Origin of the sequence: Ensifer sp. Root1252 (assembly GCF_001425885.1) — a bacterium.
In the GTDB taxonomy this organism is placed as follows: domain Bacteria; phylum Pseudomonadota; class Alphaproteobacteria; order Rhizobiales; family Rhizobiaceae; genus Ensifer; species Ensifer canadensis.
In genome coordinates, this window is record NZ_LMDT01000023.1 from 57,672 (window position 1) to 115,342 (window position 57,671).

Genomic DNA, 57,671 nt, shown 5'->3' on the forward strand with positions numbered 1-57,671 from the left:
AATGGCCCGACATCGGCGCGACGATCAGCACCTTCGGATCGGCAGCCCGCCCCTTGGGAAGCGCGCGCTCGAAATGGATCAGATTGCAGAACGGCTCGCGCCAGACGATGCGCTCGTGAACGCCAACGGGCTCGCCGTCGATCAGCGTTTCGGGAAGGCCGAATTCCGGCTTGCCGTAGCGGCGCGTCGACCGCTCGAAGACCTCGAGGCCAGCCGCCGTCGCGCGGCCGAAATAGGTGTGCGAGATCGGGTTCATCGGATTGCTGAAAGCAAGCCGCATGGCATCCGCCGCCGTTCGCCACGGCGCCATCATGGCATGATTCAATTCATAGAGCTGGTAGAACATAGGAAGCGTACCCCTTGGTTCAATCAACGACAACGCCGCTCCCAGTCGGACGCAAGCTTGCGATTGTTTGTCTTGGTGTCCGCAATCCCTGCCAGACTACCATGTTTCTTGTGCACTGCAACAAGTATACCCGTTTCGGTTCTAGACAAGCGACTTCTGCGAGAATGCGCCCGGATTACTGACAATTAACAAACGGACTTGCTCGGAGCTGGCCGAAAAGTCGCGTTTTCGTCAAAAATCGCGGATTTCGGCGAAGGCGTCTTACTATCTCCGGCCGGCTTTCGATATCTGGCCGCCGATCCGCTTTCTCGCATCGCAGCAGAACGGGTCGTCACGCCGCCGCTATCCGGACGATCGCCTTGACCAGGCCCGACTTCTCATGCGCCCAGCGCGGCAGATCGTGGACCACCGCGTCCATCGTCGTTCGGTGGGTGATCAACCGCTCCACCGGCACCAGCCCCTCGCGTATCGAATTTACGACATGGTCGAAATCCTTGCGCGTGGCGTTACGGCTGCCGATCAACGTCATTTCCCGCTTGTGAAATTCCGGATCGGAGAAACGGATGCTGTCCTTGACGACGCTGACGAACACCAGTGTTCCCCCATGAGCCACATGGCCGAAGGAAGCCTCCATCGAACCGCCATGGCCGGTGGCATCGAAGACGACATCGAAACCATCGCCCCCGGTCGCCTCGGCGACGCGCCGAACGCACGCTTCGTCGGCAACGATGCCGGAACCGAAACCGAGCCGGTCGGTCGCAAACGCCAGCCGTTCGATGCTGGTATCCATCAGCGTCACCGCATGGCCGGCGATGCGCGAGAAGATGGCGGTTCCAAGCCCGATCGGCCCGGCGCCAATCACCAGAGCACGAACGCCGGCAGGGGCCGCAGCCCGGCGCACGGCATGGGCGCCGATAGCGAGGAATTCCACCGTCGCTGCCGCCTCTGGCGACAGATCGATCGCCGGATAAAGATTGCCCTCGGGAACGAGGATTTCCTCGCAGAAGGCTCCGTCGGTATGGACGCCGAGCACCTTGATCGCCGTGCAGCAGTTCGGCTTCCCCCGGCGGCAGGCGACACAGTCGCCGCAGGAAAGGTAGGGGTTGACCACCACAGGCGTTCCCGGCGCGATCGTCGTCGCCGGTCCGTTGGCAATTACCGTCGCGGAGATCTCATGCCCCATCACTCGCGGATATTCCAGGAACGGGTGCTTGCCGGCGAAGATGTGGTAGTCGGTGCCGCAGATGCCGACATGGCTGACGGCAACCCGCACCCACCCGGCCGATGGGGCGGGCGCGGGCGCGCGTTCAACAATCTCCAGGCGGCCGGGTTCCGGGCAGAGGACGGCTTTCATGTCATTTTCCGCATGTTGTCAGGGCCGGCGCCTAGCGCGCGCCGCGCCGCCTGAGCTGATCAAAATAGACGATCACGATGATGAGCACGCCGGTGATAATGCGCTGCCAGAACGAATTGACGTTGAGCAGGTTGGCGCCATTGTTGATCGTGGCGAGAATGAAGGCGCCAAGCAGCGGGCCGTGCACGGAGCCGACCGCGCCGAAGAGGCTGGTGCCGCCGATGACCGACGAGGCGATCGCCTGCAGCTCCCAGCCTTCGGCTTGCGTGGCGTTGCCGATGCCGATGCGGGAGGCGAGCAGCAGGCCGACAAAGGCCGCGCAGGTCGAGGACAGGATATAGGCAAGATAGATCGTGCGATGCACGTTGACGCCGGAAAGGCGGGCCGCCTCACTGTTGGAGCCGACGGCGAAGAGATAGCGGCCAAAGCGGCTCAAGTGCAGGAAGACATAGGCCGGGATCGCCACCACGATCACCATCCAGAACAGGCTGGGTACCCCGAGGAAGTTGGCGCGGGAGAAATTGGTGAAGGCCTCGTTGGTGATCGAGATCGTCGAGCCATTGGTGATCAACAGTCCGATGCCGCGCAGCGAGGTCAGGGTTGCAAGCGTGATGATGAACGGCGGCAGACCCATGCGGACAATACCGAAGGCGTGGAAGGCGCCGATCAGCACGCCGAAGGCGAGCGTCAGGATGATCGCAATCCAGAGCGGCACGCCGGCGGCAAGCAGCCAGGCGACGATCACGCTGGTGAAGCCGACAACGGCACCCACGGAAAGATCGATGCCCGCAGTGATGATGACGAAGGTCTGGCCGACCGCAAGGATCGCCGTCATGGCGCCCTGGCGCAACAGGTTGCTGATGTTGTTCGGCGTCCAGAAACTGTTGGTGGCAAGCCCCAAGAGCAGCCAGAGGAAAAGCAGGAGCCCGAGAAGCGTGAGCCCGAACAGGATGCTCACGCCTTTCCGCGGCGCGGGGCCGGCTCCGCTGTCGACCGTATCAGCACTCATCGTCGTCCTCCTGCTTCTTCTTGATTGTCATTGTCGCGATCAGATACCGATCGCCTGTGTCAGCACTTCCTCGTGGCTTGCCGCGTGATAGTCGTGGCTGGCGACCAGCCGTCCCCGGCGAAACACGTGCAGGCGATCGGACAGTTCGTAGACTTCAGGCAGGTAGGAGGAGATCAGGATGATCCCCGCTCCGTTTTCCAGAAGCCGGGCGAACAACCGGTAGATTTCCGCCTTGGTGCCGACGTCGACGCCGACCGTCGGCTCATCGAAGATGAAAAGCTTGGCGCCGTGGCTCAGCCACTTGCCGATGACGATCTTCTGCTGGTTGCCGCCGGACATCGCCGAGACAAGCACGCGGCGCGATGGCGTCTTGATCTTCAAATCCCTGATCTGCCGATCCGCATTCTCGATTTCCTTCTGACGGTTGATCGTCAGCCCGCGCGTCAGCCGACTGAAGATCGGCAGGTTGATGTTGAGGCCGATCGGCAGATTGAGGCAGAGGCCCTGATCGCGCCGGCTTTCCGGTGCCAACGCAATGCCGAGGTCTATCGCGATCCGCTCGTTGGCGATATTGACCTTGCGCCCCTGCCAGTAGACCTCGCCCGCAGTCGATGCATGGCGACCATAGAGGCCGAGCGCAAACTCGCTGCGTCCGGCACCGATCAGACCGTAGAGGCCGACGATCTCGCCGGCGCGAACGGTCAGCGACACATCCGCGAAACCGGGGCCGCTCAAGCCCCGGGTCTCGACGATCACTTCGCCGGCCGGAAAGTGTTCCTTGTGGTAGATCTGCTCGATGGTGCGATTGATCATCAGGGTGATCAGTTCGGCGTCGTTGGTCTCGCCGATCTTTCGCGTGCCGACGTGGGTGCCGTCGCGCAGCACCGACACACGATCGGCCAGCTCGAAGACTTCCTCCATGCGGTGGCTGATATAGACGATCGTCACACCTTCGCCCTGTAGCCGGCGAATGAGTCGGAACAGTTGCGCGGATTCCTGACGGGTCAGATAGGCGGTCGGCTCGTCGAAGATCAGAAACTGGGTGCCGCGCATGGCGGCGCGAGCGGTCGCGACCAACTGCTGCTGGCCGATCGTCAGGCTGCCGAGCGCCGCCGCGGCCGGCAGGTTGAAACCGAGATCGTCAAGGACGCTCTGGGCCGCCTCGGTCATGGCGCGCTTGCGCATCAGGCCGGCGCTGTTGATCTCGTCGCCGAGGAACATGTTGGCGGCGACGCTCAAGTGCGGGCATAGCACCACCTCCTGATGCACGGCGTTGATTCCGCGCGCAATCGCTTCTTGAGGATTGTCGAGCTGGACCGGCTTGCCGCACCAATAGACTTCGCCAGACGTGCGCCGGATGACGCCGGTCAAAAGCTTGATCAGTGTCGATTTTCCGGCACCGTTTTCACCAACGATGGCGTGAACTTCTCCTGATAGAAAGGTGATGGAGGCGGGCTTCAACGCTTCGACGGCGCCATATTTCTTCTGAAGCGCGCGCATTTCCAGGATCGGTTCGCCCCTCGGCACTGGGTGGCGGGCAGCCGTCCTCAAACCGTCGCTCTTGTTATCGCTGACCTCATCGAGACCTGGCATCTGCGCACTCCTCCCAATCGCACAGACTGCCAGCGGCCGGTCCTCGTATCCGGCCGCTGGCAACCGTATTCTCGGCGGCAGGCAATGCTCGCGCCTGCCGCCGATTGCCGTCAATTGACCTTCGGGTTCAGCAGTGCGTCGATCTTCGGTTCAGCCATGTTGGCCTTGGTCACCAGATTGGCGCCGGTATCGACATTGGCTTCGACCTTCTCCTTCTTCGAGACCGCAAGCGCCGTCTTCACGCCATCATAACCCATGCGGTAGGGATCCTGAACGACCAGGCCGGCCAGCACGCCTTCCTTGAGGAAGCCGACAGTCTTCTCGTCGCTATCGAAGCCGATCACCTTGATCTTGTCGCCGAGCTTGTTTTCGGCAATCGCCTGGCCGACACCCTGTGCCATGATCAGGTTGGAGGCAAAGACGCCGACGAGATTCGGGTTGGCGGTGATCAGGTCGGTCATCATGTTGAGACCGGTGGTTGCCTGGCCATCGGCATATTTGTCGGCCACGACCTTGAAGCCCGGATATTTCGTCTTGATCTGGTCGAGGAAGCCTTCGCGGCGCTGATCGAGCGAACCGACGCCCGGCAGGCTGGTGATGATGGCGATATCGCCTTCTTCCTTGCCCGACATTTCCTTGATCGCTGCAGCCAGACCATCGGCCGCGATCCTGCCACCCTGAACGTTGTCGGTCGTCAGGAACGAGGAGAACGCCTTGGAATCGGCGCCGGAGTCGATGCCGATGATCGGAACCGCCTTGGCAGCTTCGTCGATCGGCTTGCCCAGCGCCTTGAACTCGGTTGGTGAGATCACCACGGCAGCCGGAGAACCGGCAACGGCGTTTTCGAGGATGCTGATCTGACCGTTGATATCGGATTCGGACTGGGCGCCGAGCTCGGGAACGTTGACGCCGAGATCCTTGCCGGCCGCGCGCGCACCGGCCAGCACGATCTGCCAGTAGAAGGACGTGGTATCCTTGACGATGATCGGGATCGTGACATCCTGCGCGAAGGACGCGACGGGTGCCATCGCGGCGATCATCGTCGCGCCGGCCAGGGCAGTGAAGGCACGGCGGGAAAGAATGTGCTTGGCTATGCTCATTGGGGTTCTCCTCTCAGTGCACCTCGTTCCACCTTATGGAGATCGATTCGCCAGGTGCTTGCATATCGATCTTTTATCGATAAAAAACATATTGAAACGCTAATACAACGCTGTCCGCTTTGCAAGCAGTCGTTGCTGCGATTTACGTGACTGCACTGTCTCCTCCCAGATTACGTTTCGTTATGTGAAATTCGGGTTGTGCCTGCAAGGACCCGCGGGCTCGGCACCCTCAAGCATCAGGCCCGGACTGCCTCCAATCCAAGCTCCGGCGCCACAAGCGTGTAGGGCTCGAAAGCCGAGAAATCGTCCTTTGACATACGATGCCGCAGCGCATCGATGTTGCGCCTCAAGCTTTCCGGTTTCGCTGTCCCAAGCAGGACCGAGGCAACCACCGGATTGTCGAGCGGGAACTGCATGGCGGCAGCGGCCAACGGCACACCACGCTCCCGGGCAATGCGTTCCATCGCGCCGACCTTTTCGCGCACCTCGGCATTTGCTCGCATATAGTCGAAATGCGCGCCATCGACCGGGCCAGTCGCCAGGATGCCCGAGTTGAACACACCGCCGACGATCAGCGACGTCTTCTTTGTCTCGCAGAGCGGCAGGAGTTCGGCGACTGCGGAACGATCAAGCAGCGTATAGCGCCCCGCAAGCAGGATGCAGTCGATGTCGGCACGGCGCATCACCTCCAGGCAAACCGGAACCTCGTTGACGCCAAGCCCATAGGCCGCGATCACGCCACCAGCCTTTAGTTCCTCCAGCGCCTTAAGGCCGGAATCCAGCAATTGCCTGAGATAGACGGCGTTGCGGGCGACACCGTGCGTGTAGACGCCGATATCATGGAGATAGAGGATATCGATGCGATTGAGGCCGAGGCGCGCATAGCTGAATTCCACCGAACGCATGATGGCATCGTAGCTGTAGTCGTAACGCACGTCGAAGTTCAGCGCCTTGACGTAGGAATAGTCCGGCACGGCGCCTTCAGGCACGGGATGCAGCAGCCGTCCGACCTTGGTGGACAGCACATAGTCACCGCGCGGCTTGTCGCGCAGGAAATCGCCGACCCGCCGCTCTGCAAGACCGAGCCCGTAATAGGGTGCGACGTCGAAATAGCGCAAACCAGAGCCCCAAGCGGCGTCCAGCGTTTCGATCGCCGCTTCGCGCGTGCATTCGCGGTAGAGCCCCCCAAGTCCGGCGGCGCCGAAGCTGTATTCGGTCACCGGCAGGTCGGTTCGACCGATCTTTCTCGTCTGCATTCCCTGTCTCCTCCCTCCTAGGATGCGCAAGCTCACATCATCAGAGTGTTGCCCCGAGATGCCAGGGCACGAATTCGTTGTCGCCGTAGCCGAAGAGTTCGCTCTTGGTCTTCTTTCCCGAAGCGGTATCGATGATGAGATCGAAGATCTCGCGACCGAGGTCGGCGATCGTCGCCTCGCCGGATGCGATCACGCCGCAATCGATGTCCATGTCTTCTTCCATCGCGCGGAACAGCGCGGTGTTGCTGGTCAGCTTGATCGACGGTGCCGGCCGACAGCCGAAACAACTGCCGCGGCCGGTGGTAAAGGCGATGACATTGGCTCCGCCGGCCACCTGGCCGGTCGCCGACACCGGATCGTAGCCGGGCGTATCCATGAAGACGAGCCCGTGTTCAGTGACGCGTTCGGCATAGCCGTAAACCGCATTGAGCGGTGAGCGCCCGCCCTTGGCGACCGCACCCAGCGACTTCTCCAGAATGGTTGTGAGGCCACCGCGTTTGTTGCCCGGCGAAGGATTGTTGTCGAGCGATGCACCATGCAGCGCGACGTAGTTTTCCCACCAGACAATCAGCCCGTCGAGCTTTACGGCGACCGCCGCGCTGGCGGCACGGCTGCGCAACAGATGTTCGGCGCCGTAGATTTCTGACGTTTCGGAAAGGATGGCGGTACCACCGGCAGCCGCCAGGATATCCACCGCCGCTCCCAGCGCCGGGTTAGCGGTGATGCCAGACAGCCCGTCCGAGCCGCCGCATTGCAGACCGACGATGATTTCGCTGACCGGAATGGCGACGCGACGTTGCCTGCCGACTTCCTCGGCAATTTCATCGAGGATGCCGAGTGCACGCTCGACCGAGCGTCGGGATCCGCCGGCCTCCTGGATGTTGAAGTGGCGCTTTTCCTGCCCGGCTCCGCTCTGCCCGTAAAGCGTCAACTGGTTGACCTCGCAGCCGAGCCCGACCATCAGCACCCCGCCGAAATTGGCGTGGCGCGCGTAGCCCGCCAAGGTCCTGTGCAGGTTCATCATGCCGTCGCCGGTCGAAGACATGCCGCAACCCTGGTCATGCACGATCGGCACGAATCCGTCGATGCCATCATATTTCGGCAAGATGCGTCTGTTGGCCTCCTCGGCGATTGCCCGGCAGACGGTGGTGGAACAGTTCACGCTGGCAATGATGCCGATATAGTTGCGCGTCGCCGCCCGTCCGTCTTTGCGCCGATAGCCCATGAAGGTGCGCGCCCTGTCGGCGGCGCTCGCCTCTTCCGGCGCGCCTTGTGGACTGATGGCCAAGCGATCCTGATCGAAGGAGAGGTTGTGGGAATGGACATGCTCGCCGGCTTCTATATCGCTGGTCGCGCGTCCGATCGCCTGGGCATATTTGACCACGGGGTCGCCCGCACGAATCCGCCGTATGGCGACCTTGTGCCCCAGATCGATCTTCGTGGCGGTGCGAACTCCGCCCGGCAGGGCCTCGCCGGCAGCGATTGCCAACGTCGCCACGGCCACATTGTCCTCAGGAGCCAGAAGGATTGAAGACGGCACAGACACTCTGAATTTCTCCGTGAAAACTGCTGCGATTTTGAGAAGGGCCTATTTGTCTTTTATCCACAATAGACAGATCGCCGTCAATGGGTATTATGAAACGAGACAGCGCCGCCCGCCCGCAGGCACAGCAGCAACAGGGGAGAAACGTCATGATTTTGGTGCGAGAGCCAAAGACAAGCGCGCGCCGGCAGGTTAGATCGGCGGCCGACGAAAGCTGATCTTCCGATCAGCGGCTCATCGCTCGCGCAACCCCAACCGTCCGGATCCTGGCAATGGCAAAACAGAACACCGTCTTCAAGGATGCCTATAACCGCTGCCTGAAAGTGCTGGCGGAGACATCTTCCCTGCCCTCCGAGCCGGAACTCGGTCAGGTGCTCGGCGTGAGCCGGACGACGGTGCGTGCCATTCTCCGCCGCTTCGAAGAGGCGAAGCTGATCACCTGGGACAAGCGCAAGAAGATCGTGCTGCGCCAGCCGCAACCGGACGACTATTTCCCGACGGAGGAAACGGATTCGCTGGCCGAGATCATCGAGCGCAGCTTCATGCGCCGGATTCTGGCCGGCGGCGCCGAGCCTGGCATGCAGATCAACGAACTGGAGCTGGCACGCGAGATCGGCGCCGGTACCACGAGCGTGCGGGAGTTCCTGATCCGCTTCAGCCGGTTCGGGCTGATCGAGAAGCGACCGAACAGCCACTGGATCCTCAAAGGTTTCACCCGCGAGTTTGCGCTGGAACTGACCGAGGTCCGCGAGATGTTCGAGCTTCGCTCGGCTGCAAGTTTCGTTGCGCTGCCGGACAGCCATCCGGCCTGGCAGGAGCTGAACAGGATCGAGGCGCTGCACCACGAAATCCTGGCCGACATCGACAACCGCTACAAGGAATTCTCCGAACTCGACGAGCGCTTCCACCTCCTGGTGCACAAGTCGTCGAGCAATCGTTTCATCGTCGATTTCTACGACATCATCTCGATCGTGTTCCACTATCACTACCAATGGAACAAGACCAACGCGCGGCAGCGAAATGCGCGCGCGCTTGAAGAGCACCTTGCTTACATCGAAGCGCTCAGGTCTCACGATCCAAAACGTGCCGAGGAAGCCTGCCGGCGACACCTGCGCTCGGCACGCGAGACCCTGCTGCAATCCATTCCATAGCCAGCTACCGGAGCACCGGCATGAAGACCCCATTTGTGCAGTTTGGAACGAGCCGCTTTCTTCAGGCGCATGCCGATCTCTTCATCAGCGAGGCGCTGGAAAGGCAGGAAGCACCGGGGCGGATCACGGTGGTACAGACGACCGGCTCAGCGGAACGGTCGGGACGCCTGGTGGCACTGACGCAACCCGATGGTTATCCCGTGATGATCCGTGGCCTTGCCGACGGCAAGCCGGTGGACAAGATCGAGCGGGTCAAGAGCGTCGTCCGGGCCGTGTCAACAAACGACAACTGGGATGCTGTTTGCCATATCGTGGCGGACGAGGCCGAATTCCTGATCTCGAACACCGGTGATACCGGCTACGACGTTTCCGGCGACGACCTGTCGACATACGTGCCGCTGTCTTTTCCCGGCAAACTTCTCCTGCTTTTGAAAGCCCGCTTCGATGCCGGCGGCAAACCGCTGACCATCCTTCCGTGCGAACTGGTGTCGCGCAATGGCGACGTGCTGAAAGCCATCGTGCTGGAGCTCGCGCGCGAGCGCCTCGGCGACCCGCAATTCGTGTTCTGGCTGGCGAACGCGATAATCTGGGCCAACACGCTGGTGGACCGGATCGTCTCGGAACCGATCGAGCCCGCCGGCGCCGTGGCCGAACCCTACGCTTTATGGGCGATCGAGAAACAGCGGGGGTTGAGAGCGCCTTGCGCGCACGAATGCGTGATACTGGTCGACGACCTGACGCACTACGAAAAATTGAAGCTTCATATCCTCAACCTCGGCCACACGGTGCTCGCGGATATCTGGCTGAGGCAGGGCCGCGATCCCGACGAAACAGTCCGGCAGATCCTTGCCGATGCGGACGTCGCCAGGCGGCTCGAGGATATCTACGCACAAGAAGTCGTTCCTGCCTTTGCCGCCAAGGGCCTCGGGCGACAGGCGAGTGCCTATGTCGCAACGACGCTCGACCGCTTCCGAAATCCGTTCCTTGACCATCGCATGGGCGATATCGCCAACCATCACACTGAAAAGATCGTGCGACGGATTGCCGAGCTCCGGCGCTGGAGCCCTGAAGTTGCCATGCCGATGCTCAGCGCGATCTGCGATCAGTAGCCGGATTCCAGCTTGTCGGGTTTATGCCCCTGCTCGTCGGTAAATTCCTGGCGCAGCGCCTGTGTCGCCCGAACCAGGGATGTGACATCGGTGCCGATCGCCATGAAATCGGCCCCGAGATCGCGATACTCGCGTGCCTGCGCGAGATCGAGCGTCATGATTCCGCGCGCTTTTCCGGCCTTGTCGATGCGCGCGAAGGCATCGACAATCGCCGCCCGTACATCCGGGTGTCCTGGGCTGCCGAGATAGCCCATATCCGCGGCGAGATCCGACGGTCCGATGAACAGGCCGTCGACGCCTTCAAGAGCGGCAATCTCATCGATCGCCGCCAGGCCGGCGCGGCTCTCGATCTGCAAGAGAAGGCAGATCTGGTCATTTGCGGTGTGGAGATAGTCGGCTATCCGGCCGAATTGCGATGCACGCGCCAGTGCCGCGCCGACACCGCGAATGCCATGCGGCGGATAGCGGGTTGCTCGAACAAGTTCCCTGGCCTGCTCGGCGCTTTCGACCATCGGGATCAGCAGCGTCTGGACGCCGACATCGAGGATCTGCTTGATCAGCGCGGTATCGCCGACAGGAAGGCGAACGATCGGGTGGCTGGCGGATGCTGTCACTGCCCGGAACTGCGCCGACAACAGCGGCAGGTCGTTGGGCGCATGCTCGCCGTCGATCAACAGCCAGTCATAACCGCTGTTGGAGACGACTTCGGCCGCATAGGGGCTCGCCAGCGCGACCCAAAGCCCGAGTTGAAAGCGCTGCTCGCGAAGGGCGGCCTTGAAGGGGTTGGTTGGTGCCGGCATCGCGTCATCTCCTCTTTTCACGACGTCAACTTCTGTACCGGCAAACGAAAAAACCGGCCAGAGCTTTCCGGCCGGTTTCGCGATCAGATTGTATCGGACTGCAAATGCGTCAGGCGATGCCGCCGAGGCAGACATATTTGATCTCGGTAAACTCCTCGATCCCGTACTTCGAACCTTCGCGGCCGAGGCCCGAGAGCTTGACGCCGCCGAACGGTGCTTCCGCCGTGGAGATCAGCCCGGTGTTGACGCCGACCATGCCGTATTCCAGCGCCTCGGCCACGCGGAACACCCGCGCCAGATCCTTGGCATAGAAATAGGAGGCCAGCCCGAACTCGGTGTCATTGGCCTGTTCGACGACATCGGCCTCATCCTTGAAGCGGAACAGCGGCGCGACCGGGCCGAAGGTTTCCTCGCGGGCGACTGCCATCGCCTGGGTGACATCGGCCAGAACCGTTGCTTCGAAGAAGGTGCCGCCGAGCGCATGGCGCTTGCCGCCCTGGATGACGCGCGCGCCCTTGGCGGTGGCATCGGCGATATGCTCTTCCACCTTCTCCAGTGCCGCCTTGTCGATCAGCGGGCCGAGGATGACGCCCTGGTCGAGACCATTGCCGATCTTGAGCTTGGCAACGGCCGCCGCCAGCTTGTCGGAGAAGGCATCATAGACCTTGTCCTGCACGTAGATACGGTTAGCGCAGACGCAGGTCTGGCCGTTGTTGCGGAACTTGGCGATCAATGCGCCTTCCACGGCCGCATCGAGATCGGCGTCGTCGAAGACGATGAACGGCGCATTGCCGCCGAGTTCCAGCCCGAGCTTCTTGATCGTGCCGGCGCTCTGGCGATAGAGCTCGGCGCCGACCTCGGTCGAGCCGGTAAAGGTCAGCTTGCGCACCACCGGATTGGCGGTCATTTCGGCACCGATTTCGCGGGCCGAGCCGGTCACGACGCTGAAGAGCCCCTTGGGCAGGCCGGCGCGCTCGGCAAGAACGGCGATGGCAAGGGCCGAGAACGGCGTCTGCGACGCCGGCTTCAACACCATGGCGCAACCGGCGGCAAAGGCCGGGCCGGCCTTGCGCGTGATCATCGCGTTGGGGAAGTTCCAGGGCGTGATCGCAGCGACGACGCCGATCGGCTGCTTCATCACCATGATGCGCTTGTCCGGCTGATGGCCTGGGATCAGGTCGCCGTAGATGCGACGGCCCTCTTCGGCAAACCATTCGACGAAGCTGGCGCCATAGACGATTTCGCCGGTCGCCTCTGCCAGCGGCTTGCCCTGTTCGAGCGTGAGGATGCGGCCGAGATCGTCCTTGTTCTCGATCATCAGCTCAAACCAGCGGCGAAGCACACCGGCGCGATCCTTGGCGGTGCGGGCAGCCCAACCCTTCTGCGCCAGACGCGCCGCTTCGATTGCCGCCTTGGTTTCCTTGCCTCCAAGCTTCGGTACGCGGCCGACGAGTTCGCCCGTTGCCGGGTTCACCACATCGATCGCATTGGCGGCATCCGCTTCGATCCATTCGCCGCCAATCAAGGCAGCCTGGCGAAACAGTGACGGGTCCTTAAAAGTCATCGCGCGTCCTCTCTCAGAAAAATCTACAGAACTTATACAACTTTTTTATCGATCTCGACAATCACCCGAAACGCCGTTTCTGCATATTCCGTTTTAGCACCGGATCGGGCCGACAAAAGGACCGACGATCCGCGCGCAAAGCCGGTTTCATCGCTCCTCGATCCCATGTAGCGTCCGCAGCGAATCTCGCCCTACGTCTCGCTAACGACGGCAATCGTCATCGACGGCGGCGCGCTCCTCCCACGGGATTCCCGATACGATAAAAGAGGTATGTTCATGACGGAAAGCAATCACAGAACCGCCGACCACCCGATCGACACCATGTTCCTGAAACGCTGGTCGCCACGTGCGTTCACCCAGGAGGAGATCAGCGAAGAAGAACTGCTCTCACTGCTCGAAGCCGCCCGCTGGGCACCCTCGGCGAGCAACAGCCAACCCTGGCGGTTCGTCTATGCCCGCCGCGGCACCGAGCATTTCGCGCGCCTGCTGGATATTCTCAACGAGAGCAATCAGCGCTGGGCGAAGCATGCCGCAGCCCTGGTGATCGTTATCTCCAAGACGCACACGCAGGCAGCCACCGGCGAGATGCGGGCCGCCTACACCCATGCCTTCGACACCGGCGCCGCCTGGTTCAGCCTTGCGCTCCAGACAACCGCTGCCGGCTGGCACGCGCATGCAATGGCGGGCATTGATCGCGACAAGGCGATGACGAGCCTTGGCGTGCCCGCGCACTACCGGGTCGAGGCGGCGGTAGCAATCGGCCGGCTTGCCGACCCCTCGACGCTTCCGGACGATCTGCGTGAGCGGGAAAAGCCGAGCCAACGCAAGCCGCTTGCCGAACTGGCCTTCGAAGGCCGGTTCAAGGGGGAATAGAGCCTTTCCAAGAAAGGTGCGGAACGGTCTTCCGCCAGGAAGTGCGCAAAAACAAAGAGATAGAGCGTTTCTGCGTCTCAGTTTAAGCCGGAGACACTCCAGACAAAAAAGATCCCGGTGCCTTGCGGCACCGGGATCATTAGAAGTGCGGCTGATCGTATTGCGATCAGATATCGAGGTTGGCGACGCTCAGCGCGTTTTCCTGGATGAAGTCGCGGCGCGGCTCGACCTCGTCGCCCATCAGGCGCGAGAACAGGCCATCCGCGTCCGTCGCGTCGTTCACCCGAACCTGCAGCAGCGAACGCACGTTCGGATCGAGCGTCGTCTCCCAGAGCTGCTCGGCATTCATCTCGCCAAGACCCTTGTAACGCTGCATCGACAGACCCTTGCGGCCTGCTGCGAAGATTGCATCCAGAAGCGCGCGCGGGCCGCTGATATCTTGCCCACCATCGCGGCGGCGAAGCACCGGAGGCGCGGAATAGATCTCCTTGAGCTTCGATGTCAGCTGGTCGATGTGGCGGGCGTCGGACGAGCCGATCAGCGCCATATCGAGGATGGCGACTTCCTTGACGCCACGAACCATGCGTTCAAGCTTGAGACCGCCTTCGGCGGTGACCGCTCCGGTCCAGCCGCGTTCAGTCTCTTCGGCGATCACATCAAGCCTGCGCGCCACTTCGATCGCGACCTGCTCGTATTGTTCGCGCTGGCCGTTGAGTTCGACATTCAAGGCGCCGGCAATGGCTGCCTGTTCGACAATCGAACGATTGTAGCGCGAGTGAAGACCATCCATCAGGTTACGCACGCGCAACGCATCGTTGATGACTTCGCGCAGGTCCTGACCGGCGCGAACCTCACCGGAAGCAAGCTCCAGCGTAGCTTCCTCGAGGCCCATCGAGATCAGGTAATCTTCCAGCGCCTGCTCGTTTTTCAGGTACTGGGCGGACTTGCCGCGCGTCACCTTATAAAGCGGTGGCTGGGCAATATAGAGGTGGCCGCGCTCGATCAGCTCCGGCATCTGCCGGAAGAAGAAGGTGAGCAGCAGGGTGCGGATGTGGGCGCCGTCGACGTCGGCGTCCGTCATGATGATGATCTTGTGGTAGCGCAGCTTGTCGGCGTTGAACTCGTCTTTACCGATCGATGTGCCGAGCGCGGTGATCAGCGTGCCGATTTCCTGGCTCGAAAGCATCTTGTCGAAACGCGCGCGTTCGACGTTCAGGATCTTGCCACGCAGCGGCAGGATCGCCTGGTTTTCGCGCGAGCGTCCCTGCTTGGCCGAACCGCCTGCCGAATCACCCTCCACCAGGAAGACTTCGGATTTTGCCGGATCGCGTTCGGAGCAGTCCGCCAACTTGCCCGGCAGCGAGGAGATGTCGAGCGCGCCCTTGCGGCGCGTCAGTTCGCGTGCCTTGCGCGCCGCCTCGCGTGCGGCGGCCGCTTCGACGACCTTGCCGACAAGGATCTTGGCGTCGGAGGGATGCTCCTCCAGCCAGGTGCTCAAGGCTTCGTTGACGAGGCTTTCGACCACCGGACGAACTTCCGAGGAAACCAGCTTGTCCTTGGTCTGCGATGAGAACTTCGGATCCGGCACCTTGACCGAGAGAACGGCGGTCAGGCCTTCGCGGCAGTCGTCGCCGGTCAGCGTGACCTTTTCCTTCTTGGTGATACCAGAGCTTTCGCCATAGGAGGTGATCTGCCGGGTCAGCGCACCGCGGAAACCGGCCATGTGCGTGCCGCCGTCGCGTTGCGGAATGTTGTTGGTGAAGCAGAGCACGTTCTCGTGGTAGCTGTCGTTCCACCACATCGCGACTTCGACGGTGATACCGTCCTTTTCGCCGCGGATCGAAACCGGCTTCTGCACGAGCGGCTTCTTGGCCCGGTCGAGATAGGCAACGAAGGCTTCAAGGCCGCCGTCATACATCATCTCGTCCTGGCGCACGTCCGAATGGCGCTTGTCGGTCAGGACGATGCGCACGCCGGAATTCAGGAAGGCGAGTTCGCGCAGGCGATGCTCGAGCGTGCCGTAGTCGAAGTCCGTCTTGGTAAAGGTGTCTGTGCTCGGCAGGAACGTCACTTCGGTGCCGGTATCGGTGCCGGCGTCGCCGATCACCTTCAGCGGGCTGTCAGCCACGCCGTGGGTGAAGCTCATCTCATGGATCTTGCCCGCACGGCGGATCTTCAACCGCAGCATGACGGACAGCGCGTTGACCACCGAAACGCCAACGCCGTGCAGACCGCCGGAAACCTTGTAGGAATTCTGGTCGAACTTACCGCCGGCGTGGAGTTGCGTCATGATGACCTCGGCCGCCGAGACGCCCTCTTCCTTGTGGATGTCGGTCGGGATGCCGCGGCCGTTGTCGGTTACCGTCACCGAGCCGTCGGCATTGAGCGTCACCGTGACGATATCGGCGTGGCCTGCGAGAGCCTCGTCGATGGCGTTGTCGACCACCTCGTACACCATGTGATGCAGACCGGAGCCGTCGTCGGTGTCGCCGATATACATGCCCGGCCGCTTGCGTACGGCATCCAGGCCCTTCAACACCTTGATGGAGTCGGCACCATATTCGGCGGCGGCGCCGGTATCGGTTTCAGGAATATCGGTCATTCGGCTTCGGGTCTTTCCAGGTTCTTCGGACGGGGTGATTCGTTGCGAATCACGTCTCGGACGCCTCGCGGACTATAGAAAATTTGTCCACGGTTCCAAATCCCGGACCGCGCGCAGCGGCCGGAAAACAGCTGTTCATCCCCTGTCATTAGCAGGAAATGTGGCTTTTTCCAAAACATCTTCCAGGGCGCGGATCGTGTCGATGGACAAATAGCGGATTTGCCCTCTCAAGCGGTTGGCGAAGGCCGTGTATTCCGGCGCCAGCCCGGACGTATCCAGCACCACTTTCGGCGCGGAGACCTGGGCGATCTGGAACAATTCCTCGGCATCGTCCCAGATGACATTGAAATAGCCGGCGACCCTTTGCAGAAAATCGAAGCTCGGCGCGCCGCGCTTTCCATGTTCGAGCGCTGAGAGATAGGCGGCAGAGACGCCGATCGCCGCGGCCATCTGCTTCTGCGACACCCCCTTCTTGCGCCGCAACGCGCGCACCGCCACGCCAAAGGGGGTCACGTCGTGCTTCCCTTGCTGCGCGCCAGGCGGACATACAGCGCACCATCGCCGCCATGATTGCGGGCCGCGGGCTCGTAGCTCGAGATCAATGGCCGGAACTCCGGCAGCGAGAACCAGAGCGGCACGGCACGCTTCAAGGCGCCGTCGCTGCCGATCGACGTTCCCTTGCCGGTGATGACAAGAACGTGGCGCAGCCCGCGCTCATGCGCTCTCAAAAGAAAATGCAGGAGGAAGCCATGGGCCTCGCTCTGGATCATGCCGTGGAGATCGATCCGCGCTTCAAGCGCGAGGTGCCCCTTCGACAGCTTGCGCTTGACCGGCTTTTCAAGCGGATAGTGGTGTCTGCCGTTCGCGGTCTTGCTGAGGGCAATTCCCTGCTGGTCGTCGGCACCACTCGGCGAGGCCGTGGCCTGCGTCTTCTGCGGCTCGTCCTTGGGCTCGGCCGGAACATCCTCGCCGAGGAATTCCCGGAGATCGTCGAGACGGCCAGGCATGGGCCTGGTCGTGCGTGCCACCTTTCCCCAGAGGATCCGCTCTTCGGCCGAAAGCTTCTTGCCCCTAGCCATTGCCGTATCTTGCCGCGGCCGCACGAGGGATGAAGATGTAGAAATCGGCTTCGTTGCGAACCGCACCCGCAAGCTCGCCCGCCCTGTCACCGGATCCGGTGAAGATGTCGCCGCGGGCCGGGCCGACGATCGCCGATCCGGTGTCAAGCGCCAGCATCAGCCGCCGAAACGGCCGCCCGGCATCGAGACGCGTCAGGCTGTCGCTTGAGATGAAAAACGGCACGCCGAAGGTATGGATCAGCCGATCGACGGCAAGCGATCGTCCCGGCTCCAGCGAAACCTTGGCGGCAGCGACCGGCCCCAGCCGCTCGTCTTCGACGTCCGCCTCGCGGAAAAAGATGAAGGAACGATTGTGCCAAAGTACCTCGTCGATCTTATCCGGATTGGCGGCGAGCCAACCCCGGATGCTCATCATCGACACGGTGGCGGCATCGATCTCGCCGCGATCGATCAGCAGCTTTCCGATCGGGGAAAAATAATGACCGGTCTTGGCGGCATAGGTGATGCGCCGGCGCGAACCGTCGGGATAGACGAGCCGGGCAGCACCCTGGACGTGGACGAAGAACACATCGACCTTGGATCTGGCATAGGCAATCTCCAGACCGCGCCCCGCCAGAAAGCCCTCATCGATCGCGCGACGGTCGGGATATTCGCCAACCACGCCGTCATGCAGCCGGCCGAAGGCGAAATAGGGATCCATATCGGCCGGCCGGTTGGTGTCGTCGACGTCGACGAGATCGATTGGGCGCCGATAGATCGGATAGCGGAAGACTTCGTCGGGTGTCGCTCGCACGTCGATCTCGGGCTCGTAGAACGCCGTCACGAAACCGGTCTTGGCGTTTTCCGGCCTGATCCTGAAGGCGACGAACTGTTGCTCGAAGAATGCGCGGGCTGCAGCCGCGTCGGCAACATCTGCGCTTGCAGCCGAAAACGCGGGCACCAAATCATCGACAGAAATGCCCAGCGAACCGGTGCGGTAAGGCTTTGCCGTCGAGACATGGTGGTGACAGCGGCGCAGCGCGTCGATCACCGCCGTTGGATCGTCGTCCTGCCACCCCGGTAGATCGGAGAAGGTGACAGGCTCAAGTCGAAGCGTCATGGTCGCCCCTTCCGATCAGTTTTCGGATTCGGTAGCGATCAGCTTCCAATTCGGATCACGTGAACGAATGTCGCGCGAGAAAGTCCAGAGATCGTTGACTTCGGCCACCGACTCCGCGTCTCCATCGATGATGGCGCCCTGCTTGTCGTAGGTCGCCGAGATCAACTGGCTGACGATCCGGACCGTGATGTTTTCTTCGCTGTCCTTGACCTCGGCGTGGATGATGTCGGCCTTCTCGATGCCGACGAAGGTAGATTTCACCACCTCGCCCTTGCGCTCGCGCTCGGCAATCGCGGCGTCGAAGCCTTCATAGACCTCGCGCGACAACAGGTTCTTCAGCGTCTTTCGGTCGCCGTCGGCAAAAGCCATAACGATCATCTCGTAGGCCATCTTCGCCCCGTTGACGAACTCCTTCGGGTCGAAGCCGGTGTCGGCGTCGGTCAACGAACGGAGCTGATCGTTGAGCGGCGTCCCCGCCTTGGCAAAGGCGTCAATCGCGGCATAGCGGGCCGAATCGTCCTCGACATTGTCGCGGCGCGGCAGCTGGACGACCTTGCCATTGTCGGCCTTTTCAGGCCCCTGACTCATGTCTCTCGGAGAATAGGGATCAAACGGTGGCCGCTCGCTGCCGGTCCGGCGACCGAGAACGCTGCGCAACTGCAGGAAAATGACCACTGCGGCGATCAAGAAAAAAAACGTGATGAAGTCGAAAGAGCCCATTTCCACCTGAAACCGCTGTTAGAATTTCTCGTAGCTATTCCATATAGTCCGCAAGGATAGATCATTCAAACAGCGTTGTCGCACCCTTAGATCGGAGGTGACGATGCGAAGACCCTTTCAGGCACCGCTAATGCGCTCAATGTTAATTCCCCTGGTCGTTCTTGGACTGCCCCTTGCCGAGATTGCCGGCTTCGTCATCGTCGGCCGCGAAATCGGCCTGGCGATGACGCTGCTGCTCGTTCTGTCGAGCGCAATCGCCGGGGTCGTCCTCCTTCGCTTCCAGGGTTTCGCCATGATCAGGCGCATGCAGGAAGCAACGCGCACTGGCAGCGATCCCGGCCGCGAGGTCCTCGGCGGTGCCTTGATGTTCGTCGCAGCCCTGTTGTTGATCGTGCCCGGCTTCATCAGCGACATCTTCGGTCTGTTTTTATTTGTGCCGCCTGTCCGGCAGGCCGTGGCCGGCTATCTGAGGTCAAAAATGACGATTGTAACCGCTGCCTCGAGCCAGTCCTGGCGCGGACCGAGCCATTCACCGGAAGAGCGCGCCCAACCGCGCGTCATCGACCTTGGCGAAGGCGAGTTCTCAAGGACCGATGATGACGAACCAAACCCGTCCGAAGAGCGCCGGCGGCAATAGCAAAGGCCTGTGGCGCAGGGTTGTAAGCCCTATGACGAAATGCTAGATGGCCTCACCGAATTGAAGTCGAGGAAACCCTTATGACGACTGATACCGCATCCAACGGCAACGGCAGCGCGCAGCAGAGCCCGTCGCTCAACATCCTCGCCCAGTATGTCAAGGATCTCTCGTTCGAGAACCCGGGCGCACCGCGTTCGCTGCAGGCCCGTGACAATGCGCCGTCGATCAACATCAACGTCAACGTCAACGCCAATCCGCTTGCCGAGAACGATTTCGATGTCGTTCTCTCGCTGAACGCGGAAGCCAAGGACGGTGAGCGCGTTCTGTTCAACGTCGAACTTTCCTACGGCGGCGTTTTCCGTGTTGCCGGCTTCCCGCAGGAACACATGCTGCCGCTGCTGTTCATCGAATGCCCGCGCCTGCTGTTCCCGTTCGCGCGCCAGATCGTTGCCGACGCGACCCGCAACGGCGGCTTCCCGCCGCTGATGATCGACCCGATCGATTTCGCTCAGATGTTCGCCCAGCGCATGGCCGAAGAAAAGGTCCGTTCTCAGGTGTCGAACACCAACGAGACCGCCAACTGATCTTGTTCGGTCTGGATCGCAATTATTAGTAAAAAGCCCGGTCGAGCCGGGCTTTTTTCATTCCTGCAGATCGTATTTGGCCCAGATTGCCTTGGGCCCCAGCTTCGCAACCAGCGCGGCATGAGCCTCCTCATCCGCTTCGGACAATCGGTTCGGCAAAGGCCTTGGGCGCTGCGCAATGACGATCGGCGCATCGTCGTGTGCGACGGTTTGTCCCGCGACCTTGTTGCTCGACACCAGACCCAAGGCGGCCTGACGACCGCCGAGCATCTCGATATAGACTTCTGCAAGAAGCTCGGAGTCGAGAAGCGCGCCGTGCTTGGCGCGATGAGAATTGTCGATGCCGTAACGACGGCAAAGCGCATCGAGCGAGTTCGGGCCCATCGGGTGCTTCCGGCGAGCAAGCGCTAGCGTATCCGTCACCCGTTCGCCGGCAATGACCGGCAACCCGATGCGACCGAATTCGGCATTAATGAAGCCCATGTCGAAGGTGGCATTGTGCGCCACCCAGCGGGCATCGCCGAAGAAGTCGAGGATCTGCTGGGCAACATCGGCAAAAGGCGGCTTGTCCTTCAGGAAATCATCGGTGATGCCGTGAATGGCAAGCGCATCCGGATGAACCTTGCGATTGCCGGGATTGACGAAGATATGCAGCGTACGGCCGGTCGGAAACTGGTTTTCCAACTCGACGCCACCGATTTCGATCACCCTGTCCTCGCGATTGTCGAGGCCGGTCGTTTCCGTATCGAAAATGATCTCACGCATCGGGCGCTCCATTCGTGGTGAGGTCATCGACGATCGCCCTCACCTGTTGGCGTGTGTTGTCGAAGCTGTCGCTGGTATCGATGATATAGTCGGCGCGTTCACGCTTCTGACTGTCCGGCACCTGACGCGCCAGGATCATAGCAAATTTCTCTTCAGTCATGCCGGGGCGTTTCATCGCTCGCTCTCTTTGAATCTCGGGCGCGCAGCTAACCACGACCACTTTATCGACCCGCGCCTCGGCGCCCGTCTCGAACAACAACGGAATATCGAGCACGACGAAGGGCACCTCAGCCGCAGCATTCCTGTCGAGGAACTCGCGTTCTTTCTGGCGAACGAGCGGATGCACGATGTTTTCGAGTTCGCGTAGCCTTTCCGGTGTTGCCAACAACTGGCGGGACAGTTCGGCGCGATCGATCGCCCCGTCCCTGACTGTTCCCGGAAAGGCGGCTTCGACCAGTGCGACGGCTTCGCCGCGATAAAGCGCGTGCACCACTTCATCGGCGTCGTTGACCGGCACCCCGAACTCGCGGAACATCTGCGCCGTTGTCGACTTGCCCATTGCCATCGATCCGGTCAATCCGACAATCATCATGCGTGCGTCCCCATATCATCGATGACGAGTTGCCGGAGGTTAGCGTCGACCACGGGCCGGCGGCCGAACCAGAGCTCGAAACCAGGCGCAGCCTGGTGCAGCAGCATGCCAAGTCCATCGACGATGGCGTAGCCCTGCTCCTCCGCCTGGCGAAGCAAAGGCGTCTTCAACGGGACATAGACGATATCGGTGACCACCGCACCCCTGGCCATGACGGTGAAATCGATCTGCGGTGCATCCTGTCCATCCATGCCGAGAGACGTGGTGTTGATGAAGAGGCCAGCGCCGGTCATCACCTCGTTCAATGCCTCCATCGGATGCGCATGCACGGCCGACCCGAAACGGTCGGACAACTCCTGAGCCCTCGCCACCGTGCGATTGACGACATGGATGGTGCTAATGCCCCGGTCGCGCACGGCCTGGATGACGGCGCGGCTGGCGCCACCGGCACCGAGCACAACCGCGGTCGAACATTGGTCCCAGCCGGCCGCCCGTTCGTCAAGATTGGCAACGAACCCTTGGCCATCGGTGTTGGTGGCATGGACTTCGCCGGCCTCGAGCCAAAGCGTATTGGCGGCGCCGAGTTCCAGACAGAGATCGTCAGGGCGATCTGCCAACCGATGGGCGACTTCCTTGTGCGGGATGGTGACGTTGCCGCCGCAAAAACCTGATGTGCCTTGCTTCAGCTCTGCGATGAAGGCCGAGAAATCGGCCGGCTTCACCTCGTGCGCGCGGTAGCTGCCGTCTATCCCGAGCTGTTTCAGCCAATAGCCGTGGATCAATGGCGACCTGGAATGCTTGATCGGATAACCGGTGACGAAGGCGTGGTTAACAAATGTTTCACGTGAATCACGCATCGATCGTTCCCAATTCCCGAAGTTTTGCGAGCAGCGGCAGCATCGGAAGACCGAGGATGGTGAAATAGTCACCATCGATCTTGTCGAACAGCTGGATGCCCTCACCCTCCAGCTGGTAGGCGCCGACACTGGACAGGGCCTTGCTGCCGACACGCTGCAGATGGCGATCGACGAATTCCGGCGTCAGTGTGCGCACTGACATATTTGCGGACGAGACATGGCGCCAAAGGATCTCATCGCCGCGCAAGAGGACAATCGCGCTGTTCAGGCGATGGGTCTTGCCGGAGAGCGACAACAGATGCTGTCCGGCTTCGACCATGTCCTTCGGTTTGTGATAGACACGCTGGCCGAGCGACATGGTCTGGTCGGAACCGATCACCAATGCCTCGGGAAAATGCCGGGCGACATCCCTCGCCTTGGCTTCGGCCAGCCTCATCGCGACATCTTCAGGAACTGCACCTTCTTCCTCAAGTGGTTTTTCAAGCGCCCGCTCGTCGATCTCGGCGGCGCGTGCGGTAAACACCAAGCCGGCATTTTCCAGAAGCGCGCGACGGAACGGGCTTGCTGAAGCCAGAACGAGTGAAGGTGTCATCATCGAAGTTCCCGAATTGTTCGGATTCGCTCTATCGCAGCCGCGGACGCAGGGCAACAATTGCGGCGGCGGTTTCCTCGATCGAGCGGCGGGTGACGTCGATGAGCGGCCAGTTGTTGCGCGCGCAAAGCGCGCGGGCATATTTCAGCTCCTCGGCGATCGCTGCCCTATCGGTATATTGATCGCCGTGAAAGCCTTGCGTGGTGCCAAGCACCCGATGCTGACGAACTTGGGAAATGCGGTCGGCGGTCGCAATCAGGCCGACGACCAGTGGCTTGGTTGCCGCCATCAGCCGATCGGGAAGCGGCACGCCCGGGACGATCGGAATATTGGCCGTCTTTATGCCGCGGTTGGCGAGGTAGATGGATGTCGGCGTCTTCGATGTTCGGCTGATGCCGATTAACACCACATCGGCATCATCGAAATCGGCCGGCAGCTGACCATCATCATGGTCCATGGTGAAATTCAACGCATCGATCCGCGCGAAGTAATCGGCATCCATCACGTGCTGCGCGCCGGAACGGCGTCGCGACGGCGAGCCGAGATAGGACTGAAACAGTTCGATGATCGGATCGAGCACGGAGACGCACGGCACGCCCATCTCGCGACAGCGCTGATCAATGATATCAGCCAGCTCGCGATCGACGATCGTATAAAGCACGATGCCGGGGGCGCCATCGATCGCATCGAGAACCTGCAGCAACTGCCGGCGATTCCTGATCAGCGGATAGACATGCTCGAGCGCATGCGACGCCTGGAATTGCGCCGCTGCCGCCCGCCCCGCAGCGATCAAGGTCTCCCCCGTCGAATCGGAGATCAGATGCAGGTGGAAGTAGTTTTTCTTGTTCTCCACGCAATTCTCCGGGTGCTGTTGATAAACCGGGATAAAAGAGGCTACCGGCGCCGCGACGGCCGAGGCAAGGGGAAAACTGCCGACTTATTCACAATTGGTGCGACGCCGAAGAAAGCTTCGCGGGGGATGTGGACAAGACTCACAGCAATGACAAAGTGTCACGCGTTTCGACTCATTGTCCACAGCAAATCGCTTTCTCTCAAAGACGGCAATCCTCTGATTCAAATCGGATTTTTGCACTTATCCACGAAATGCATTCATGACCGCTGCTCTGCTTCCCACTCGGATTAATCCGATCGGGTGGCCGTGGATGAACTGTGGCCATCTTTTAATCCTTGATACCCACCGACTCTAAGAAATAGAAAGAGTCTAAATATCTTTGTTTATATATTAGGAGAGACCATCCGTGGCCGAGACACGAAGGAAAGTTCTGGAGGTTTTGGAGGGGAAGACGGTCAGTCCTCCTCCCGTCTGGCTCATGCGCCAGGCCGGCCGGTACCTTCCCGAATATCGAGCAACGCGTGCCGTCGCCGGAAGTTTCCTCGATCTCTGTTACACGCCTGATCTCGCTGTCGAAGTGACGCTTCAACCGATCCGTCGTTATGCTTTTGACGCAGCCATTCTTTTTTCCGACATCCTCGTCATCCCGGACGCGCTGAAGCGCAACGTTCGCTTTGAGGAAGGCCATGGTCCGAGAATGGATCCGATCGACGTTGATGGCATCGATGCTCTGAAGGCTGACGGTATCTCCAATCACCTGAAACCGGTCTTCGAAACGGTATCGCGTTTGCGTGGGGAACTTCCGGCGGAGACGACGCTGCTCGGATTTTGCGGTGCGCCCTGGACCGTTGCGACCTACATGATCGCTGGTCAGGGAACACCGGATCAGGCCCCTGCCCGGCTGTTCGCTTACCAGAACCCGGAAGCCTTCGAACGGCTTTTGACGTTCCTGGCCGATGTGTCGGCGGACTATCTGGTCGAGCAGATCGATGCCGGCGCCGATGCGGTACAGATTTTCGACTCCTGGGCTGGCGTTCTGGGCGAAGAGGAATTCGAACGATTTGCCGTCAAGCCGGTCGCGCGAATCATCGCTTCGGTGCGGACGCGACGTCCGCAGGCCAAGATCATTGCCTTTGCCAAGGGCGCAGGGCTTCTCCTGAAGCATTATCGCCAGAAGACGGGTGCCGATGCCATCGGGCTCGATTGGACCGTCCCACTGTCCTTTGCTGTCGATTTGCAGAAGGACGGACCGGTGCAGGGTAACCTTGATCCGATGCGGGTCGTTTCCGGCGGTGCCGCCCTCGAGCAGGGCATAGATCGTATTCTCGATGCGCTCGGCAACGGACCGCTCATTTTCAACCTCGGTCACGGGATTACGCCGCAGGCCGATCCGGAGAACGTCTCGGCGCTGGTGTCGCGCGTTCGCGGAGCACGCTGATGGATGAACGCCAGAGGGATCGCGGTCCAGGCAACAGGGCGCGGGTCAGAGCAATGATTGCGCTTGGCGGTTTTGCCGCGTCGCTCATCGGGCTTTTCGTCTGGCAGCCCGACAGCCTCTATCTCTGGATCAAGGCGCTACACGTGATTGCGGTGATGTCGTGGATGGCAGCGCTGCTCTACATGCCGCGCCTGTTCATCTACCACACCGACGCAGCACCCGGTTCCGAACAGTCCGAAACCTTCAAAATGATGGAACAGCGGTTGCTGACGGTCATCATGAACCCGGCGATGATGATCTCCTGGGTGCTCGGGCTTTACCTCGCCTGGAGCGTCTACGACTTCCAGGGCGGCTGGCTTCACGCCAAGCTGCTATTCGTGGTGATGCTGACCGTCGTGCACATGCGCTTCAGCCGGGCGGTTCGGGCGTTCCAGCGGGACGAAAATCGCCGCACGGCACGCTACTGGCGGTTGATGAACGAAGCCCCGACGCTGCTGATGATCCTGATCGTCATCATGGTCGTGGTGAAGCCGTTTTGAATTTTAACGATTGCTAATTGTAATAGTTCTCGCTAATTTTCGTCAGCCCCTTGCGGCGTTTCACGTGAATCGCTATTTTCTCCCATCTCCTCTTCATGGCTTGTGACAAAGACCAGAGCCTGCCCCTCCTGCCGCAGCTCCCTTCAGAAAACACGCCGTCTTTCCATTCCCAGACGAAACATGGATCCTTCATGGCTGAAATGAAGCTACAAGAACTTAAGAACAAGACGCCGACCGATCTTCTGGCCTTTGCCGAAGAGCTCGAGGTGGAAAATGCGAGCACCATGCGCAAGCAGGAGCTGATGTTCGCAATCCTCAAGATGCTCGCCTCCCAGGATATCGAAATCATCGGTGAAGGCGTCGTCGAGGTTCTGCAGGACGGATTCGGCTTTCTGCGCTCTGCCAATGCCAACTACCTTCCCGGCCCGGACGATATCTACATCTCCCCCTCCCAGATCCGCCGCTTCTCGCTGAAGACCGGCGACACGGTCGAGGGACCGATCCGCGGACCGAAGGAAGGCGAACGCTACTTCGCGCTGCTGAAAGTCAACACCATCAATTTCGACGATCCCGAAAAGATCCGTCACAAGGTTCACTTCGACAACCTGACGCCGCTCTATCCAAACGAGCGCTTCAAGATGGAACTCGATATCCCGACGTCGAAGGACCTTTCTGCTCGGGTGATCGACCTGGTCGCGCCGCTCGGCAAGGGCCAGCGCGGTCTGATCGTCGCTCCGCCGCGCACCGGTAAGACCGTTCTCCTGCAGAACATCGCCCACTCGATCACCGCAAACCATCCGGAATGTTACCTGATCGTTCTGTTGATCGACGAACGGCCGGAAGAAGTCACCGACATGCAGCGCTCCGTGAAGGGCGAAGTGGTTTCCTCTACCTTTGACGAGCCGGCGACGCGCCACGTGCAAGTCGCCGAAATGGTGATCGAAAAGGCAAAGCGCCTGGTCGAGCACGGCCGCGACGTCGTGATCCTGCTCGATTCCATCACCCGCCTCGGTCGCGCCTATAACACCGTTGTTCCTTCATCCGGCAAGGTTCTGACCGGTGGTGTCGACGCCAACGCCCTGCAGCGCCCGAAGCGCTTCTTTGGTGCCGCCCGCAACATCGAAGAAGGTGGTTCGCTGACCATCATCGCCACGGCGCTGATCGATACCGGCAGCCGCATGGACGAAGTCATCTTTGAAGAGTTCAAGGGTACCGGCAACTCGGAAATCGTGCTCGACCGCAAGGTCGCCGACAAGCGCATCTTCCCGGCGATGGACATTCTCAAGTCCGGCACGCGTAAGGAAGACCTGCTGGTTCCACGCCAGGATCTGCAGAAGATCTTCGTTCTTCGCCGGATTCTGGCCCCGATGGGTACCACCGACGCGATCGAGTTCCTCATCGACAAGCTGAAGCAGACAAAGAACAACGGCGACTTCTTCGACTCGATGAACACCTGATACGGCCGAACGCCGATATCGTGATTGAGACCGGGCAGGTGATCTTGCCCGGTCTCTTTATTTCCAGCGATCACGTTGATTAGCCGGATTCAACGATGGACCGGCTTCCTCGGCGAGCCTTTCGATTCGCTATCGCAATGATCTTGGATCCCCTCATCCGGTGTCGCCTTCTGTCAGTTCAGTGATTCACGTGAAACACATTCGGGCGATCCCGCGGCTAAGGCTTGATCTTCTCCCGACTATTCGGCATAAGCTCGCAACCGCTCGACACCTCTGTGAACGCCGGGAACGCCGACTAACGCGTTTCATTCAGCTATCAATATGAGGCCGCCTCACCCGCCGGAACTTGTTTCCGGCGCAGGCGTGCGTAGAGCAGGAACTCTCTTTGGATCTCAGGTGACACGATGCCATCGGTGGATACGATATACGCGCTTTCCAGCGGGGCGTTGCCAGCCGGCGTAGCGGTGATCAGGATAAGCGGACCAGAAACAAACGCTGTCCTGAAGTCATTGTGTGGTGCCGTCCCTGAGCCGCGTTTGGCGTCACTGAAATCGATTCGCTCTCGCAACGGTTTCATGATCGATAGCGGCCTGATCATCTACTTCCGCGGCCCGGCCTCGTTTACAGGGGAAGACTGTGCCGAGTTGCACGTGCATGGCAGCCGTGCCGTTGTTCAAATGCTGCTGCATGAGTTGTCTGGCTTTGCGGGGCTGCGCCACGCTGAGGCCGGCGAGTTTTCACGGCGAGCCTTCCATAACGGCAAGATGGATCTTGTCGAGATTGAGGGCTTGTCGGATCTGATCGCTGCGGAGACCGAGATGCAGCGTCGTCTGGCGCTGGAGCATTCCGCCGGCGGCCAGTCTAAGGTCTATGACGATTGGGCCAAGCGTCTGACCCATGCGCGCGCGATGATCGAGGCGGAGCTCGATTTCGCCGATGAGGAGGACGTGCCGGGCTCGGTCAGTGACCGGATCTGGAAAGATATGGAATTGCTGCGTCGCGAGATCGACGCGCACATTGCCCAGGCGCCGATTGGCGAAATCATCCGGGATGGCCTGAAGATCGTCATTGCCGGCGAACCCAACGCCGGCAAGTCCAGCCTGCTCAATGCCTTGGCAAAACGTGATATCGCGATCGTGACAGAGATAGCCGGAACGACGCGCGATGTGCTTTCCGTCGACCTTTCATTAGCCGGATTCTCCGTCAAGTTGTTCGATACTGCCGGGCTGCGCGAGACCGACGAGACGGTGGAGCGTGAAGGTATTCGCCGCGCTCGCGATGTAATTGCAAACGCCGACCTTGTGCTGCTTCTTTCCGAAAACACAGAAGGTTTTAACACCCTTGACGACCTCGCTCTTACGGCTGTGCCGGTCTTGCGGGTCGCAACCAAGATCGACCGAGCCGGCAGCGATACCATTCCGGGCGCCGAGGTTTCGATTTCGACCACAACGGGTGCGGGGATGGACCAGCTCTTGAACGTCATATCGGGCTATCTACCTGATTTGTCTGGGGTTACCGCCCTCTCTATCCCCTCCAGACGCAGGCATGTTGACGCCTTGCGCCAAGCCAGCATTGCGCTTGCGGAAAGTTTGCGCCTGAACCAAGACGGCCTGGATATACGCGCTGAGCTGCTTCGTGTCGCAGGGGATGCAATCGGACGCATCACCGGGCGTGTGGATGTTGAAAACCTGTTGGATGTGATATTTTCCGAATTCTGTATCGGTAAATGATGTTCGACTAAAACAATACAACGCTAGCGAGTCATGCGAAGTGTTTCACGTGAAACGATTCGAATCCGGAACGCGTTTGATCGGAGATGATAAAAATGGTCCATTTTGACGTTATCGTCATTGGTGGAGGTCATGCCGGCTGCGAGGCTGCGGCGGCGGCCGCGCGCCTCGGTGCACGCACCGCTCTGATTACCCATAAGGCGTCGACCATTGGCGTGATGTCGTGCAACCCGGCGATTGGGGGTCTAGGCAAAGGCCACCTCGTGCGTGAGATCGATGCGCTTGATGGCTTGATGGGTCGCATCGCCGATGCGGCTGGAATTCAGTTTCGCCTGCTCAATCGGCGCAAGGGGCCGGCTGTTCGTGGCCCACGTACCCAAGCCGACCGGCGACTCTATCGCGAAGCCATGCAGCGAGAGATTGACGCCATTGAAAACCTGACCGTGATCGAAGGTGATGCTTTCGACCTTCTTGAACAGGACAGCAAGATTGCCGGCGTGGTGATGAAGGATGGCAGATCCTTTGCTGCGGCGGCGGTGGTGCTGACGACCGGGACCTTTCTAAAGGGACTGATCCATATCGGCGACCAGAAGATACCGGCGGGTCGTATTGGCGAAGAGCCGTCGCTTGGCCTCTCCGCCACCTTGGCGCGCTACGGCCTTCGTTTGGGACGGTTGAAGACGGGGACGCCAGCACGCCTGGACGGCAAGACTATTGATTGGGATCGCGTCGGACGCCAGGGGCCTGACGAAGATCCGGTGCCCTTCTCCTTCATGACCGATCGGATCGTCAACCGACAGATCGACTGCGGTGTGACCCGAACCACCGAAGCCACGCATAAGATCATTGCCGACAATATCGGCAAGTCGGCGATGTATTCCGGTCAGATCGAAGGTGTCGGTCCGCGCTACTGCCCCTCGATCGAGGATAAGATCGTTCGCTTTGGCGAACGGGACGGTCACCAGATCTTCCTTGAACCGGAAGGCCTGGACGATGATACCGTCTATCCCAACGGCATTTCGACATCCTTGCCGGCAAACGTTCAAGCCGCGTTTATTCGCACAATCCCCGGCCTTGAGAGTGTCGTGATCCTCCAGCCGGGTTACGCGATCGAATACGATCACGTCGATCCGCGTGAGCTTGATGCGACGCTGGCGGTGCGCAAGATGCCGGGCTTGTTCCTCGCCGGCCAGATCAATGGCACCACGGGCTATGAAGAGGCCGGGGCACAAGGCCTGGTCGCCGGCTTGAATGCTGCCAAGGCAGCGACGGGGCGCGAAGCCGTCATCTTCAGCCGCACCGATTCCTATATCGGCGTGATGGTCGACGACCTGACCTCTCGGGGTATTACCGAACCCTATCGCATGTTCACGTCACGCGCCGAATACCGATTGTCCCTGCGTGCCGACAATGCAGACGTGCGCCTGACACCGAAGGCAATCGAAATCGGTTGCGTGTCTGAAGCGCGGCAGGCGCGCTTTGTCGAATGGAAGGCGCAGTTTGACAGCGGTCGGGCATTGCTCAAGCAATTGTCGGTGACGCCGGCAGAAGGCAACCGTCATGGACTCAAACTGAACCAGGATGGCCAGCGGCGAACGGCGTTCGAAATCCTATCCTATCCTGACCAGAGTGTTGGTGCCTTGCTGATCCTGTGGCCCGAGTTGAAAGACATTCCGTCCGCGGTGGTGGAGGCACTCGAAATCGATGCTGCCTATGCCGTCTATATGGACCGCCAGGCATCGGACATTGCTGGCATCCGCCGCGAAGAGGATTTAGCGATTCCAAGCGATTTTGACTTTTCGGCATTAGCTGGTCTATCGAATGAGCTGAAGCAGAAGTTGACGCTGCAGGCGCCGCGGAATCTGGCCCAGGCGCTGAAGGTCGATGGGATGACCCCGGCCGCGGCCTCGTTGATCTTGGCTTGGTTGAAACGAATGAGTCGTTCCGCGGAACGGGAAGAAAAGGTAAGTGCGCAATGAAAACGAGTCCCTTCGCTGGCTTGAACGGACTGCGTGTTTCACGTGAAACGAAGGAACGACTAGAGCACTTCGCAGCGCTGTTTCAGAAATGGGCGAAGTTCATCAATCTGATTGCTCCGTCGACGCTCGACGACCTGTGGCGGCGGCATATCGTCGATAGTCTACAATTGGCGCAACTTGCGCCGGGTCCGAAGACCTGGGTCGATCTCGGTAGCGGTGGTGGATTTCCCGGAGTGATTACCGCCATCTACCTCCAGGAATTTTCCGACGGCTGGGTACATTTGATCGAGAGCAACAACAAGAAAGCCGCTTTCCTGCGCGTTGCGTTGACGGAGACCGGTGCGCGCGGATCCGTTCATCCGATTCGAATCGAAGATGCCAGCTCTGTCGCACCAAAATGCGATGCGATTTCCGCCCGTGCGCTGGCGGATCTGAGCCTACTGCTCGATTATTCATCGCCTTGGCTGACGGCCGAAGGTGGCAAAACGGTCGCCTACTTCCACAAAGGGCGGGATTACCAGCGTGAGATCGACAAAGCCGTTGGCCGCTATGCGTTTGATCTGGTAAAACACCCAAGCATCGTTGAGCCAGATTCTGTTGTGCTCGAGATCGCAAATCTTTCGCGAAGAACTCAGTGATTGGCGAGCGGAAACATGTTTGGCGCAAAAAATCGGATCATCACGATAGCGAACCAGAAGGGGGGCGTCGGCAAAACGACGACGGCGATCAATCTGGCAACGGCATTGGCCGCCATCGGCGAAAAGGTTCTGATCGTTGATCTGGACCCGCAGGGCAATGCCAGCACCGGCCTCGGCATTCAGCGCCGCGATCGCCATCTCTCCTCCTATGAATTGATGGTTGGATCGCACTCGATAGGTGAGATCGTCCAGCAGACAGTTGTGCCGAATCTGGCTATCGTGCCCTCGACGATGGATCTGCTCGGCGTCGAAATGGAAATCTCCAGGGAGGTCGATCGCGCCTTTCGTCTTCGCAAGGCCTTGGAGAGCCCCGAGGCATTGGAGTATTCATACGTTCTCGTCGACTGCCCGCCATCGTTCAATCTGCTGACGATGAACGCTATGGCTGCCGCACATTCGGTACTGGTGCCGCTTCAGTGCGAATTCTTCGCGCTGGAGGGTTTGAGCCAGTTGCTGGAGACGGTTGACCAAGTGCGCCAAACGGTCAACCCGAACCTGGACATCCAGGGTATCGTGTTGACGATGTTCGATTCTCGCAACAATCTGGCACAGCAGGTGGTGAGCGATGTCCGCACCCATCTTGGGGATAAGGTCTACCACACGCTCATTCCGCGGAATGTGCGTGTATCGGAAGCACCGTCCTATGGTAAGCCGGCCATCCTTTACGATCTGAAATGCGCAGGCAGCCAAGCCTACCTTCAACTCGCATCGGAAGTAATCCAGCGCGAGCGGCAGCGCAAAGCCGCATAATTGTTTCGGTACCGGAATTTAAATCGGGTGACACTATGAACGACGACAGCTCGAAGAGAAGGCTTGGCCGGGGACTGGCTGCATTGATCGGCGAGATGGATCAGCCGATACAGGCCGGCGCCTCCCCTGCTCCGGTTAACCCCGATCGGAAAGTGCCGATCGAGTTCGTATCGCGCAACCCGCGAAACCCGCGTCGACAGTTCGACGAAGGTGAACTGCAGGACCTCGCCAGTTCCATTCGGCAGCACGGCATCGTCCAGCCGGTCGTCGCTCGCACGATCGGCACTGACCGTTACGAGATCATCGCCGGGGAACGCCGCTGGCGTGCAGCGCAGCTCGCCGGCTTTACCGAAATTCCGGTTATCATCCGCGACGTTGACGATCGCACGGCGCTCGAAATCGCGATCGTCGAGAACGTGCAGCGGTCCGACCTTAACCCGCTCGACGAAGCGCTTGGCTACGAGCAGCTGATTGCCGAACACGGCTACACCCAGAACGATCTCGGCGAGATCATCGGCAAGAGCCGCAGCCATGTCGCCAACAGCCTGCGGCTTTTGAAGCTGCCCGAGCCGGTGCGGGACATGTTGTCAGAAGGAAGCCTGTCGGCAGGCCATGCGCGCGCGCTGATCCCGACGTCGGATCCGGCAACGCTCGCCCGCAACATCGTCGCAAAGGGTCTCTCCGTTCGCGACGCTGAGCGGCTGGCGCAGAACGATATTCGCGCCCAGAACGATCCCCACTACGCCAAGGCCGCACGTCGTGACGAGAAGGACGCCGATACGTTGGCGCTGGAGCGGACACTGTCCGACAGCCTCGGGCTTGAAGTCACCGTCAGTCACAAGGCTTCAGGCGGGCACCTCAGGATTTCCTACAAGACGCTTGATCAGCTTGAAGAGATCTGCCGCCTGCTCGAGCGCCGCTAGAGTGTTTTCGATTTAAACCGAACTACAGAAACGCTCTATCTCTTTGTTTTTACGCATTTCCTGACGGAAAACCGCTTCGCACCTTTCCTGGAAAGGCTTTAAGCGCGCTTCCAATTGCCCGATAGGCTGATTTGAGCCTGCTTTTGCGGGCTCTCAGCGTCTGGCTGACTGCACGGCAATCGCCAACAGGTTCTGCAGCACCATGCTCTCCTCGAGGCTCTGGCGCGTGCGGCTCTGATAGATCGTATTTTGAAGCCGTGTCAGTTCGCGGCGGATCGCCGGCGAAGACCAATGTCTGAGGGCTGCTTCGATGATGGGCTTGCGACGAAAATGCAGGTGCCGGCCCATGGTGGCGATAACCTGGCCGGCCTGCTGGCGGCTGGCATCCATTTCGGCGCGCATCAGATCGAGCTGCTGAAACTGCCTGAGGCACCCCTGCAAAACGAGGAAGGCGGGCGTTTTTGACGTGGTTATCTTCTGCATCGCATGCAATAGACCGTCAAGGTCACCCTTCAGGACCGCATCGACAGCATCATCAACGGAAATGGCGCTGGCATCGCCGACAATGTCGGTCACATCCGATTCGTCGACGGTGCTCTTGCCACGGCAATAGAGTGCAAGCTTGCGTACTTCGTTGCGCGATGCCAGGCGGTCGCCGCCAAGCGCTTCCATCAGCCGTTCACGTGCCGCCGGAGTAATGCCGAGTTTTTCTTCGCCCAATTCCTTGTCGATCAACGCCTGCAGGCTGCGGGCGTCGTCGCTGTAGCAGGCGATAGTCGCGATCGAACGTGCCGTCTCGGCCACCTTGCGCAGCGCCGATCCCTTCTTGAGATCACCCGCTTCGACGACAACATAGCTACCGGTCGGCGGTTCGCCGGCCAAAATCTGCAGACCATCGACCAACGCCTTCTCGTTGGCGGCTCCGCGGACCCAGATGAGCCTTTCGCCACCGAAGAGGCCGATCGAATTGACCTCGTCGAGCAACCGGCCGGGGCTCTGTTGCAGATCCCCGGCATCGAGCTTGGTGATGGAAAATGGGTCGTCGAGCGCAACGCCGCTGCGCGACGCGATCGCCTCTGCCCGCTCCGAAACCAGCCCGCGGTCTGGTCCGTAGAGGACAAAGAGGCGATAAAGTGCCGCTGACTTCTGTAGGAAAGAGTCGAATTCGTGCGACTTGACTTCGCTCATTCCGTCACCGCCTAGAGCGTTTCCAGTTTAGACTGACTCCCAGAAACGCTCTATCCCTTTGTTTCAACGCAATTCCTGCCGGAAAACCGCTTCGCACTTTTCCTGGAAATGCTCTATCGGCTGAGGGCCGCGGCGATATCGGCCCGGATCAGCTCTGCCAGTTCCCTTGCAGCGCGGTTCTCGCCATCGCGGACGGCGCGGACCTTGGCAAACTCCTGGACGGGAAAGTCGACAAGCGCGACGGCCGTGCGGTTGCCTGACTTGATGGTTTCGCCCGTGCCGGCCCTGGACAGGTTATAGTCCGCTTTCACGACGATACGCCCTGCGGCTGCCCGGTCCCGTGCCTGATCAAAGAGCGTGCCCATGACGCGGGTCGTGACGTTCAGCGCCAGATGATATTGCGGGTTCGCCGGTTCTCCCTGGCCGCCGGCGGCCAGGAAGATCAATGCGTTGCGCACCTCCTGCTCAACACGGTCATCCGCATCGGAGATTTCGATCGACGCAAGCGCTGCCGATGTGCCGACCGCATCGGAATAAAGTGGCCTGACCTGGCAGCCGGCGAGCGCGGTCAACATAAGAACACCAGCCAGCATCGGGAGCGACCGGATGCTGGAGCCAGCTCTATCAGACAACGACATTGACGATCCTCTGAGGCACGACGATGATTTTCTTGGGGCTGCTGCCGTTGAGAACGGACTTGACGGCATCGAGAGCGAGAACGGCATTCTCGATCGCAGTCTGATCTGCATCGCGCGCGATTGTCAAATCCGCGCGCTTCTTGCCGTTGATCTGGACCGGCAGCGTGACTTCATTCTCAACGACGAGCGCCGCATCAAACTTCGGCCAGCCGCTTTCGGCGATCAGGCCCTTGCCGCCGATCGCCTGCCAGCATTCCTCGGCCAGGTGCGGCATCATTGGGGCGATCAGGTTGACCAGGATCGATGTTGCATCCTTTGCAGCCGCTGCCAGCGCCGCATCGGCCTTGCCGGCAGCAACCTGGGTCAAGGGGGCCGCAATCACGTTCACGAGCTCATAGATACGTGCCACGGCCTTGTTGAAGGCCAGCTTGTCGTAATCGGCTTCAACCGCGCGCAGCGTCCTGTGGGCCGCCTGTGAGAGAACGAGTCCGCTGCCTTCATGGGCTGGCGCCGCCTCGACTGTGCGAAGTGTTTCCGCCGCCTCGCCGATCAGGCGCCAGACGCGCTGAACGAAGCGATGGGCGCCTTCGACGCCAGACTCTGACCAGATGACGTCACGGTCGGGCGGCGAGTCGGACAGAACGAAGAAGCGTGCGGTATCGGCGCCGTAGGAGGCGATGATATCGTCAGGATCAACGACGTTCTTCTTCGACTTCGACATCTTCTCGATCGAGCCGATGGTGATGTCTTCGCCGGTCTCGAGCAGAACGGCGCGGCGCTGTCCGTCGACCTCGTCGATGCGGATTTCCGCCGGCGTGATCCATTCGCGCTGGGCGCCTTCGCCGCGGCTGTAGGTCTCGTGCACCACCATGCCCTGGGTGAACAGGCCCTTGAACGGTTCGTCCAGGGCAACATGGCCGGTCGCCTTCATCGCGCGGGTGAAGAAGCGCGAATAGAGCAGATGTAGGATCGCGTGTTCGATACCGCCGATATACTGGTCGACGGGCAGCCAGTGGTTGGCCGTCTTCGGATCGGTCGGGTCGTCCTCCCAAGGAGCCGTGAAGCGCGTGAAGTACCAGGACGAATCGACGAAGGTGTCCATCGTGTCGGTCTCGCGACGGGCGTCCTTGCCGCAATGCGGGCAGGCCACGTGCCGCCAGGTCGGATGGCGGTCGAGCGGGTTGCCCGGCTTGTCGAAGGTGACGTCCGGCGGCAGGATGACGGGCAGGTCGGCCTTGGGAACGGGAATGACGCCGCAGTCATCGCAATGGATGACCGGGATCGGGCAGCCCCAATAGCGCTGGCGGGAAATACCCCAGTCGCGCAGGCGGAAATTGACCTTGCGTTCGGCGCGCGGCGCGCCGGCCAACACGCACTTTTCCAGCTTCGATGCCACGGTTTCGAACGCGTCTTCCGTCGACAGGCCGTCGAGAAAACGCGAATTGATCATCACGCCGTCGCCGATATAGGCCTCGTCACCGATCGCGAAGCTTTCGGCATCGGCATCCCTCGGCATGACGACCGGAACGACTGGAAGCCCATACTTGCGGGCGAAGTCGAGGTCGCGCTGGTCGCCGGACGGGCAGCCGAAGATCGCGCCCGTGCCGTAGTCCATGAGGACGAAGTTGGCGACGTAGACCGGCAGCTCCCAGCTTTCGTCGAGTGGATGCCTGGCGCGGATGCCGGTGTCCATGCCCTTCTTTTCAGCGGTCTCGAGCGCTGCAAGTGAGGTCCCGGCGCGCCGGCACTCCTCGCAGAAGGCCTCGATTGCCGGATCCTTTGCCGCTGCCTGCCTGGCAAGCGGGTGATCGGCGGAAATCGCCAGGAAGGAGGCGCCGAACAGCGTGTCCGGACGGGTAGTGTAAACGGTCAGTTCCGTGGTGTCGGCGGCGGCGGTGCCTTCGACGATCTGCCAGCGAATGGACAGGCCCTCGGAGCGGCCGATCCAGTTCTTCTGCATCAGGCGTACTTTTTCCGGCCACTGGTCCAGCGTGTCCAGAGCGTCCAGCAGTTCCTGGCTGAAGTCGGTGATGCGGAAGAACCACTGCGTCAGCTCGCGCTGCTCGACGAGCGCGCCGGAACGCCAACCGCGGCCGTCAATGACCTGCTCGTTGGCGAGAACGGTATTGTCGACCGGGTCCCAGTTGACCTTGGACTGCTTGCGGTAAACCAGGCCCTTCTCGAGAAAATCGATAAACAGGTGCTGTTGGCGCTGGTAGTATTCAGGGTCGCAGGTCGCGAATTCGCGGTTCCAGTCAAGCGACAGTCCCATGACCTTCAGCTGCGCCTTCATCGAGGCGATGTTCTGATAGGTCCAGCTGGCCGGATGCACGCCGCGCTCCATGGCGGCGTTTTCCGCCGGCATGCCGAAGGCATCCCAACCCATGGGGTGAAGCACGTTGAAGCCCCGGGCGCGCTTGTAGCGGGCGACGACGTCGCCCATCGTGTAGTTGCGCACGTGGCCCATGTGGATGCGCCCGGACGGATAGGGGAACATCTCGAGCACGTAATATTTTTCGCGCGGATCATCGTTCTCGGTCTTGAAGACCTCGCCGTTTTCCCATTCCTGCTGCCAACGCGGCTCGGCATCACGCGGATTATATCGTTCGGTAGACATGTCTTTTAGGTGTTCCGGAAGTTCTGCGGGGCAAGGGAGCGCCCTCATGATAGTTGGGGTGACCTTCATCATGAAACCGCTTGGTGGTCAAGTTTTCGAAGGGTTTGGCGCGACACTTTGGCGGATTTGGGCCGGCTCGAGCGGCGATGGCCTTGGCAAGGCGCGCAAGTTTGCCTAATCCGCTAGTTATCGCCCGGAAGGTCGTTATGTCGGAGAATATATCCATGGAAGTTCAAGAGCGGTTACAGGATGTCGTGAGCCGGATTCACACGGCGGAAAGGGCGGCAAAGCGCCCAAAGAATGCCGTCAGCCTCGTTGCCGTTTCCAAGACATTCGACGCTGACGCGATCCGTCCGGTGATCGAGGCCGGCCAACGCGTGTTCGGCGAAAACCGCGTGCAGGAAGCACAGGGCAAATGGCCGCTGCTGAAGGGCGAAAGCCCCGATCTGGCGCTGCATCTGATCGGGCCGCTGCAGTCCAACAAGGCGGCAGAAGCCGTTGCCCTGTTTGATGTCATCGAGACCGTCGATCGCGAGAAAATTGCCCGGGCGATCTCGGCGGAAATGAAGCGCCAGGACAGGACGCTTCGTCTCTATGTCCAGGTCAACACCGGTCTGGAACCGCAGAAGGCCGGAATTGCGCCTGCAGAAACCATCGCGTTCGTGACCTTCTGCCGCGAGGAACTGGATATGGTTATCGAGGGTCTGATGTGCATTCCGCCTGTCGACGAGAACCCCGGTCCGCATTTTGCGCTGTTGGCGAAACTAGCCGGCGCGTGCATGCTCGACAGGCTGTCGATGGGCATGTCCGGAGATTTCGAAACGGCGGTCCAGTTCGGCGCGACCAGCGTGCGCGTCGGTTCGGCAATTTTCGGATCACGCTGACGGCCAAAACGTCGCATTACGCTTTCGTCGGGGTTCACCTTCGTTCTCATTAGCCTATCCTTGTGCACGAGGAGGCCGGGCATCGCCCGGCATGCATTGGGAGGAGAACGGATATGGCGAGCCGCTATTCCGAAGTGTACGGCGCGTGGAAGACGGATCCGGAGGGGTTCTGGTCTGAGGCGGCAGAGGCGATCGACTGGTTCGAGAGGCCGGAGCGCGCCTTCGAGGCTGAAGGGGGCATTTATGGCCACTGGTTTCCCGGCGGGCTGACCAACAGCTGCTACAATTGCCTGGACCGGCATGTCGAAGCCGGTCGTGGCGAGCAGATCGCCTTCATCTACGACAGCCCGGTCACGTCTAGCATCGAGCGCATCTCCTATGGAGCGTTGCTCGACGACGTCAAGGCGCTGGCCGCCGTCTACCGCAAGCTCGGCGTCGACAAAGGCGATCGCATCATCATCTATATGCCGATGATCCCGCAGGCGGCGGTGGCGATGCTTGCCGCCGCGCGCATCGGCGCGGTGCATTCGGTGGTGTTTGGCGGCTTCGCCGCCAACGAACTCGCCGTTCGCATCGACGATTGCCGGGCCAAGCTCATCGTGTCGGCCAGCTGCGGCATCGAGCCCGGTCGCACGGTCGCCTACAAGCCGCTGCTCGATGCGGCGCTGACGATCGCCGAACACAAACCGGCGCATTGCCTTGTCTATCAGCGCGAGATGCTGCAGGCGGATATGACGCCGGTGCGCGATATCGACTATGCCACAGCGCTTGCGGCGGCAAAGGATGCGGGCGACGAGGCCGGTTGCACGCCGGTGGCGTCCACCGATCCGCTTTACGTGCTCTATACCTCCGGCACCACAGGCCAGCCGAAGGGCGTGGTGCGCGACAATGGCGGCCACATGGTTGCGCTCAAATGGTCGATGCAGAATTTCTTCGGCGTTCAGCCCGGTGAGGTCTTCTGGGCGGCGTCCGACATCGGCTGGGTCGTCGGGCATTCGTTCATCGTCTATGGGCCGCTTCTCAACGGCAACACCTCGATCCTGTTCGAAGGCAAGCCCGTCGGCACGCCGGATCCCGGAACCTACTGGCGGATTATCGCGGAACACGGCGTGGCCGTCATGTTCACCGCTCCGACGGCGCTGCGCGCCATTCGCAAGGAGGATCCGGATGCGTCGCTGGTGACGAACCATGATCTTTCTCGGTTTCGTGCGTTGTTTCTGGCCGGTGAACGGGCCGACCCCGACACGATCTGCTGGGCGGAAAGGGCGCTCGGTGTGCCGATCATCGACCATTGGTGGCAGACGGAAACGGGCTGGCCTGTTGCCGGCAATCCGCTCGGACTCGGACTCCTGCCTGTCAAATACGGATCACCGGCTGTTCCGTTACCCGGCTACGATGTCCAGATCCTCGACGACGCCGGTCATCCGGTCGAAGCGGGCACGCTGGGCAACGTCGTGGTCAAACTGCCTTTGCCTCCAGGGTGTCTGCCGACACTCTGGAATGCCGACCATCGGTTTCGCGCGGCCTATCTCGAGGAGTTTCCCGGCTACTACAAGACGGCCGATGCCGGCTACCTCGACGATGACGGCTATGTCTTCATCATGGCGCGCACCGACGACATCATCAATGTCGCCGGTCACCGGTTGTCGACGGGCGCCATGGAGGAAGTGTGCGCCAGCCATCCGGATGTGGCGGAATGTGCCGTCATCGGCATCGCCGACGCGCTGAAGGGTCAGATCCCCGCCGGCTTTCTGGTCATCAACTCGAATGTTTCCCGTGAAACATCCGAGATCGAACGGGAGGTCATCAGCCTCGTGCGTGATCGCATCGGGCCGGTGGCCGCCTTCCGCGTGGCGATGTGCGTCAAGCGGCTGCCGAAAACCCGATCCGGCAAGATCCTGCGCGCGACGATCCAGAAGATCGCCGATCGCCAACCGTGGAAAATGCCGGCGACAATCGACGACCCAGCGATCCTCGATGAGATTGCCGCGGTGCTTCATTCCAAGGGTATCCGCGCGTCTTATTAGACGCGCAAAGGTCGCTGTAGCACTTTGAATGGCTGCATGTTTTTATCCTTAAATCGAATAGGATTTAAGGAAACATGCAGGAGCATGCCTCAGATTCGAACGACGGAACTGAACCACGTGCTGAAGGCCGCCACCGGTTTGCTGCGCAGGTTCTTGGTGATGAGGTAGTAACTCTCGTCTTCAAGTGTGGCGATCGGCGAGAGGACGATGAGATCGCCGTGCTCGATCTCGCGGCGAAAGACTTCGACCGGGCAGAGCGCCACGCCATGGCCGGCGATCACTGCCGTCGCCAGCAGGTTGAAATCCTGGAAAACCGGACCGCGGCGCGGCGGTCGAGCCATGGGCAGGCCGGCTGTCGCAAACCATTCTTGCCACCGCGCGATCGTCTCGTCGTGAAGCAGGTCGGCGGTGGTGATTGCCTCTGGTGTGTCGAGCGCGCCTTTGCGCTCGATGTAACGAGGGCTGGCGACCGGGCGGTTCGCACGCGAAAACAGCCGGTCGCATTGCGTCCCGACGGATAGGTCCGCACCGAGCGTGATGAGCACGTCGCAACCCGTCTCCCGCAGCCTCTGCTCGGCCATCGCGTAGATTACCTTTACATCGACGTCCGGGTGCCGTTCGAGGAAATCGCTGAGCGCCGGTATCAGCCAGCGCGTGGCGATCGATGGGATGCAAGCGACGGTGATCGATGATTTGGCGTTGGCGCGCAGCATTTCTGTTTCGATCGCGATGCGCGCAAAACACGATGTCAAGGCGTCGGCCAACCGCTCGGCGTCAGGAAGGAGACCGACGCCGCGCTTTTCCCGCCGGAACAACGGCCGGCCGAACCATTCCTCGAGCAGCCTTATGTGATGGCTAACTGCAGCGTGTGTGACATGCAGCTCGTCCGCGGCACGTGAAAAGCTGGCGAGCCGGGCGGCGGCCTCGAATGCGCGAAGCATGCCGAGTGGCGGAAGCATCTGCAAATTCTCCTCAACCACCTCTTGAGAAATCGTTGTTTTTCTATCGAAAAGTCCCGTGGGATAAGGATTTCAACATCACGAGAACGCATTCCGGTCTTCGTCATGTAAGAATTTCTCATAGGAGGATATAGCACATGTTCGTGCGCAGCCTGCAGGATATCGAGGCCACCGATCATTTCGTCGAATGGGGGAGCGGCACCAGCCACCGACTGCTGACGGAAAAAGATGGCATGGGTTTTACCGTTTGCCACACCGTCGTTCGCGCCAATACGGTCTCATTGCTGGAGTACCGCAACCATCTTGAGGCTTGCTACTGCATCGCCGGCCAGGGCGAGGTGGAGGATATGCAGGGCAATGTCTTTCCGATTCGTCAGGGCGACATCTACGTGCTCGATCAGCACGACAAACATTTCCTGCGGGGAGGAAAAAATGAGGATCTCATCCTCGTCAGTGTCTTCAATCCACCGCTCAAGGGGACCGAGCGCCACAATCTGAAGGACCAGTCCGGTTCGGCCTACTGAATCTGGCAAACAAAAAAGCCCGGATCGAGCGATCCGGGCTTTCGTCAGGTCATGACAAGTCGATCAATATTGATCGTCTTCGTCCTCGTCCTTGCGATCCGACTTCAGCGACTTGAGCTTGGCGAAGACGGCATCCGCATCGATTTCCTTCTCTTCTTCGCGCTCGTAGCTGAAGTTGAGCTTTTCTGTTTCCTGGGCTGCTTCGAGCGTCGCGCCGAGCTCGGCGGCTGTCGGCAGCGGACGGCCCTTGGCGGCGCGTTCGACTTCAAGGTCGAGATCGATCTGCGAGCACAGGCCAAGCGTTACCGGATCCATCGGCGTCAGGTTCGTCGAGTTCCAGTGGGTGCGCTCGCGAATCTGCTCGATCGTCGACTTCGTGGTGCCGACGAGGCGGGAAATCTGCGCGTCCTTCAGCTCGGGATGGTTGCGAACCAGCCAGAGAATGGCATTCGGGCGATCCTGGCGCTTGGAGACCGGCGTGTAGCGCGGGCCCTTGCGCTTGGAGTCGGGAACACGGACTTTCGGCTCCGAAAGCTTGAGCTTGTGGTTCGGATTTGCCTCGGCGCGGGCGATCTCGTCGCGCGACAGCTGTCCGGTTGCGATTGGATCTAGACCCTTGATGCCCTGTGCCGATTCACCGTCTGCGATCGCCTTCACTTCGAGCGGATGCAGCTTGCAAAACGTTGCAATCTGTTCGAACGACAATGCCGTATTGTCGACGAGCCAGACGGCTGTTGCCTTGGGCATAAGCAGTTGCTGAGCCATGGATATAGTCCTTTTGTCCGCCGCGCCGGTGTCGCGGGCCGTGGAGTCTACCACTGATTTCCGGGAATTGAGCGCCTCTATAGCGTCGTTGTCTCAAAATTGCAATTCTCCAGTTCCAAATGTCCTTTTGTCTAATTGCGGCGCGGCTTTGACCTGCTATGACTCGTCGCCGAGGCGGGGTCCCCGGGAGGGACCTCAGACAGGAATGCGCAGGGAGGAACGAATGTCCGCCAAGATCTATCCGGTGTTGAAGTCTGCCAAGAGCCGGACGCTGCTCGATAACGCGACCTATCTGAAGTGGTATGAGGAAAGTGTCGAGGACCCGGCCAAGTTCTGGGGCAAACACGGCAAACGGATCGACTGGTTCAAGCCCTATACCAAGGTCAAGAACACCTCTTTCAAGGGCAAGGTCTCGATCAAGTGGTACGAGGACGGCCTCACCAACGTCTCCTACAATTGCATCGACCGCCACCTGAAGACGCACGGCGAAAAGACGGCGATCATCTGGGAAGGCGACAACCCCTATATCGACAAGAAGATCACCTACAACCAGCTCTACGAGCAGGTTTGTCGGCTTGCCAACGTCCTGAAGAAGCATGGCGTCAAGAAGGGCGACCGCGTCACCATCTACATGCCGATGATCCCGGAAGCATCCTACGCGATGCTTGCCTGCGCGCGCATCGGCGCCATTCATTCGGTCGTGTTCGGCGGCTTCTCGCCGGACGCGCTCGCCGGCCGCATCGTCGACTGCGAATCCACCTTCGTCATCACCTGTGACGAGGGCGTGCGCGGTGGCAAGCCGGTGCCGCTGAAGGAAAATACCGACACCGCGATCGACATCGCCGCCAAGCAGCACGTGATCGTCAACAAGGTGCTGGTCGTGCGCCGCACCGGCGGCAAGATCGGCTGGGCGCCGGGCCGCGACCTCTGGTACCACCAGGAAACTGCGACCGTGAAGCCGCATTGCGAGCCGGCGAAGATGAAGGCGGAAGACCCGTTGTTCATCCTCTACACCTCGGGCTCGACCGGCAAGCCGAAGGGCGTGCTGCACACCACCGGCGGCTACCTCGTCTATGCCTCGATGACCCATGAATACGTGTTCGACTATCGCGACGGCGATATCTATTGGTGCACGGCGGATGTCGGCTGGGTGACCGGCCATTCCTACATCGTCTACGGACCGCTCGCCAACGCGGCGACCACCGTGATGTTCGAGGGCGTTCCGAACTTCCCCGACGCAGGCCGCTTCTGGGAAGTCATCGACAAGCACAAGGTCAACGTCTTCTACACCGCGCCGACGGCAATCCGCTCGCTGATGGGCGCCGGCGACGATTTCGTCAAGCGCGCCTCGCGCTCGTCGCTGCGCCTGCTCGGTTCGGTCGGCGAACCGATCAACCCGGAAGCCTGGGAATGGTACTACAACGTCGTTGGCGATCAGAAATCGCCGATCGTCGACACCTGGTGGCAGACGGAAACCGGCGGCATCCTGATCACGCCGCTGCCGGGCGCGACCGATCTCAAGCCCGGATCGGCGACGCGGCCCTTCTTCGGCGTCCAGCCGCAGCTGGTCGACAACGAAGGCAACGTGCTCGAAGGACCTGCCGACGGCAACCTCTGCATCACCGACAGCTGGCCCGGCCAGATGCGCACGATCTATGGCGATCATGCACGCTTCGGCCAGACCTACTTCGCCACCTACAAGGGCAAGTATTTTACGGGTGACGGCTGCCGTCGCGACGAGGATGGCTACTATTGGATCACCGGCCGCGTCGACGACGTGCTCAACGTCTCCGGACACCGGCTGGGCACGGCCGAAGTCGAATCGGCGCTTGTCTCGCACCATCTGGTGTCCGAGGCAGCCGTCGTCGGCTATCCGCACCCGATCAAGGGACAGGGCATCTACTGCTACGTCTCGCTGATGGCGGGTGAGGTCGGCAATGACGATCTGCGTCAGGCGCTGGTAAAGCACGTCCGCTCGGAAATCGGCCCGATCGCGACGCCAGACAAGATCCAGTTTGCCCCCGGCCTGCCGAAGACCCGCTCGGGCAAGATCATGCGCCGCATCCTGCGCAAGATCGCGGAAGACGATTTCGGTGCGCTTGGTGACACCTCAACGCTTGCCGATCCGGCTGTTGTGGAAGACCTGATCGCCAACCGGCAGAACAAGGCTTAACAGCAACGCACGGTAAAAAGGGCGGCTTCGAGCCGCCCTTTTTTGTATGATGTTTCGTACCGAGGCGGTGGACGGAATAGACGACTGGGTCATCGACGGGCGTTTGTGAGCCGGATTCCGATTGACGGTAAGCGGAGTTCCCGGGCGGCAGCAGGAGATCGATATGACCCACGGTTGTTTTCGGACGATCCCAAAGAAGGAAATGTTCCTTCGCTTCAAACCCGTCTGAGAGCATTCTCAGAAATCGATCGCCCTACCCTTGATTTCCCAGTCGCCGAAGCGTGCCGGGTCGGCGCCGCCGCGGCCGCCGATTTCTGTCGGCATAACCTTCTCCGCTTCAGCCTGCCGACGCTCCTCCGCTTCCTTCAGCGCGCGCATGGCCGCGGCAGGCAGCGGCTTTTTCGGGCGGTCGGGGGCATTGTCGTTGTCGTTCTGCATCTCGCCAGTATCCGGATTCGTGCATCTGTATTGAAGAACGGGGCATTTGCACCCATCATATAAGGCGCCGTTGTCCGAACGGAAACCCTGATTCACGTGAAACGTCGACGACCCGGAGCCTCTTCATGAACCTCGTTCGCACCGCCATGCTGCTTGCAGTGATGACCGCCCTGTTCATGGCGGTTGGCTTCGCCATTGGTGGACGTGGCGGCATGATGATTGCGTTCGTCATCGCCGCCGGTATGAATTTCTTCTCGTACTGGTATTCCGACCGCATGGTGCTGCGCATGTACCGTGCGCAGGAGGTCGATGAACGCAGCGCCCCGGAATATTACGGCATCGTGCGCGATCTCGCTGAGAATGCCGGCCTGCCGATGCCGCGGGTCTATGTCATCGACAACCCGCAGCCGAACGCCTTTGCAACCGGACGCAACCCGCAGAACGCCGCCGTTGCCGCCTCGACCGGACTGCTCAACGCGCTCTCCTACGACGAGGTCGCCGGCGTCATGGCGCATGAACTGGCGCACGTCCAGAACCGCGATACCCTGACAATGACGCTGACAGCCACGCTTGCCGGCGCCATTTCGATGCTGGGCAACTTCGCCTTCCTGTTTGGCGGCAATCGCGAAAACAACAACAACAACAACCCGCTCGGTTTTGTCGGGGTGCTGATTGCAATGATCGTCGCGCCGATGGCGGCCATGCTGGTGCAGATGGCGATCAGCCGTACCCGGGAATATTCCGCCGATCGCCGTGGCGCCGAAATCTGTGGCAAGCCCCTGGCTCTCGCCTCGGCGCTGCAGAAGATCGCTGGTGCTGCCCATCGGATTCACAATGACGATGCCGAGCGCAACCCGGCAACCGCGCATATGTTCATCATCAATCCGCTCTCAGGCGAGCGCATGGACAACCTGTTTTCGACCCATCCGAACACTGAAAACCGGATTGCGGCCCTGCAACAGATGGCGCAGGAGATGTCCATGGGGTCGACGCCGCCGGTTCGGGCTGATAATCCGGTGCGCAAATCGCGCTCTGTTCCCTCTACCGGTTGGGGTCGCGGTGGTTCCGAACCGCCGAAAGGTCCCTGGTCCTGATGTCTGCCGAAAACAACAACGATTCACGTCCGAAACAAAACCGCTCGCGCAAGGAGCCGGCAAAGTCGAAGAGGCCTGCGCAAGAGCAGCGCGGTCCGGAGAAGCCCGGACTGCGCACGCGACAGGCAGCGGCCAAGATTCTCGGGGCGGTCGTCGATCGCAAGACCTCGCTCGATGGCATGCTCGATCATGAGCACGGAAATCCGGCCTACCGCGAACTGAGCGAGGCCGACCGGGCGCTGGTGCGCGCCATTCTCAATTCGGCATTGCGTCATCTGCCGCGCATCCAGGCGGCAATCGGCTCGATGCTGCAGACGCCGCTTCCGGAAGGCGCGCGCGCTCTCGACCATGTGCTCGCAGTGGCTGCCGCGCAGATCCTCTATCTCGACGTTCCTGATCATTCCGCCGTCGATCTTGCCGTCGAGCAGGCGCAGGCCGATCCGCGAAACCGCCGGTTTGCCAATCTGGTCAATGCCATCCTTCGCCGCCTGTCGCGCGAGAAGGACACGATCCTGGAAAATCTGCGAACCGTTCCTGCGATGCCGGACTGGTTCTTCGACAGGCTGGTCGAGCGTTATGGACGCGAACAGGCCGATCTCATCGCCGAAGCGCAACTGACCCCAGCGGCGATCGATCTGACTGTCAAGTCGGATCCGGATGCCTGGGCCGAGCGGCTCGGCGGTACGGTGCTGCCGACAGGCTCAGTCCGCCTTGCAGAATTCTCGGGCTCTATCCCCTCCTTAGCCGGATTCTCCGATGGCGAGTGGTGGGTTCAGGATGCGGCCGCATCCATCCCTGCCCGTCTTTTCGGGTCGATTGCCGGGAAGACCGTCGTCGATCTCTGCGCGGCACCCGGTGGTAAGACGGCGCAGCTTATCCTCGCCGGTGCCGAGGTGACGGCGCTTGATCAGTCGTCGAGCCGGCTGAGGCGTCTGAAGGGCAATCTCGAGCGATTGGGCCTGGAAGCGCAGATGAAAGAGACCAACATGGCCGACTTTCGGCCGGACGAACTTTTCGATGCCGCCTTGCTCGATGCCCCCTGTTCGTCGACCGGAACGACCCGCCGTCACCCGGATGTGCTTTGGACCAAGGGTCCGGAGGACATCGAGAAGCTTGCGCTGCTTCAGGAGCGCCTGCTGCGCCACGCGCTGACGGTGGTCAAGCCGGGCGGCATCGTCGTGTTCTCCAATTGCTCGCTTGACCCACGCGAAGGCGAGGAAGTGGTCGACCGGGTGGTCGCAGCCGGCGATGATTATGAGCGGGTGCCGGTTCTGGCTGAGAATTGGCAGGGCCTTGAAGATGCGATCACCCCGCTCGGCGAAGTGCGCACCACGCCATCGATGTTCCCGCTCGATCCACCCTTTGCCGGTGGACTCGACGGATTCTACGCCGCCGTGATTCGCCGCAAATAAGTCTGGAAAAGTCGATTCGTTCTTCGGAAAGGCTCGGCCACGGGCTGTTTTGGCGCGTCATTTGACGCTTTAAGGCCATGAGCCTATCAAAGACGATAAAATTGATAAAAGTTTAATGATCTTTCCGGCACCATCCAGAGTTCACGCGGAGCGCCGCGCGTCCTTTCGGACAGAGAAGAACGCTCTGACATTTTGAAACGGCGCATCGTGCGTACCGGAGATCGAATAGGGATTTTCGGGCAACCCTGCGCGAGTGATACTGGCGCGAAGCCGATGCAGCCGTTCGTTCGTCTCGAACGGCTTGCTTCAGGATTAAGGAAATCGACGGGCGTTGATGGTGTTTTCCGGCAGGCGAAGGCTTTCTTATCTGTATGCGCGCGAAGGTTGGCGCCGCGTGTCGCGGCGACTTTCGGTCGGCCGCGTCTCGTCGCTGCGCTTTACCGGATCGACGCCCGGCCGCCTGATCGTTGCGCCGACGGACCTCAGAGCCGTCGATCCCTTCGTTGCCGAGGAGATCCTCGAGGGTCGCTTTCCGCTGGCTGGGCGGGTGCTCGACACCGAGGGCGAATCGCCCTTCGAGATCGACCTGCCGTCGCTGGAATTTGCCACCCGCCTGCATTCGTTCGGCTGGCTCAGGCATCTGCGGGCGATCCGCGAGGATGCCGGCTTCGTGCGCCTGCGGCAGATCGTTGACGACTGGATTGCCACCCACGGCCGCAATTTCGGAGGCATTGCCTGGGATGCCGACGTCATCGCCCAGCGCATCATCGCATGGCTCTCGCATTCGCCGGTGGTCCTGCGCAATGCCGAGCACGGCTTTTATCGCCGCTTCCTGAAAAGCCTGGCCTTCCAGGTTCGTTATCTCCGTCACATTGCCGAAACGGTCAGGGATGGCGAGGCTCGCCTGCGTGTGCGGATGGCGCTTGCCATGGCATCGGTTTCGATGCCGTCGACGCCGTCGGCGATCCGCAAGGCGTCGCGCCATCTCGATTTCGAGCTTGATCGGCAGATTCTCGCCGACGGCAGCCACTTTTCGCGCAGCCCGCGGGCCGGGCTTGAGTTGCTGCTCGACCTGCTGCCGCTGCGCCAGACCTATGTCAATCTGGGGCATGACGTGCCGTCGCGCCTGATCCCTTGCATCGATCGTATGTATCCGGCACTGCGCTTCTTCCGCCACCAGGGCGGCGAACTGGCGCTTTTCAACGGCGCGACCTCGGTGCTGGCGCATGAGCTTGCCTCGGTGCTGCGCTATGATGAAACCGCCGGCGAGCCATTCCGCTCGCTGCCTCTCGCGCATTACGAGCGCCTGTCGATCGAAAACACCGTGGTCATCGTCGATACCGGCCGGCCGCTTTCAGTCGACCTGTCGCGTAGCGCCCATGCCGGCTGCCTCTCGTTCGAAATGTCCTCGGGCAAGACGCGTTTCGTGATCAATTCGGGCGCGCCGAAATTTGCCGGCGAACGATTCCGCCAGATGGCACGGATGACCGCCGCCCACTCCACCGTGACCGTCAACGACACGTCCTCCTCACGCTTCTCGCAGTCACGGTTTCTGGGCCCGATCATCACCAGCGGCGTCTCGCGCGTCGTCGTCGAGCGCAAGGACGAACCGGGCCGCCAGGAATCCGTCATGGCAAACCATGACGGTTATCTCTCGTCCTTTGGGCTCCTGCACGAGCGCGACATCGGCGTGCTGAACGGCGGCCGGATGATCCGTGGGCGTGACCGGCTTTCGCGCGCCGACGGCAGCGATCCTGATGAAACGAACCTGGCCGTGGCAGTCGCCCGCTTCCATATCCACCCGGCCGTCACTATTCGCCAGAACAACGGCCGCGAGATCTATCTGACCGCGCCCGATGGTGAAATCTGGCTGTTTGCCTGCCAGGACGGCGAGCTGGCGGTCGAGGAAGACATCTTCTTTGCCGATCCCTCGGGCATTCGCGCCTCGTCGCAGCTGACGGTGACCTTCGCCGTTGCCAGGCAGCCGGAGATCCAATGGACCTTCTCGCGCACGAACTGAGGCCAACTGCGCCCCTTATTTTAGGATGTTGGCCTGCCGAGGTTTCTTCGGCCGGCAAGCTATGCTAACGGGCAGCCATCCCAATCGCCGGAGCATCCTCCCGGGCGTCCGGCGCCGCCAAAGGAGCATGGTTGATGGCTGTCGCCTCCAAGAAAATTCCCGCCCCGAACGAGGTTCCAGTCCGGACCGCTCTTCTTTCCGTGTCCGACAAGACCGGTGTCGTCGAGCTTGCCCGTGCGCTGCATGAAAAAGGCGTACGTCTGGTTTCGACCGGCGGCACCCACAAGGCACTGTCGCAGGCGGGGTTGCCAGTCAGCGACGTCGCCGAACTCACCGGCTTTCCCGAGGTTATGGATGGCCGGGTCAAAACCCTTCACCCGGGCGTGCATGGCGGCCTGCTGGCAATCCGCGACGATGCCGAGCATCAGGCGGCGATGTCGGCACATGGCATCACCGCGATCGATCTGGCGGTGATCAATCTCTATCCCTTCGAGGAGGTTCGCGCGCAGGGCGGCGATTATCCGACGACGGTCGAGAACATCGATATCGGCGGCCCGGCGATGATCCGCGCATCCGCCAAGAACCACGCCTATGTCACAATTGTCACCGATCCGGCCGACTATCCGGTCCTGCTCGAAGAACTTGCAGCAGGCGCGACGACCTATGCCTTCCGCCAGAAGATGGCGGCCAAGGCCTATGCCCGCACGGCCGCCTATGACGCAGCCATTTCCAACTGGTTTGCCGAGGCGCTCGACACGCCGATGCCGCGCCACCGCGTTCTCGGCGGCGTCTTGAAGGAGGAGATGCGCTACGGTGAGAATCCGCACCAGAAGGCGGGCTTCTACGTCACCGGCGAGAACCGTCCGGGCGTTGCCACAGCTAAGCTGCTGCAGGGCAAGCAGCTTTCCTACAACAACATCAACGACACCGATGCCGCCTTCGAACTCGTCGCCGAGTTCCTGCCGGAAAAAGCCCCGGCCGTGGCGATCATCAAGCATGCCAATCCTTGCGGCGTGGCCACGGCCCCGACGCTGGTCGAAGCTTATCGACGCGCGCTTGCCTGCGATTCCACCTCAGCTTTTGGCGGCATCATCGCGCTCAACCAGATGCTCGATGCGGAAACGGCCGAAGCGATCGTCAAGCTCTTTACCGAAGTGATCATCGCGCCTGAGGTCAGCGATGAGGCCAAGGCCGTCATCGCCCGCAAGCCGAACCTGCGGCTCTTGACCACGGGCGCCCTGCCGGATCCGCGCATCCCCGGCCTTTCCGCCAAGACCGTATCCGGCGGCCTTCTCGTCCAGACCCGCGACAACGGCATGGTCGAAGACCTGGAGCTGAAGGTGGTGACCAAGCGTGCACCGACGGCGCAGGAACTGGAAGACATGAAGTTTGCCTTCAAGGTGGCAAAACACGTCAAGTCGAACGCCGTCGTCTATGCCAAGGATGGCCAGACCGCAGGCATCGGCGCCGGGCAGATGAGCCGGGTCGATTCGGCCCGCATCGCCGCGATCAAGGCCGAAGAAGCCGCCAAGGCGCTCGGCCTCGCAACGCCGTTGACGCGCGGCTCGGCCGTCGCCTCCGAGGCTTTCCTGCCGTTTGCCGATGGCTTGCTGTCGGCGATCGCTGCCGGTGCCACGGCGGTGATCCAGCCCGGTGGTTCGATGCGCGACGAGGAAGTGATTGCCGCGGCCGACGAGCATGGCGTTGCGATGGTCTTCACCGGTATGCGCCACTTCCGCCACTAAACCGGATCGGTTGCATTTTCAGTTGCTACTGCATGTTTCCATAAATCCTATTCGATTTAAGGATAAAAACATGCAGCAATTCAAAGTGCTACAGCGACCTTTGCGCGTTAATAAGACGCACGGCGCTGTAGTAAAGTCCGAGTTTTATTCCTCAGAGCCGTCGCGTCCCCAGGACGCGGCGGCTTTCGTATGTCCGGCATTCGCCGGATAAGGCGTGCGCAGCAGGATCAGAAAACCGAGGACGAGGAAGACGACGAGCGCCATCATGCCGATGCGGGCGGAGCCGGTCATGAGCGTGATCGTGGCGACCGACGCGGGCGCAAGAAACGACGTCGCACGGCCGGAAAGTGCATAGAGACCAAAGTAGCGCCCTGCTTCGTCCAGGCTGACGCTGCGCGCCAGATAGGAGCGCGACGACGCCTGAACCGGCCCGAAGGCGATACCGACGAGCAGGCCGTAGACGATATAGGCCTTCTCGGCTGCAGTGCCGAAGATGCCGCCCGAATCGTCCGTCGGCAGGGGAAGCAGACCGAAGAAGGTGAAGCCCGGTCCTGTCGAGACGATGCCAAGCGTGGCAATGATCAGGCAGACCAGGCTGGCGATCACGATGGTCTTTGAACCGAGCCGGGCATCGAGCTTGCTTGCATAGAGGCAGCCACCGATGGCAACGACGTTGAGGATGATGCCATAGATGCCGAGTTCCATGGTTTGCCAGGCGAACATGGCGGCGGCGAAGGTGCCGCCCAGTGCCAGCAGGCCATTGACCCCATCCTGAAAGATCATGCGGGCGATGAGGAAGCGCAGGATGCCGCGCCTTTGCCTGAGTTCGCCGAGTGTGCCTTTCAGTTCGCGCAGTCCCGTTCGGGTCGCCCCTGCAAGCGACATGGTCGCCTTGGTCGCATCCGGCGTGAACAGGAACATCGGAATGATGAACACGAGGTACCAGAGCGCCGATATCGGCCCGGTGATGCGCGCGTCCTCGCCCTTTGCCGGATCGAGCCCAAACAGCGGATCGATGCCGAGAGCGGTCTTGCCGGTTTCCGGATTTCCGGCAAGAAGCGCCACGACAGCGATGAGCACGATCATCCCGCCGAGATAGCCGAGGCCCCAGGCGATGTTGGAAATGCGGCCGATGTCCTTCTCGTCCACAAGTCGCGTCATCATCGAATCATTGAACACGATCGAGAATTCGGCAGCGACGGTGGCCAGCACCATGAAGATGACGGCGTAGATGATCGGTGAGCCGGGGGCGGCAAACCAGAGCATCGCCAGCGATACGATCTTGATGATGGCGAAAAAGCCGATCCACGGCTTGCGCGGTCCGGTGGCGTCGGCGATCGAGCCGAGAACCGGGGAGAGAATGGCGATGATGATGCCGGAAATGGTGAGCGTATAGCCCCACATCGCCTGGCCGATAGCATGATCCTCAGTCAGCCGGGAAACGAAGTAGGGGCCGAAGATGAAGGTGGTGATCACCGTGAAGAACGGTTGGGCCGCCCAGTCGAACAGCATCCATCCGGCAATGCCGAGACGGGTCGTTCCCGGCTTGTCTGCAGCCCTGTCCGCCGAAATCGCCAATTACCCCTCCCGGAAATGACTGCGCCGTGCGTTCTAATGAACGCGCGGCGCAGAAAGATCGTCATATCTCGCTCATCGAGACCGGGTTGACGGAGCATCCCCGGCCCGATCTTGCGCTACTGCATGTTTCCTTAAATCCTATTCGATTTAAGGATTAAACCATGCAGCAATTCAAACTGCTACAGCGACCTTTGCGCGTCTAATAAGACGCCCGGCGCTGTAGTCCGGGGCGGACTGTGTCATTTCACCCTGCCGCGTGCAAGGTCGTTGAGCAGACCCGCGGCAACCGTGATCTTGGCAAGCGTGGTCTCGCCCTTCTCAGTCAGGAGCGTCAGCTGGCCGCCCGCGCGTGAAACGCGTTCGCGGTCGTTTTCCTGCCAGGCCTGGACGGGATTGCGCTCGCTCTTCTGCTCGCGCAGCGCCGCTGCGGTGATGTCGCGTCTGGCGCCGGCAATGTCCGAGATCGCGCGCGACAGCGCCATTGCCTCGAACTGCTCGGTTGCCGGTACGCGGTCGGCTGCCGCCAGCAGGCGGTTGATCCGCAGCGTTTCGGTGACGGCAAAATAACCCTGTGCCGTGCGGCTCAGCGTCTCGCCGGTTTCAGCTGATATCTGCATGATTTCGGGCACGAGGGTCATCAGCGCCAGTTCCAGGATCTCATCCGCCAGTTTCTCCGGCACGCCGCCCTCGACGAAGGCTGCGGTCTTTACCCGAGCTTCGTCGGCGGTTTCGCCTGAAATCGCGGTGCGCATGGTGCTGCGCAGCTTCTGCAGCCCGTCGCGCAGGCGCGTCACGGCTTCCGAAACCGAACCCGTTGCCGCATGGGTGCGCAGGGCCCGCTCCGTCACGAGCGTGAAGATGCGCCCGACTTCCTGGTAGAGCGCATTCTGGAGGGCGCCGCTGATGCGATTGTCCAGGGCATCGATCTCGTCATAGATCCGCGGCAGGTCGAAGCCATCGAGTGCCAAAACAGCCGCCTTGACGACGTCTGCCGAGAGGAAGCCGGTGGCATCCGTCAAGGTCGAGACGAAAGCGGGGCCGCCGCGATTGATGGTTTCGTTGGCCAGCACCGTCGCGATGATCTCGCGGCGCAGCCGGTGGCCGTGGATGTCGCCGGCATAAGTCTTGCGCATCTTGCCGGGGAAGTAGCGTTCCAGGGTCGCCGTGAAATACGGGTCGTCGGGAAGCTCGCTGGCGATCAGCTCGTCGAACAGCACCAGCTTCGAGTAGGACAGGAGGACGCCGATCTCCGCGCGTGTCAGCGGCTTGCCGGCCTGATAGCGCTCGGTCATGACCTGGTCGGTCGGCAGCGTCTCAACCTTGCGGTTGAGGTGGCCGTCGGCTTCGAGTCGCGTCATCAGGCGGCCGAGCGTCGTGCGGTTTCCGGTACCCTGCAGTTCGGTGAGCGAGATTGCCAGCGACTGCTCGTAGTTGTTGCGCAGTACGAGATGGCCGACTTCCTCGGTCATCGACGCCAGCAGCGTGTTGCGCTTCGGCCGGGTCAGGCGACCGTCGCGCATCGCCGAGGCCAGCGCGATCTTGATGTTGACCTCGACGTCGGACGAGTTGACGCCCGCCGAGTTGTCGATGGCGTCGGAGTTGCAGCGACCGCCATTGAGGCCGAAGCCGATACGGCCCTTCTGGGTCACGCCGAGGTTTGCGCCCTCGCCGATGACACGGGCGCGGACCTCTTCGGCGACCACACGGATCGCGTCGTTGGCGCGGTCGCCAACCTCGGCATCCGTCTCGTTGCTGCCGCGCACATAGGTGCCGATGCCGCCGAACCAGAGAAGATCGACCTGGCTCTTCAGGATCGCGTTCATGATCTCGAACGGCGTGGCCTTCTGCTTGTCGATGCAGATCGCCGCCATGGCTTCCGGTGTCAGCGTCACCGACTTTTCGGCGCGGGAAATGATCATCCCGCCTTCGGAGAGCGTCTTGCGATCATAGTCCTGCCAGCTCGAACGTGGCAGGGCGAACATGCGCTTGCGTTCGGCGAAGGAAACATCCGTATCCGGATTCGGATCGATGAAGATGTCGCGATGGTCGAAGGCCGCGAGCAGACGGATCTTTTCCGAAAGCAGCATGCCGTTGCCGAAGACGTCGCCCGACATGTCGCCGACGCCGGCGACGGTGAAGGGAGTGGTCTGGATGTCGATGTCCATCTCGCGGAAGTGCCGCTTGGCGGTCTCCCAGGCGCCACGGGCGGTGATGCCCATCTTCTTGTGGTCGTAGCCGGCCGATCCGCCTGAGGCGAACGCGTCATCGAGCCAGAAGCCTGCTTCCTGGGCCAGGCCGTTGGCCGTGTCCGAGAAGGTCGCCGTGCCCTTGTCGGCGGCAACGACGAAGTAGGGATCGTCACCGTCGCGGCGCAGCGTGTCGGCCGGCGGCACGACATCCTGGCCGACAATGTTGTCGGTGACCGACAGCATCGTGCGGATGAAGGTCTTGTAGGCTTCGGTTCCGGCCTTGAACACCTCGTCGCGGTTGCCGCCAACCGGCAGCTGCTTCGGGTAGAAGCCACCCTTGGCGCCAACGGGCACGATGACGGCGTTCTTGACCTGCTGTGCCTTCACCAGGCCCAGTACTTCGGTGCGGTAGTCCTGTGCGCGGTCGGACCAGCGAAGACCGCCACGGGCGACCTTGCCGAAACGCAGATGCACGCCTTCGACTTCGGTGCCGTAGACGAAGATTTCGCGGAACGGACGCGGCTCGGGCAAGCCTTCGAGCTGCTTGGGATCGAGCTTGACGGCAAGGACCGCACGCGGCTTTCCGTCGGCATCCTTCTGGAAGTAATTGGTGCGGAGCGTCGCCTCGATGGCGTTGACGTAGCGGCGCAGGATCCGGTCCTCGTCGAGGCTCGGTACCGCCGACAGTGCGGTCTCGATCGATGCGATCAGGGCGTTGCACTTCTTGGCACGCGGCTTCTCCTCGATCGCCGGGTCCATGCGGGTGACGAACAGCTTGAAGATATCGGCGGCAATCGCCGGATATTTGTTCAGCGTGTCGGCGATATAGCCCTGCGAATAGGTGATGCCGGCCTGGCGGAGGTAGCGGGCATAGGCACGCAGCACCGTCACTTCGCGGGCGTTCAAGCCGGCGAGCAGGATCAGCCTGTTGAAGTTATCATCCTCGATCGTGCCGTTCCAGGCGGCGAGGAAGGCTTCCTCGAGCGCCGCACCCGACTTGTCGAGATTGAGCGCATGGCCGTCGCGATGGATCAACTCCATGTCGTGCAGCACGACGCGATGCTGGTCCTCGCCATGCTTGCCGACGTTGAGGTCGTAGGTCTGCTCGCTGATGACCCGGAAGCCGAGATTTTCGAGCAGCGGCACGCGGCGCGAAAGCGATACGGGTTCGCCGGCGTGGAAGATCTTCAGCTCGGCCGTATCAGGACGATTGACCGGGCGGTTGTAGTGGTAGAACGAGATCCGGATCGGATCTTCCGCCTTGCAGGCGGCGATATCGGCGAGATCGGCATAGGCTTCGGCCGGTGCAAAGGCCGCCTGGTAGGCTTCGCCAACGCTGAGCTCGATGCCATCCTTGCGGGCAAGCAGGTCGAAGCGATCGATCCAGCGCGTGACGATGCCTCGCACGGCCTCCTCGAGCTTGGCCTGGGGGATGCGCGGCGTCTTGCCGCTGGTCCGGCCGATGATGAAGTGCACGCGCGCCAGACCGCCCTCGGGGAAGGCCGGGTAGTAGGCCGAAACACGACCGTCATAAGCCGTCTTCAGATAGTCCCCGATCTTCTCGCGAACGTCGGAATCATATTGCTCGCGCGGTACGAAGACGATGACCGAAACGAAGCGGTCGAAATGGTCGATGCGTGGCAGAACGCGGATGCGCGGACGGTCGCCGAGCTCGTTGATCTGTTCGCAGAAGGCGGCGAGCAGGCCGACGTCGATCTGGAAGAGATCGTCGCGCGGGTAGGATTCGAGCGTGTTGTCCAGCATCTTGCCGGAATGGCTCTGCGGATCGTAGCCGAAATGATCGACGATCTTCTCGATCTTGTGGCGC

48 protein-coding genes (2 of these 48 cut by a window edge) are annotated in these 57,671 nt (G+C 61.0%); 21 read left to right on the top strand and 27 right to left on the bottom strand.

Annotated features, from left to right (window positions below; all coding sequences use genetic code 11):
- The 7 genes from phaZ to ASD02_RS21565 form a co-directional block, all read right to left on the bottom strand.
- Positions 1–346, bottom strand: partial view of a polyhydroxyalkanoate depolymerase gene (gene phaZ / locus ASD02_RS21535; RefSeq protein WP_025425326.1) — the beginning only. 929 nt of this gene lie to the left of the window's left edge; the window shows 346 of its 1,275 coding nt (coding positions 1–346); its start codon is at positions 344–346; its stop codon lies off the left edge, out of view.
- 331 nt (positions 347–677) lie between these two features.
- On the bottom strand, positions 678–1,700 hold the full coding sequence (locus ASD02_RS21540; RefSeq protein WP_057206483.1) for a zinc-binding alcohol dehydrogenase family protein: 1,023 nt from the start codon (positions 1,698–1,700) through the stop codon (positions 678–680).
- A 31-nt stretch (positions 1,701–1,731) separates the two neighbouring features.
- Complete coding sequence (locus ASD02_RS21545) at positions 1,732–2,709, bottom strand: ABC transporter permease (protein ID WP_057206480.1); 978 nt, start codon at positions 2,707–2,709, stop codon at positions 1,732–1,734.
- A gap of 39 nt (positions 2,710–2,748) precedes the next feature.
- A complete protein-coding gene (locus ASD02_RS21550) occupies positions 2,749–4,302 on the bottom strand; it encodes a sugar ABC transporter ATP-binding protein (RefSeq protein ID WP_057220849.1) in 1,554 nt (517 codons plus the stop codon).
- 110 nt (positions 4,303–4,412) lie between these two features.
- The gene (locus ASD02_RS21555) at positions 4,413–5,402 is read right to left on the bottom strand and encodes an ABC transporter substrate-binding protein (RefSeq protein ID WP_025425322.1); all 990 of its coding nucleotides are present in this window, start codon (positions 5,400–5,402) and stop codon (positions 4,413–4,415) included.
- A gap of 236 nt (positions 5,403–5,638) precedes the next feature.
- On the bottom strand, positions 5,639–6,658 hold the full coding sequence (locus ASD02_RS21560) for an aldo/keto reductase (protein ID WP_057220848.1): 1,020 nt from the start codon (positions 6,656–6,658) through the stop codon (positions 5,639–5,641).
- A gap of 40 nt (positions 6,659–6,698) precedes the next feature.
- On the bottom strand, positions 6,699–8,204 hold the full coding sequence (locus ASD02_RS21565; RefSeq protein WP_057220847.1) for an altronate dehydratase family protein: 1,506 nt from the start codon (positions 8,202–8,204) through the stop codon (positions 6,699–6,701).
- 269 nt (positions 8,205–8,473) lie between these two features.
- Here ASD02_RS21565 and ASD02_RS21570 point away from each other — a divergent pair, with 269 nt between their 5' ends.
- The gene (locus ASD02_RS21570; protein ID WP_025425319.1) at positions 8,474–9,352 is read left to right on the top strand and encodes a GntR family transcriptional regulator; all 879 of its coding nucleotides are present in this window, start codon (positions 8,474–8,476) and stop codon (positions 9,350–9,352) included.
- Between the two features lie 20 nt (positions 9,353–9,372).
- Positions 9,373–10,461, top strand: a complete 1,089-nt coding sequence (locus ASD02_RS21575; protein WP_025425318.1) for a D-mannonate oxidoreductase — start codon at positions 9,373–9,375, stop codon at positions 10,459–10,461.
- Here the strand turns inward: ASD02_RS21575 and hpaI are convergent.
- Positions 10,455–11,261: a 4-hydroxy-2-oxoheptanedioate aldolase gene (gene hpaI, locus ASD02_RS21580; protein ID WP_025425317.1), complete on the bottom strand. Its 807-nt coding sequence runs from the start codon at positions 11,259–11,261 to the stop codon at positions 10,455–10,457. The genes ASD02_RS21575 and hpaI overlap by 7 nt on opposite strands.
- A 109-nt stretch (positions 11,262–11,370) precedes the next feature.
- Positions 11,371–12,825: an NADP-dependent succinate-semialdehyde dehydrogenase gene (gene gabD, locus ASD02_RS21585; protein WP_025425316.1), complete on the bottom strand. Its 1,455-nt coding sequence runs from the start codon at positions 12,823–12,825 to the stop codon at positions 11,371–11,373.
- A gap of 276 nt (positions 12,826–13,101) precedes the next feature.
- On the opposite strand from gabD, the gene ASD02_RS21590 reads away from it, so the two are divergent.
- On the top strand, positions 13,102–13,698 hold the full coding sequence (locus ASD02_RS21590) for a nitroreductase family protein (protein WP_025425315.1): 597 nt from the start codon (positions 13,102–13,104) through the stop codon (positions 13,696–13,698).
- 166 nt (positions 13,699–13,864) lie between these two features.
- Here ASD02_RS21590 and gyrB read toward each other — a convergent pair whose 3' ends face one another.
- The 5 genes from gyrB to ASD02_RS21615 form a co-directional block, all read right to left on the bottom strand.
- Positions 13,865–16,300, bottom strand: a complete 2,436-nt coding sequence (gene gyrB, locus ASD02_RS21595; protein ID WP_057206475.1) for a DNA topoisomerase (ATP-hydrolyzing) subunit B — start codon at positions 16,298–16,300, stop codon at positions 13,865–13,867.
- A gap of 135 nt (positions 16,301–16,435) precedes the next feature.
- Entirely contained in the window at positions 16,436–16,813 is a 378-nt protein-coding gene (locus tag ASD02_RS21600; RefSeq protein WP_025425313.1) for a helix-turn-helix transcriptional regulator, read from the bottom strand.
- A complete protein-coding gene (locus ASD02_RS21605) occupies positions 16,810–17,379 on the bottom strand; it encodes a Smr/MutS family protein (protein WP_025425312.1) in 570 nt (189 codons plus the stop codon). Before ASD02_RS21605 ends, ASD02_RS21600 begins: the two co-directional genes overlap by 4 nt.
- Positions 17,372–18,478 (bottom strand): murein transglycosylase A, encoded by a 1,107-nt coding sequence (locus ASD02_RS21610; protein WP_025425311.1) that lies wholly within the window; start codon positions 18,476–18,478, stop codon positions 17,372–17,374. Before ASD02_RS21610 ends, ASD02_RS21605 begins: the two co-directional genes overlap by 8 nt.
- A gap of 15 nt (positions 18,479–18,493) precedes the next feature.
- The gene (locus tag ASD02_RS21615) at positions 18,494–19,198 is read right to left on the bottom strand and encodes a Tim44/TimA family putative adaptor protein (protein ID WP_025425310.1); all 705 of its coding nucleotides are present in this window, start codon (positions 19,196–19,198) and stop codon (positions 18,494–18,496) included.
- A 130-nt stretch (positions 19,199–19,328) separates the two neighbouring features.
- On the opposite strand from ASD02_RS21615, the gene ASD02_RS21620 reads away from it, so the two are divergent.
- Both ASD02_RS21620 and secB read left to right on the top strand, forming a co-directional pair.
- Positions 19,329–19,835: an FxsA family protein gene (locus tag ASD02_RS21620; protein WP_025425309.1), complete on the top strand. Its 507-nt coding sequence runs from the start codon at positions 19,329–19,331 to the stop codon at positions 19,833–19,835.
- 80 nt (positions 19,836–19,915) lie between these two features.
- Complete coding sequence (gene secB / locus ASD02_RS21625) at positions 19,916–20,419, top strand: protein-export chaperone SecB (protein ID WP_025425308.1); 504 nt, start codon at positions 19,916–19,918, stop codon at positions 20,417–20,419.
- Between the two features lie 57 nt (positions 20,420–20,476).
- Here secB and dnaQ read toward each other — a convergent pair whose 3' ends face one another.
- The 5 genes from dnaQ to ASD02_RS21650 are packed head-to-tail and all read right to left on the bottom strand — an operon-like array spanning position 20,477 to position 24,078.
- Positions 20,477–21,184 carry a DNA polymerase III subunit epsilon gene (dnaQ, locus tag ASD02_RS21630; RefSeq protein WP_025425307.1) on the bottom strand — a complete coding sequence of 236 codons (708 nt, stop codon included), beginning with the start codon at positions 21,182–21,184 and terminating at the stop codon, positions 20,477–20,479.
- Positions 21,177–21,776, bottom strand: a complete 600-nt coding sequence (gene coaE, locus ASD02_RS21635) for a dephospho-CoA kinase (protein WP_025425306.1) — start codon at positions 21,774–21,776, stop codon at positions 21,177–21,179. The genes dnaQ and coaE overlap by 8 nt, the downstream gene beginning before the upstream one ends.
- Positions 21,773–22,633, bottom strand: a complete 861-nt coding sequence (locus tag ASD02_RS21640) for a shikimate dehydrogenase (RefSeq protein WP_025425305.1) — start codon at positions 22,631–22,633, stop codon at positions 21,773–21,775. The genes coaE and ASD02_RS21640 overlap by 4 nt, the downstream gene beginning before the upstream one ends.
- The gene (locus ASD02_RS21645; protein WP_025425304.1) at positions 22,626–23,225 is read right to left on the bottom strand and encodes a Maf-like protein; all 600 of its coding nucleotides are present in this window, start codon (positions 23,223–23,225) and stop codon (positions 22,626–22,628) included. Before ASD02_RS21645 ends, ASD02_RS21640 begins: the two co-directional genes overlap by 8 nt.
- 31 nt (positions 23,226–23,256) lie before the next feature.
- Positions 23,257–24,078, bottom strand: coding sequence for a pyruvate, water dikinase regulatory protein (locus ASD02_RS21650; protein ID WP_025425303.1), 822 nt, complete (start codon positions 24,076–24,078; stop codon positions 23,257–23,259).
- A gap of 406 nt (positions 24,079–24,484) precedes the next feature.
- On the opposite strand from ASD02_RS21650, the gene hemE reads away from it, so the two are divergent.
- The 8 genes from hemE (at position 24,485) to ASD02_RS21690 (ending at position 33,592) form a co-directional block, all read left to right on the top strand.
- The gene (gene hemE / locus ASD02_RS21655) at positions 24,485–25,516 is read left to right on the top strand and encodes a uroporphyrinogen decarboxylase (protein ID WP_025425302.1); all 1,032 of its coding nucleotides are present in this window, start codon (positions 24,485–24,487) and stop codon (positions 25,514–25,516) included.
- Positions 25,513–26,055: a protoporphyrinogen oxidase HemJ gene (gene hemJ, locus ASD02_RS21660; protein ID WP_107028047.1), complete on the top strand. Its 543-nt coding sequence runs from the start codon at positions 25,513–25,515 to the stop codon at positions 26,053–26,055. The genes hemE and hemJ overlap by 4 nt, the downstream gene beginning before the upstream one ends.
- A gap of 191 nt (positions 26,056–26,246) precedes the next feature.
- Complete coding sequence (rho, locus tag ASD02_RS21665) at positions 26,247–27,512, top strand: transcription termination factor Rho (RefSeq protein WP_025425300.1); 1,266 nt, start codon at positions 26,247–26,249, stop codon at positions 27,510–27,512.
- A gap of 404 nt (positions 27,513–27,916) precedes the next feature.
- Positions 27,917–29,242 (top strand): tRNA uridine-5-carboxymethylaminomethyl(34) synthesis GTPase MnmE, encoded by a 1,326-nt coding sequence (mnmE, locus tag ASD02_RS21670; RefSeq protein WP_025425299.1) that lies wholly within the window; start codon positions 27,917–27,919, stop codon positions 29,240–29,242.
- Between the two features lie 95 nt (positions 29,243–29,337).
- The gene (mnmG, locus tag ASD02_RS21675; RefSeq protein ID WP_025425298.1) at positions 29,338–31,221 is read left to right on the top strand and encodes a tRNA uridine-5-carboxymethylaminomethyl(34) synthesis enzyme MnmG; all 1,884 of its coding nucleotides are present in this window, start codon (positions 29,338–29,340) and stop codon (positions 31,219–31,221) included.
- A complete protein-coding gene (gene rsmG / locus ASD02_RS21680) occupies positions 31,218–31,859 on the top strand; it encodes a 16S rRNA (guanine(527)-N(7))-methyltransferase RsmG (RefSeq protein WP_025425297.1) in 642 nt (213 codons plus the stop codon). Before mnmG ends, rsmG begins: the two co-directional genes overlap by 4 nt.
- A 15-nt stretch (positions 31,860–31,874) precedes the next feature.
- Entirely contained in the window at positions 31,875–32,669 is a 795-nt protein-coding gene (locus ASD02_RS21685) for a ParA family protein (RefSeq protein WP_025425296.1), read from the top strand.
- 35 nt (positions 32,670–32,704) lie between these two features.
- Positions 32,705–33,592: a ParB/RepB/Spo0J family partition protein gene (locus ASD02_RS21690; protein WP_025425295.1), complete on the top strand. Its 888-nt coding sequence runs from the start codon at positions 32,705–32,707 to the stop codon at positions 33,590–33,592.
- A 153-nt stretch (positions 33,593–33,745) separates the two neighbouring features.
- Here ASD02_RS21690 and holA read toward each other — a convergent pair whose 3' ends face one another.
- The 3 genes from holA to leuS form a co-directional block, all read right to left on the bottom strand.
- Positions 33,746–34,780 carry a DNA polymerase III subunit delta gene (gene holA, locus ASD02_RS21695; RefSeq protein WP_025425294.1) on the bottom strand — a complete coding sequence of 345 codons (1,035 nt, stop codon included), beginning with the start codon at positions 34,778–34,780 and terminating at the stop codon, positions 33,746–33,748.
- 113 nt (positions 34,781–34,893) lie between these two features.
- Positions 34,894–35,418 carry an LPS assembly lipoprotein LptE gene (gene lptE / locus ASD02_RS21700; protein WP_025425293.1) on the bottom strand — a complete coding sequence of 175 codons (525 nt, stop codon included), beginning with the start codon at positions 35,416–35,418 and terminating at the stop codon, positions 34,894–34,896.
- Positions 35,405–38,035, bottom strand: coding sequence for a leucine--tRNA ligase (leuS, locus tag ASD02_RS21705; RefSeq protein WP_057206468.1), 2,631 nt, complete (start codon positions 38,033–38,035; stop codon positions 35,405–35,407). Before leuS ends, lptE begins: the two co-directional genes overlap by 14 nt.
- 224 nt (positions 38,036–38,259) lie before the next feature.
- Between leuS and ASD02_RS21710 the strand changes: the two genes are divergently transcribed.
- A complete protein-coding gene (locus tag ASD02_RS21710; RefSeq protein WP_025425291.1) occupies positions 38,260–38,919 on the top strand; it encodes a YggS family pyridoxal phosphate-dependent enzyme in 660 nt (219 codons plus the stop codon).
- Between the two features lie 113 nt (positions 38,920–39,032).
- Positions 39,033–40,946 carry an AMP-binding protein gene (locus ASD02_RS21715; RefSeq protein WP_057258480.1) on the top strand — a complete coding sequence of 638 codons (1,914 nt, stop codon included), beginning with the start codon at positions 39,033–39,035 and terminating at the stop codon, positions 40,944–40,946.
- A gap of 89 nt (positions 40,947–41,035) precedes the next feature.
- Here the strand turns inward: ASD02_RS21715 and ASD02_RS21720 are convergent, their stop codons facing one another.
- Positions 41,036–41,905: a LysR substrate-binding domain-containing protein gene (locus ASD02_RS21720; protein ID WP_057220845.1), complete on the bottom strand. Its 870-nt coding sequence runs from the start codon at positions 41,903–41,905 to the stop codon at positions 41,036–41,038.
- 137 nt (positions 41,906–42,042) lie between these two features.
- Here ASD02_RS21720 and ASD02_RS21725 point away from each other — a divergent pair, with 137 nt between their 5' ends.
- On the top strand, positions 42,043–42,429 hold the full coding sequence (locus ASD02_RS21725; protein ID WP_025425288.1) for an ectoine synthase: 387 nt from the start codon (positions 42,043–42,045) through the stop codon (positions 42,427–42,429).
- Between the two features lie 63 nt (positions 42,430–42,492).
- On the opposite strand, the gene ASD02_RS21730 is transcribed toward ASD02_RS21725, so the two are convergent.
- Positions 42,493–43,194 carry a DUF1013 domain-containing protein gene (locus ASD02_RS21730; protein ID WP_025425287.1) on the bottom strand — a complete coding sequence of 234 codons (702 nt, stop codon included), beginning with the start codon at positions 43,192–43,194 and terminating at the stop codon, positions 42,493–42,495.
- A gap of 223 nt (positions 43,195–43,417) precedes the next feature.
- Here ASD02_RS21730 and acs point away from each other — a divergent pair, with 223 nt between their 5' ends.
- Complete coding sequence (acs, locus tag ASD02_RS21735) at positions 43,418–45,367, top strand: acetate--CoA ligase (RefSeq protein WP_025425286.1); 1,950 nt, start codon at positions 43,418–43,420, stop codon at positions 45,365–45,367.
- A 237-nt stretch (positions 45,368–45,604) separates the two neighbouring features.
- Here the strand turns inward: acs and ASD02_RS21740 are convergent, their stop codons facing one another.
- A complete protein-coding gene (locus ASD02_RS21740; protein WP_038575773.1) occupies positions 45,605–45,805 on the bottom strand; it encodes a DUF1674 domain-containing protein in 201 nt (66 codons plus the stop codon).
- A 125-nt stretch (positions 45,806–45,930) separates the two neighbouring features.
- Here ASD02_RS21740 and htpX point away from each other — a divergent pair, with 125 nt between their 5' ends.
- The 4 genes from htpX (at position 45,931) to purH (ending at position 52,076) form a co-directional block, all read left to right on the top strand.
- Positions 45,931–46,899, top strand: a complete 969-nt coding sequence (gene htpX / locus ASD02_RS21745) for a zinc metalloprotease HtpX (RefSeq protein WP_057206463.1) — start codon at positions 45,931–45,933, stop codon at positions 46,897–46,899.
- Positions 46,899–48,311, top strand: coding sequence for an RsmB/NOP family class I SAM-dependent RNA methyltransferase (locus ASD02_RS21750; RefSeq protein ID WP_025425284.1), 1,413 nt, complete (start codon positions 46,899–46,901; stop codon positions 48,309–48,311). The genes htpX and ASD02_RS21750 overlap by 1 nt, the downstream gene beginning before the upstream one ends.
- Positions 48,312–48,645: 334 nt before the next feature.
- Entirely contained in the window at positions 48,646–50,331 is a 1,686-nt protein-coding gene (locus ASD02_RS21755; RefSeq protein WP_025425283.1) for a heparinase II/III family protein, read from the top strand.
- Positions 50,332–50,465: 134 nt separating this feature from the next.
- Positions 50,466–52,076, top strand: coding sequence for a bifunctional phosphoribosylaminoimidazolecarboxamide formyltransferase/IMP cyclohydrolase (gene purH / locus ASD02_RS21760; protein WP_025425282.1), 1,611 nt, complete (start codon positions 50,466–50,468; stop codon positions 52,074–52,076).
- A gap of 144 nt (positions 52,077–52,220) precedes the next feature.
- Here the strand turns inward: purH and ASD02_RS21765 are convergent, their stop codons facing one another.
- Positions 52,221–53,654 (bottom strand): MFS transporter, encoded by a 1,434-nt coding sequence (locus ASD02_RS21765; protein ID WP_025425281.1) that lies wholly within the window; start codon positions 53,652–53,654, stop codon positions 52,221–52,223.
- Between the two features lie 239 nt (positions 53,655–53,893).
- Positions 53,894–57,671 carry the 3' portion of an NAD-glutamate dehydrogenase gene (locus ASD02_RS21770; RefSeq protein WP_025425280.1) on the bottom strand. The gene runs 1,016 nt beyond the window's last position, so the window shows 3,778 of its 4,794 coding nt (coding positions 1,017–4,794); the start codon falls outside the window, past its right edge — the gene reads right to left on this strand; the stop codon is at positions 53,894–53,896.

Coding starts and splice junctions, on each gene's coding strand:
- ASD02_RS21540 (WP_057206483.1), bottom strand. CDS start 1,700: ATGAAAGCCGTCCTCTGCCCGGAACCCGGCCGCCTGGAGATTGTTGAA.
- ASD02_RS21545 (WP_057206480.1), bottom strand. CDS start 2,709: ATGAGTGCTGATACGGTCGACAGCGGAGCCGGCCCCGCGCCGCGGAAA.
- ASD02_RS21550 (WP_057220849.1), bottom strand. CDS start 4,302: ATGCCAGGTCTCGATGAGGTCAGCGATAACAAGAGCGACGGTTTGAGG.
- ASD02_RS21555 (WP_025425322.1), bottom strand. CDS start 5,402: ATGAGCATAGCCAAGCACATTCTTTCCCGCCGTGCCTTCACTGCCCTG.
- ASD02_RS21560 (WP_057220848.1), bottom strand. CDS start 6,658: ATGCAGACGAGAAAGATCGGTCGAACCGACCTGCCGGTGACCGAATAC.
- ASD02_RS21570 (WP_025425319.1), top strand. CDS start 8,474: ATGGCAAAACAGAACACCGTCTTCAAGGATGCCTATAACCGCTGCCTG.
- ASD02_RS21575 (WP_025425318.1), top strand. CDS start 9,373: ATGAAGACCCCATTTGTGCAGTTTGGAACGAGCCGCTTTCTTCAGGCG.
- hpaI (WP_025425317.1), bottom strand. CDS start 11,261: ATGCCGGCACCAACCAACCCCTTCAAGGCCGCCCTTCGCGAGCAGCGC.
- gabD (WP_025425316.1), bottom strand. CDS start 12,825: ATGACTTTTAAGGACCCGTCACTGTTTCGCCAGGCTGCCTTGATTGGC.
- ASD02_RS21590 (WP_025425315.1), top strand. CDS start 13,102: ATGACGGAAAGCAATCACAGAACCGCCGACCACCCGATCGACACCATG.
- gyrB (WP_057206475.1), bottom strand. CDS start 16,300: ATGACCGATATTCCTGAAACCGATACCGGCGCCGCCGCCGAATATGGT.
- ASD02_RS21605 (WP_025425312.1), bottom strand. CDS start 17,379: ATGGCTAGGGGCAAGAAGCTTTCGGCCGAAGAGCGGATCCTCTGGGGA.
- ASD02_RS21610 (WP_025425311.1), bottom strand. CDS start 18,478: ATGACGCTTCGACTTGAGCCTGTCACCTTCTCCGATCTACCGGGGTGG.
- ASD02_RS21615 (WP_025425310.1), bottom strand. CDS start 19,198: ATGGGCTCTTTCGACTTCATCACGTTTTTTTTCTTGATCGCCGCAGTG.
- ASD02_RS21620 (WP_025425309.1), top strand. CDS start 19,329: ATGCGCTCAATGTTAATTCCCCTGGTCGTTCTTGGACTGCCCCTTGCC.
- secB (WP_025425308.1), top strand. CDS start 19,916: ATGACGACTGATACCGCATCCAACGGCAACGGCAGCGCGCAGCAGAGC.
- dnaQ (WP_025425307.1), bottom strand. CDS start 21,184: ATGCGTGAGATCATTTTCGATACGGAAACGACCGGCCTCGACAATCGC.
- coaE (WP_025425306.1), bottom strand. CDS start 21,776: ATGATGATTGTCGGATTGACCGGATCGATGGCAATGGGCAAGTCGACA.
- ASD02_RS21640 (WP_025425305.1), bottom strand. CDS start 22,633: ATGCGTGATTCACGTGAAACATTTGTTAACCACGCCTTCGTCACCGGT.
- ASD02_RS21645 (WP_025425304.1), bottom strand. CDS start 23,225: ATGACACCTTCACTCGTTCTGGCTTCAGCAAGCCCGTTCCGTCGCGCG.
- rho (WP_025425300.1), top strand. CDS start 26,247: ATGGCTGAAATGAAGCTACAAGAACTTAAGAACAAGACGCCGACCGAT.
- mnmE (WP_025425299.1), top strand. CDS start 27,917: ATGCCATCGGTGGATACGATATACGCGCTTTCCAGCGGGGCGTTGCCA.
- mnmG (WP_025425298.1), top strand. CDS start 29,338: ATGGTCCATTTTGACGTTATCGTCATTGGTGGAGGTCATGCCGGCTGC.
- rsmG (WP_025425297.1), top strand. CDS start 31,218: ATGAAAACGAGTCCCTTCGCTGGCTTGAACGGACTGCGTGTTTCACGT.
- ASD02_RS21685 (WP_025425296.1), top strand. CDS start 31,875: ATGTTTGGCGCAAAAAATCGGATCATCACGATAGCGAACCAGAAGGGG.
- ASD02_RS21690 (WP_025425295.1), top strand. CDS start 32,705: ATGAACGACGACAGCTCGAAGAGAAGGCTTGGCCGGGGACTGGCTGCA.
- holA (WP_025425294.1), bottom strand. CDS start 34,780: ATGAGCGAAGTCAAGTCGCACGAATTCGACTCTTTCCTACAGAAGTCA.
- lptE (WP_025425293.1), bottom strand. CDS start 35,418: ATGTCGTTGTCTGATAGAGCTGGCTCCAGCATCCGGTCGCTCCCGATG.
- leuS (WP_057206468.1), bottom strand. CDS start 38,035: ATGTCTACCGAACGATATAATCCGCGTGATGCCGAGCCGCGTTGGCAG.
- ASD02_RS21710 (WP_025425291.1), top strand. CDS start 38,260: ATGGAAGTTCAAGAGCGGTTACAGGATGTCGTGAGCCGGATTCACACG.
- ASD02_RS21715 (WP_057258480.1), top strand. CDS start 39,033: ATGGCGAGCCGCTATTCCGAAGTGTACGGCGCGTGGAAGACGGATCCG.
- ASD02_RS21720 (WP_057220845.1), bottom strand. CDS start 41,905: ATGCTTCCGCCACTCGGCATGCTTCGCGCATTCGAGGCCGCCGCCCGG.
- ASD02_RS21725 (WP_025425288.1), top strand. CDS start 42,043: ATGTTCGTGCGCAGCCTGCAGGATATCGAGGCCACCGATCATTTCGTC.
- ASD02_RS21730 (WP_025425287.1), bottom strand. CDS start 43,194: ATGGCTCAGCAACTGCTTATGCCCAAGGCAACAGCCGTCTGGCTCGTC.
- acs (WP_025425286.1), top strand. CDS start 43,418: ATGTCCGCCAAGATCTATCCGGTGTTGAAGTCTGCCAAGAGCCGGACG.
- ASD02_RS21740 (WP_038575773.1), bottom strand. CDS start 45,805: ATGCAGAACGACAACGACAATGCCCCCGACCGCCCGAAAAAGCCGCTG.
- htpX (WP_057206463.1), top strand. CDS start 45,931: ATGAACCTCGTTCGCACCGCCATGCTGCTTGCAGTGATGACCGCCCTG.
- ASD02_RS21750 (WP_025425284.1), top strand. CDS start 46,899: ATGTCTGCCGAAAACAACAACGATTCACGTCCGAAACAAAACCGCTCG.
- ASD02_RS21755 (WP_025425283.1), top strand. CDS start 48,646: ATGGTGTTTTCCGGCAGGCGAAGGCTTTCTTATCTGTATGCGCGCGAA.
- purH (WP_025425282.1), top strand. CDS start 50,466: ATGGCTGTCGCCTCCAAGAAAATTCCCGCCCCGAACGAGGTTCCAGTC.